The organism is Comamonas sp. Z3 (assembly GCF_008121565.1).
Lineage (GTDB): Bacteria > Pseudomonadota > Gammaproteobacteria > Burkholderiales > Burkholderiaceae_C > Comamonas > Comamonas brasiliensis.
The window spans coordinates 395,383-438,626 of record NZ_VOQU01000007.1 but is presented as its reverse complement, the minus strand read 5'-3'; the positions used below and the strand labels follow the sequence as shown (position 1 = coordinate 438,626).

Annotated in this window: 36 protein-coding genes, 1 tRNA gene and 1 riboswitch (1 of these 38 running past the window's edge); of the genes, 17 read left to right on the top strand and 20 right to left on the bottom strand. The window is 63.1% G+C overall.

Going from position 1 to position 43,244, the window contains the following annotated elements; all coding sequences use genetic code 11:
• Positions 1 to 187 precede the first annotated feature (187 nt).
• The 5 genes from FSY59_RS21730 to prfB form a co-directional block, all read right to left on the bottom strand.
• Positions 188 to 263 (bottom strand) — tRNA-Thr (locus FSY59_RS21730).
• Between the two features lie 13 nt (positions 264 to 276).
• A complete protein-coding gene (locus FSY59_RS21725; RefSeq protein ID WP_003053692.1) occupies positions 277 to 1,299 on the bottom strand; it encodes a class 1 fructose-bisphosphatase in 1,023 nt (340 codons plus the stop codon).
• Positions 1,300 to 1,364: 65 nt separating this feature from the next.
• A complete protein-coding gene (locus FSY59_RS21720; protein WP_255439643.1) occupies positions 1,365 to 2,345 on the bottom strand; it encodes a hypothetical protein in 981 nt (326 codons plus the stop codon).
• 11 nt (positions 2,346 to 2,356) lie between these two features.
• The gene (gene pepN / locus FSY59_RS21715; RefSeq protein WP_019042488.1) at positions 2,357 to 5,059 is read right to left on the bottom strand and encodes an aminopeptidase N; all 2,703 of its coding nucleotides are present in this window, start codon (positions 5,057 to 5,059) and stop codon (positions 2,357 to 2,359) included.
• A gap of 18 nt (positions 5,060 to 5,077) precedes the next feature.
• Positions 5,078 to 6,182 (bottom strand): peptide chain release factor 2 gene (prfB, locus tag FSY59_RS21710; RefSeq protein WP_141567813.1). Its coding sequence is split into 2 segments (ribosomal slippage): positions 5,078 to 6,100 and positions 6,102 to 6,182, totalling 1,104 coding nucleotides; the frame shifts between segments, so codons are not numbered across the junction.
• A gap of 295 nt (positions 6,183 to 6,477) precedes the next feature.
• Here prfB and FSY59_RS21705 point away from each other — a divergent pair.
• A complete protein-coding gene (locus FSY59_RS21705) occupies positions 6,478 to 8,244 on the top strand; it encodes a methyl-accepting chemotaxis protein (RefSeq protein WP_148729652.1) in 1,767 nt (588 codons plus the stop codon).
• A gap of 258 nt (positions 8,245 to 8,502) precedes the next feature.
• Here FSY59_RS21705 and FSY59_RS21700 read toward each other — a convergent pair whose 3' ends face one another.
• The 7 genes from FSY59_RS21700 to FSY59_RS21670 form a co-directional block, all read right to left on the bottom strand.
• Positions 8,503 to 9,777 carry an acyl-CoA dehydrogenase family protein gene (locus FSY59_RS21700; RefSeq protein ID WP_003053697.1) on the bottom strand — a complete coding sequence of 425 codons (1,275 nt, stop codon included), beginning with the start codon at positions 9,775 to 9,777 and terminating at the stop codon, positions 8,503 to 8,505.
• A gap of 51 nt (positions 9,778 to 9,828) precedes the next feature.
• On the bottom strand, positions 9,829 to 10,914 hold the full coding sequence (locus FSY59_RS21695; RefSeq protein WP_019042490.1) for a phosphotransferase: 1,086 nt from the start codon (positions 10,912 to 10,914) through the stop codon (positions 9,829 to 9,831).
• Between the two features lie 273 nt (positions 10,915 to 11,187).
• Positions 11,188 to 11,907: a Crp/Fnr family transcriptional regulator gene (locus FSY59_RS21690; protein WP_029158393.1), complete on the bottom strand. Its 720-nt coding sequence runs from the start codon at positions 11,905 to 11,907 to the stop codon at positions 11,188 to 11,190.
• Between the two features lie 339 nt (positions 11,908 to 12,246).
• Entirely contained in the window at positions 12,247 to 13,188 is a 942-nt protein-coding gene (gene thiE, locus FSY59_RS21685) for a thiamine phosphate synthase (protein ID WP_148729651.1), read from the bottom strand.
• A gap of 10 nt (positions 13,189 to 13,198) precedes the next feature.
• The gene (locus tag FSY59_RS21680; protein ID WP_148729650.1) at positions 13,199 to 14,002 is read right to left on the bottom strand and encodes a thiazole synthase; all 804 of its coding nucleotides are present in this window, start codon (positions 14,000 to 14,002) and stop codon (positions 13,199 to 13,201) included.
• A gap of 135 nt (positions 14,003 to 14,137) precedes the next feature.
• The gene (gene thiS / locus FSY59_RS21675; protein ID WP_148729649.1) at positions 14,138 to 14,335 is read right to left on the bottom strand and encodes a sulfur carrier protein ThiS; all 198 of its coding nucleotides are present in this window, start codon (positions 14,333 to 14,335) and stop codon (positions 14,138 to 14,140) included.
• 105 nt (positions 14,336 to 14,440) lie between these two features.
• A complete protein-coding gene (locus FSY59_RS21670) occupies positions 14,441 to 15,535 on the bottom strand; it encodes an FAD-dependent oxidoreductase (protein ID WP_019042493.1) in 1,095 nt (364 codons plus the stop codon).
• Positions 15,536 to 15,598: 63 nt separating this feature from the next.
• Positions 15,599 to 15,760: riboswitch (TPP riboswitch) on the bottom strand.
• Positions 15,761 to 15,825: 65 nt separating this feature from the next.
• Here FSY59_RS21670 and thiD point away from each other — a divergent pair.
• Complete coding sequence (gene thiD, locus FSY59_RS21665) at positions 15,826 to 16,698, top strand: bifunctional hydroxymethylpyrimidine kinase/phosphomethylpyrimidine kinase (protein WP_003053709.1); 873 nt, start codon at positions 15,826 to 15,828, stop codon at positions 16,696 to 16,698.
• A 67-nt stretch (positions 16,699 to 16,765) separates the two neighbouring features.
• Here the strand turns inward: thiD and FSY59_RS21660 are convergent, their stop codons facing one another.
• Complete coding sequence (locus tag FSY59_RS21660; protein ID WP_003053711.1) at positions 16,766 to 17,239, bottom strand: SH3 domain-containing protein; 474 nt, start codon at positions 17,237 to 17,239, stop codon at positions 16,766 to 16,768.
• Between the two features lie 124 nt (positions 17,240 to 17,363).
• Here FSY59_RS21660 and FSY59_RS21655 point away from each other — a divergent pair, with 124 nt between their 5' ends.
• Complete coding sequence (locus FSY59_RS21655; RefSeq protein WP_019042216.1) at positions 17,364 to 18,131, top strand: ankyrin repeat domain-containing protein; 768 nt, start codon at positions 17,364 to 17,366, stop codon at positions 18,129 to 18,131.
• Between the two features lie 66 nt (positions 18,132 to 18,197).
• Here FSY59_RS21655 and FSY59_RS21650 read toward each other — a convergent pair whose 3' ends face one another.
• Positions 18,198 to 19,490, bottom strand: a complete 1,293-nt coding sequence (locus FSY59_RS21650; protein WP_050874166.1) for a cytosine permease — start codon at positions 19,488 to 19,490, stop codon at positions 18,198 to 18,200.
• 415 nt (positions 19,491 to 19,905) lie between these two features.
• Between FSY59_RS21650 and FSY59_RS21645 the strand changes: the two genes are divergently transcribed.
• From FSY59_RS21645 to FSY59_RS21635, 3 genes are read left to right on the top strand one after another with little or no spacing between them, the layout of a single operon-like run.
• Positions 19,906 to 20,802, top strand: a complete 897-nt coding sequence (locus FSY59_RS21645) for a hypothetical protein (RefSeq protein WP_148729648.1) — start codon at positions 19,906 to 19,908, stop codon at positions 20,800 to 20,802.
• Between the two features lie 35 nt (positions 20,803 to 20,837).
• A complete protein-coding gene (locus FSY59_RS21640; RefSeq protein ID WP_148729647.1) occupies positions 20,838 to 21,425 on the top strand; it encodes an RNA polymerase sigma factor in 588 nt (195 codons plus the stop codon).
• The gene (locus FSY59_RS21635) at positions 21,422 to 22,291 is read left to right on the top strand and encodes a hypothetical protein (protein ID WP_148729646.1); all 870 of its coding nucleotides are present in this window, start codon (positions 21,422 to 21,424) and stop codon (positions 22,289 to 22,291) included. The genes FSY59_RS21640 and FSY59_RS21635 overlap by 4 nt, the downstream gene beginning before the upstream one ends.
• A 75-nt stretch (positions 22,292 to 22,366) precedes the next feature.
• Here FSY59_RS21635 and FSY59_RS21630 read toward each other — a convergent pair whose 3' ends face one another.
• From FSY59_RS21630 to FSY59_RS21610, 5 genes are all read right to left on the bottom strand, one after another.
• Positions 22,367 to 23,158: a peptidylprolyl isomerase gene (locus FSY59_RS21630; RefSeq protein WP_003053722.1), complete on the bottom strand. Its 792-nt coding sequence runs from the start codon at positions 23,156 to 23,158 to the stop codon at positions 22,367 to 22,369.
• Between the two features lie 87 nt (positions 23,159 to 23,245).
• Positions 23,246 to 23,512: a BolA family transcriptional regulator gene (locus tag FSY59_RS21625; protein ID WP_043373767.1), complete on the bottom strand. Its 267-nt coding sequence runs from the start codon at positions 23,510 to 23,512 to the stop codon at positions 23,246 to 23,248.
• Positions 23,509 to 24,078, bottom strand: a complete 570-nt coding sequence (locus tag FSY59_RS21620; protein ID WP_003053725.1) for a septation protein A — start codon at positions 24,076 to 24,078, stop codon at positions 23,509 to 23,511. Before FSY59_RS21620 ends, FSY59_RS21625 begins: the two co-directional genes overlap by 4 nt.
• Positions 24,079 to 24,295: 217 nt before the next feature.
• Positions 24,296 to 24,712, bottom strand: a complete 417-nt coding sequence (gene msrB / locus FSY59_RS21615; protein WP_019042211.1) for a peptide-methionine (R)-S-oxide reductase MsrB — start codon at positions 24,710 to 24,712, stop codon at positions 24,296 to 24,298.
• The gene (locus FSY59_RS21610) at positions 24,709 to 26,244 is read right to left on the bottom strand and encodes a YdiU family protein (protein WP_148729645.1); all 1,536 of its coding nucleotides are present in this window, start codon (positions 26,242 to 26,244) and stop codon (positions 24,709 to 24,711) included. The genes msrB and FSY59_RS21610 overlap by 4 nt, the downstream gene beginning before the upstream one ends.
• 204 nt (positions 26,245 to 26,448) lie before the next feature.
• Between FSY59_RS21610 and FSY59_RS21605 the strand changes: the two genes are divergently transcribed.
• The 10 genes from FSY59_RS21605 to FSY59_RS21555 all read left to right on the top strand — a co-directional run bounded on the left by FSY59_RS21605 (position 26,449) and on the right by FSY59_RS21555 (position 40,914).
• Positions 26,449 to 28,092, top strand: coding sequence for a 3-(methylthio)propionyl-CoA ligase (locus FSY59_RS21605; RefSeq protein WP_003053731.1), 1,644 nt, complete (start codon positions 26,449 to 26,451; stop codon positions 28,090 to 28,092).
• Positions 28,093 to 28,602: 510 nt separating this feature from the next.
• The gene (locus FSY59_RS21595) at positions 28,603 to 29,838 is read left to right on the top strand and encodes a branched-chain amino acid ABC transporter substrate-binding protein (protein ID WP_003053735.1); all 1,236 of its coding nucleotides are present in this window, start codon (positions 28,603 to 28,605) and stop codon (positions 29,836 to 29,838) included.
• Between the two features lie 230 nt (positions 29,839 to 30,068).
• Positions 30,069 to 31,304 (top strand): branched-chain amino acid ABC transporter substrate-binding protein, encoded by a 1,236-nt coding sequence (locus FSY59_RS21590; protein ID WP_148729643.1) that lies wholly within the window; start codon positions 30,069 to 30,071, stop codon positions 31,302 to 31,304.
• A gap of 113 nt (positions 31,305 to 31,417) precedes the next feature.
• Positions 31,418 to 32,371 (top strand): branched-chain amino acid ABC transporter permease, encoded by a 954-nt coding sequence (locus FSY59_RS21585; protein ID WP_003053739.1) that lies wholly within the window; start codon positions 31,418 to 31,420, stop codon positions 32,369 to 32,371.
• 3 nt (positions 32,372 to 32,374) lie between these two features.
• Positions 32,375 to 33,715 (top strand): branched-chain amino acid ABC transporter permease, encoded by a 1,341-nt coding sequence (locus FSY59_RS21580; protein WP_019042207.1) that lies wholly within the window; start codon positions 32,375 to 32,377, stop codon positions 33,713 to 33,715.
• Between the two features lie 3 nt (positions 33,716 to 33,718).
• Positions 33,719 to 34,537, top strand: a complete 819-nt coding sequence (locus tag FSY59_RS21575; RefSeq protein WP_003053745.1) for an ABC transporter ATP-binding protein — start codon at positions 33,719 to 33,721, stop codon at positions 34,535 to 34,537.
• A 1-nt stretch (position 34,538) separates the two neighbouring features.
• The gene (locus FSY59_RS21570) at positions 34,539 to 35,234 is read left to right on the top strand and encodes an ABC transporter ATP-binding protein (RefSeq protein ID WP_003053748.1); all 696 of its coding nucleotides are present in this window, start codon (positions 34,539 to 34,541) and stop codon (positions 35,232 to 35,234) included.
• Between the two features lie 248 nt (positions 35,235 to 35,482).
• A complete protein-coding gene (locus FSY59_RS21565; protein ID WP_148729642.1) occupies positions 35,483 to 37,582 on the top strand; it encodes a 3-hydroxyacyl-CoA dehydrogenase NAD-binding domain-containing protein in 2,100 nt (699 codons plus the stop codon).
• A 157-nt stretch (positions 37,583 to 37,739) separates the two neighbouring features.
• Positions 37,740 to 38,915 (top strand): acetyl-CoA C-acyltransferase, encoded by a 1,176-nt coding sequence (locus tag FSY59_RS21560; RefSeq protein WP_003069486.1) that lies wholly within the window; start codon positions 37,740 to 37,742, stop codon positions 38,913 to 38,915.
• 139 nt (positions 38,916 to 39,054) lie between these two features.
• Positions 39,055 to 40,914, top strand: coding sequence for an acyl-CoA dehydrogenase (locus FSY59_RS21555; RefSeq protein ID WP_148729641.1), 1,860 nt, complete (start codon positions 39,055 to 39,057; stop codon positions 40,912 to 40,914).
• Between the two features lie 61 nt (positions 40,915 to 40,975).
• Here FSY59_RS21555 and FSY59_RS21550 read toward each other — a convergent pair whose 3' ends face one another.
• Positions 40,976 to 42,007, bottom strand: a complete 1,032-nt coding sequence (locus FSY59_RS21550) for a patatin-like phospholipase family protein (RefSeq protein WP_050874184.1) — start codon at positions 42,005 to 42,007, stop codon at positions 40,976 to 40,978.
• Between the two features lie 274 nt (positions 42,008 to 42,281).
• Between FSY59_RS21550 and FSY59_RS21545 the strand changes: the two genes are divergently transcribed.
• On the top strand, positions 42,282 to 43,244 hold the 5' portion of the coding sequence (locus FSY59_RS21545) for an MFS transporter (protein WP_019042202.1). Its footprint extends 303 nt past the window's final position; 963 of the gene's 1,266 nt are visible here — the first part of the coding sequence; the start codon lies at positions 42,282 to 42,284; its stop codon lies beyond the right edge, outside the window.

The window sequence follows — 43,244 nt, the reverse complement described above, 5'->3', positions numbered from 1 at the left end:
CCACCGACGCCCGCATCAGGCGTTGAACATGAGAACACCCGCTGAGGCATTCGCATTAGCGGCCTGACCTGTGCAGGTTCTGCTGGGTCAATACAAAACTATGTACCGCTGGATGCATAGGGGATGCATGACCTGAAAAAGCAGAAAGCCCGCTATCTTTTAAATAGCGGGCTTTCCTTTATTTACTTGGTGCCGGAGACATGAATCGAACACGCGACCTTCTCATTACGAATGAGCTGCTCTACCGACTGAGCTACACCGGCGATAAGCTACAAATTATAGCGCTTTTTCGTCGGCCTCAAGGTGGTAGCCGGTCACGCGTTCCACTTCGTTCTTGGAGCCGAGGACGACGCTCACACGCTCGTGCAGTTGTGTGGGCTGGATGTCGAGGATGCGCTGGCGGCCGTTGGTAGCCATGCCGCCGGCCTGTTCGACCAGCCAGCTCATGGGGTTGGCTTCGTACATCAGGCGCAGCTTGCCGGCCTTTTGCGGCTCGCGCTTGTCCCAGGGGTACATGAAGATGCCGCCGCGGCACAGGATGCGGTGCACGTCGGCCACCATGGCCGCCACCCAGCGCATATTGAAGTTCTTGCCGCGCGGGCCGTCGGCGCCGGCCAGGCATTCGTCCACATAGCGCTTCACGGGGGCGTCCCAGTGACGCATATTGGACATGTTGATGGCGAATTCCTTGGTGTCTTCGGGGATCTTGACGTTTTCCTCGATGAGCACGAACGAGCCTTGCTCTCGGTCCAGCGTGAACATGGAGACGCCGTCGCCCACGGTCAGCACGAGGGTGGTCTGGGGGCCGTAGATGCAGTAGCCGGCCGCCACTTGCTGGGTGCCGGGCTGCATGAAGTCGCTGTCATGCACGCCGGGGTGGCCTTCGGGCTTCTTGAGCACGCTGAAGATGGTACCGATGGACATGTTGATGTCGATGTTGGACGAGCCGTCCAGGGGATCGAACATCAGCAGGTACTCGCCTTGGGGATAGCGGTTGGGCACCACATAGATGCCTTCCATTTCTTCCGAAGCCATGGCTGCCAGGTGGCCGCCCCACTCATTGGCTTCGATCAGGGTTTCGTTGGCGATGATGTCCAGCTTTTTCTGCACTTCACCCTGCACATTCTCGCTGCCGGCCGTGCCCATGACGTCGCCGAGTTCACCCTTGTTCACGGCAAAGCTGATGCGCTTGCAGGCGCGGGCCACCACTTCCAGCAGCAGACGCAGCTGGCCGGGGATGAGCCCGTCCACGCGTTGCTGCTCGACCAGATAGCGGGTCAGGCTGATGTTTTTCTTCATGTTTCAACTCCTTGAAATTCGATGCAAATCTGAAATGGACAGAAAACAGGGCAGGGCGTCCGCATTCACGGACGATGCCCCGTGGTGCGCTGCTCCAGTTCCGCCAGCAGCTCCCTGGCGCGGGTTTGCTGCTCGCTGTCTTTCTGGTCTAGCGCGTATTGTTCATAGCGGGCCAGCCATTGGCGGGCCTGCGGTTCCTGCTTTTGCTCATGGGCAAGTACCATGAGCTGGAAATAGCTGTCGTAGACGGAGGCATGGTCTTGTGCCGTTTGCGCAATCTGCAGGCGCTCCTGAAGGTAGGCACCAGCCTGCTTCAGGTCGCCCAGCTCATAGCAATTTTGCGCAATGTTGGTGAGCACACCACGTATCTGCTGCAGCTTGCCCATGTCGTTGAGGCGTTCGCGCGCCACGGGCAGCAGCCGCTCATTGGCCTGCCTGGCTTCGCGGAATCGCCCCAACTCATGCAGCAGATAGCCTTCGTCCTCGTAGATGCCGAGAATCTGCATCTGGCTCGGAAAATCCAGAGCCCGTGCGGGTTTCGCGCTTTCATCCCAGCGCATCTCGGCGGGCAGGCCGGCAATCTGCTGCAGCGGGTATTGAGCCTGAAGGGCCTTGACCTGCTTGAGCGCTGCCGCGTGCTGTCCAGCATCCGCCAGCCAGCGGATGCTGGAATAGCGCAGGAAGAACTGCGCATAGGACAGCTCAGGGTCTGTCTGGGGGGCGGGCAAAGCGGTCAGCGCTGTGCTGGCTGCCTTGGCGGCCTCCTTGGACATGCCGCGGCGCGCATAGACGCTGGCCTGTGTGTAGTAGAGCCGGAAGGCGTCGCGAGCAACGACTCCGGGTTTTTTCAACAACGGCTCCAGTGCCTGCAGATCGGCACTCATGGCGCGTCCGCTGAAGCTGCCGCCTTCGCTGAAGACGGTGGCGTACAAGGGCGCGAAACGGGTTTGGAATCCTGCATCGGGTTTGGCTGCCGCGCCCAGCGACATGCTCGCCGCAGCGACGGCAAGGGCCTGGAAGCCCCGGGCCGTGCGTCGGGCAAGCATGTGCAGGTCCATCAGTCCGCCAGGGCGCGGGTGATGACCTCGCGCACATCGTTGGACAGATCGGGCTTGGCTGCCACGCGGGCAATGGCTTCGCGGGCTGCAGAGCGGTAGGGCTCGGCCAGTTTTTTCCAGCGGTCCATGACCCGGGCCAGGCGGGAGGCCACCTGGGGGTTGATACCGTCGATCTCGATTACGCGATCGGCCCAGAACACATAGCCCGCCGCATCGGCGCGATGGAAGGCGCCAGCATTGTTGCAGTAGCTGAAGATCAGGCTGCGTGCGCGGTTGGGATTCTTGATCTGGAAGTCGGCATGCTTCATCAGCGCCTTGACGGCCGGAAGCACATCGCCGCCGCGGTCGCTGGCTGCGCCCTGCAGTGCAAACCATTTGTCCAGCACCAGTGCATCCTGCTTGAACAGGGCGTGGAAACGCTGCAACGCCTGCTCGGCCAGGGGGCTGGCGCTGTAGACCAGGGCGGAGAGGGCCGCCATGCGGTCCGTCATATTGCCGGCGTCCTTGCAGCGCTGGTAGGCCTTGCCGGGCCAGACCGTGTCGCCAGTCCGGGCGGCCTGCAGGCACAGCATGGACAGGGCGCGGCCTGCAAGAGCACGGCGGCCGGCGCTGACATGGTCGGGGCGGTAGGCGCCGGTGTCGCGGTTGGCCTCCCAAGCTGCTTCCCACTCGGGCTGCAGGGCACTCGCCAGCTGCAAGATCATGGCTTCGCGCACGGCATGAACGCGCTGCGGATCAACCTCGGCCAGTTGCTCGGCGATATAGCTCTCGGACGGCAGCGTGAGCACCAGGTCCTTGAACGCGGCATCCAGCTTGTCGTCACGCAGCACGCGGCGCATGGCTTCGATGAAGTCTGCCGGCAAGATCTCGGCGTTGGCGTCGCCGCTGGCAGCGATCGCCTTGAGTGCATAGCGCAGGCCCAGGCGCTGGCTGGCTTCCCATTGGTTGAACGGGTCGCTGTCATGGGCCAGCAGGGTCAGCAGATCGGCATCGCTGAATTCATGCTCCAGCACCACGGGGGCACTGAAGCTGCGCAGCAGCGAGGGCACGGGAGCTTCGCTCACATTGCTGAAGACAAAGCGCTGTTCGGCTTCGGTTAGCACCAGCATGCGGCTGGCGACTGCCTGGACCGCATCCTCGCCTTGCAATTGCAGGGCGATGGGCTGGCCGCTGGCCGTGAGCAGACCCATTTGCACGGGAATGACGAACGGCAGTTTCTCGGCCTGACCCACGGTGGGCGCGCAGCTTTGCGACAGCGTCAGCGTATAGGTCCGGGCGTCGGCATCGTACTGGCCCACGGCCTTGAGCACGGGCGTGCCGGCCTGGCTGTACCAGCGGCGGAACTGCTGCAGATGCAGGGCCAGGGGAGAGTCGGGGTTGGCGTCGGCAATGGCTTGCGAGAAGTCGTCGCAGGTCACGGCTTGGCCGTCATGGCGCTCGAAGTACAGCTTCATGCCCTTGGCAAAGCCTTCGCGGCCGACCAGGTTGTGCTGCATGCGCACGACTTCCGCACCTTTTTCGTAGATCGTGACCGTGTAGAAGTTGTTGATTTCGATATAGCTGTCGGGGCGCACGGGGTGGGCCATGGGGCCGGCATCCTCGGGGAACTGCACGGTGCGCAGCACGCGCACATCGTCGATGCGCTTGACGGCGCGGGCCGAAGCCGTGCCCGCCATGTCCATGCTGAACTCCTGATCGCGGAATACCGTCAGGCCTTCCTTGAGACTCAGCTGGAACCAGTCGCGGCAGGTGACGCGGTCACCGGTCCAGTTATGGAAGTATTCGTGTCCGACGACGGATTCGATATTGGCGTAATCGGTGTCGGTGGCGGTGGCCTGGCTGGCCAGAACATACTTGGTATTGAAGATGTTCAGACCCTTGTTCTCCATGGCGCCCATGTTGAAGTCGCTGGTGGCGACGATCATGAAGCGGTCCAGATCCAGGCTCAGGCCAAAGCGGGCCTCGTCCCATGCAACGGAGTGCATGAGGGAGTTCATGGCGTGCTCGGTCTTTTCGAGGTCGCCGGGGCGCACATAGACCTGCAGCAGGTGATCGCGGCCGGCACGGCTCTTGATCTTCTGCTCGCGGGCCACCAGATTGCCGGCCACCAGTGCAAACAGATAGCTGGGCTTCTTGTGCGGATCGACCCACTTGGCAAAGTGGCGGCCGTCCTCCAGATCGCCGGACTCCACCAGATTGCCGTTGGACAGCAGCACCGGGTACTGGGCCTTGCTGGCGCGCAGCGTGACGGTGTACATGGCCATCACGTCAGGGCGGTCCAGGAAGTAGGTGATGCGGCGGAAACCTTCTGCCTCGCACTGCGTGAAGAACGTGTCCTCGCTCACATACAAGCCCATGAGCTTGGTGTTCTTGATGGGGGCGCAGGTGGTGAAGATCTCCAGCTCCACGGGCTCGTTGCCCTCGGGCAGGTTCTCCAGCACCAGCTGGTCGCCATCCATCTTGAAGGAGGTACCACCGCCGTTGACCATCACCCGCGCCAGATTCAGCTCGTCACCGTCCAGGCGCAGCGCCTGTGCCGGCACCTCGGGGTTGCGGCGCACGCGCATCTTGCTGAGCACGCGCGTCTTGGCCGGGTCCAGGTCAAAAGTCAGGTCCACCGTGTCGATCCACCAGGCCGGGGCCTCGTAGTCGGCACGATAAATCGCGGTGGCCGGGGCTTGCCCGTCACGCAGTTGCAGCATATCGATTCCTTTCTAGGATCAGAGGCCTTGCTTGAGCGAGGCTTCGATAAACACGTCCAGGTCGCCGTCCAGCACCTTCTGGGTGGCCGAGACTTCAACGTTGGTGCGCAAGTCCTTGATGCGGCTGTTGTCCAGCACATAGGAGCGGATCTGGTGACCCCAGCCCACATCGGTCTTGGTGTCCTCGAGCTTTTGCTGCTCTTCCATGCGCTTGCGCATCTCGAAGTCGTACAGCCTGGAGCGCAGGCGCTGCCATGCCACGTCACGGTTGCTGTGCTGCGAGCGGCCGTCCTGGCACTGCACCACGATGCCCGTGGGGATGTGGGTCAGGCGCACGGCCGAGTCAGTCTTGTTGATGTGCTGACCGCCGGCGCCCGAGGCGCGGTAGGTGTCGGTGCGCACGTCCGACGGATTGATGTTGATCTCGATGGAGTCATCGATCTCGGGATAGACGAACAGCGAGGAAAAGCTGGTGTGACGGCCGCCCGAGCTGTCGAAGGGCGACTTGCGCACCAGGCGGTGAACGCCGGTTTCGGTGCGCAGCAGGCCATAGGCATACTCGCCTTCGACCTTGATGGTGGCGCTCTTGATGCCGGCTACGTCGCCCGGAGTCTCTTCTTCGACCGTGGCCTTGAAGCCCTTGCGTTCGGCGTACTTCAGGTACTGGCGCAGCAGCATGCTGGCCCAGTCGCAGGCCTCGGTGCCGCCGGCGCCGGCCTGGATGTCGATGAAGCAGTTGAGCGGGTCGGCTTCGCCGCCGAACATGCGGCGGAACTCGAGCTCCTCGATCAGCGGCTTGAGCTTGGCGGTTTCGGCTTCGATGGTCTCGAGGCCGGCATCATCGCCTTCTTCCTTGCTCATCTCGAACAGCTCGACGTTGTCGGCCAGCTCGGTGGTGAGCTTCTCCAGCGTCAGCACGACGGAGTCGAGCGACTTCTTTTCCTTGCCCAGCTCCTGCGCCTTCTTGGGGTCGTTCCAGACGGCCGGGTCTTCCAGCGAGGCGTTTACCGTGCGCAGACGTTCGTACTTGGCATCGTAGTCAAAGATACCTCCGGAGATCTGCCGTGCGCTCGGACAGATCTTGGAGGGTGTTGCCGATAGAGTTGACGCGTTCTGCTTCCATGGTGAATCCGTTGTTCTTGCTGATAAATAACGGGTGATTTTCTCATGCCAAACGGCTGTGGGGATGCAATGGCCTTTGACAGGGCTTTTGCGTGAGTCATCGGGGTGTCTTTTTGATCCCCGCTATGTCCCTGATACCCCCATCGGTTTTATTCATGGATGCCGTTACTCGAGGTAACAAATACTGCATAGAATTCGCAGGCGCGCGCAGTGTGCACGCGCTTTTCTGACCGTTCTTCCTACTTCCCATCTCGCAGGTGCCAGACCTTCCAGGTCGCCCAGGCCCCCCATCCCCCATGAACTTCTTTCGCAACCTCAAGCTGGCCAACAAGCTGCTGGTGTCTTTTGTGCTGATCCTGCTGATCAGCGCGGTATCGGGTCTGTACGGCCTGGTACAGATGGAGCGTGTCAATGCCACGGCCACCGATCTGGCGCGCCAGTGGCTGCCGGCGGCGCGCAACCTGCAGGACATGCGCTATCAGCTGCAGCGCTATCGCTCGCAGACCATGCAGCATGTGATGGCGCAGTCGTCCGAGGAAATGGCGGTGTATGACAAGAGCATGCCCAAGCTCTGGGACGAACTGGTCCAGAACCAGCAGTCCTATGCCAAGTATGTGAAGACCGACAAGGAGCGGGCACTGCTGGCCGAGATCGGCGAGGATCTCAAGGCCTATGCCGTGCAGACGGCCAAGGTGGTGGATCTGTCCCATCAGTTGCTCAACGATGACGCCAGCGAGATTTTGCGCGGCGAGTCGCTGAAGATCAGCCGCGGCATCAACACCCGTCTGGATGCGCTCAGCGAGATCAACTACCAGGCCACCGAGGAAACCAACCAGGCGGGCGACGACCTGTATGCCGCTGCCCGCTGGTGGGTGATGGCGCTGCTGCTGGGCTCCATCGCCATCGGCGTGGCGCTGGCAGTGCTGATCGCGCGCTCCATCTCGCGTCCGCTGCAGTCGGCAGTGCAGTTGGCGCAGTCCGTGGCCGCAGGCGATCTGAGCGCCAGCATCACCGTGCAAAGCCGCGATGAAGTGGGCCAGCTGCTGCAGGCGCTCAAGGGCATGAACACAAGCCTGCAGCGCATCGTGGGCCAGGTGCGCCAGGGCACGGACTCGATCGCCTCGGCCAGCAGCCAGATTGCCAGCGGCAACCAGGATCTGTCCTCGCGCACCGAAGAGCAGGCCAGCTCGCTGGAGCAGACGGCGGCCTCGATGGAAGAGCTGACCGCCACCGTGCAGCAAAATGCCGGCAACGCCCAGCAGGCCAACCAGATGGCCTCTGCCGCATCGCAGGTGGCCGTGCGCGGCGGTGCCACCGTGGCCCAGGTGGTGCAGACCATGTCGGCCATCAACGAGTCCTCGCGCAAGATCGTGGACATCATCGGCGTGATCGACTCCATCGCCTTCCAGACCAATATTCTGGCGCTGAACGCAGCGGTGGAAGCGGCCCGTGCGGGCGACCAGGGCCGCGGCTTTGCCGTAGTGGCCTCCGAAGTGCGCACCCTGGCCCAGCGCTCGGCCGAGGCGGCCAAGCAGATCAAGCAGCTGATCGACGACTCCGTGAGCAAGGTGCAGGAAGGCAGCACCCAGGTCGACGAGGCCGGCAAGACCATGGAGGAGATCGTGATGAGCGTGCGCCGTGTCACCGACATCATGGGTGAGATCTCGGTGGCCAGCCACCAGCAGACCTCGGGCATCGAGCAGGTCAACCAGGCCGTGACGCAGATGGATCAGATGACCCAGCAGAACGCCGCCCTGGTGGAGGAGGCCGCAGCCGCGACCGACGCACTGCGCGGCCAGGCCGCCGCGCTGGCCGAGACGGTGAGCTTCTTCAAGCTCGGCGCCCAGTCCGGCCTGCAGGCCGCGCCAGCCACGTTCAAGCCCGCGCCTGCCAGGGCCGCCATCAAGGTCTCGGCTCCGGTCAGGGCCCAGTCGACTGCGCTCAAGCGCCCCGTGATGTCGGCGGCGAGCAAGCCGCCGGTCCTGAGCTCGGCGAAAAGCGCAGCAGCGCCCCAGCCGCAAAAAGCCGCAACGGCAGACGATGGAGAGTGGGAGAGCTTCTAAGCACGGTACGGGCATGCGGTGCCGGTCCCGGTGCTGCTAGCCATTCTGCTATTGATTAAGAAGCATTTATCGCATGTATTCATTGAATTTCAAGATGTTTTATATCTGAAATCGTTTGATGCAGGGCGATATAAGCTTCTTTATTAATAGCGAATAACAAGTCTGCCTTCGAAACAAAAACACCCCGCAGCCGTGGCTGACGGGGTGTTTTTGTTTCCGGGGAGCAGCAGCGGCGCGATGTGCTACCGCTGTCCCGCATCATCCGCCGCGCGTGATGGGCACTTCGGCGTTCTTGCCGTAGCTGCCGTATTTGCCCAGCTCCCACTTGGCAATCGCGTTGCGGTGCACCTCGTCGGGGCCGTCTGCAAAGCGCAGCGTGCGGGCTGCGGCATAGGCATAGGCCAGCGGGAAGTCGTCGCACATGCCGCCGCCACCGTGGACCTGCATCGCCCAGTCGATGACCTGGCAGGCCATGCTGGGGGCGACGACCTTGATCATGGCGATCTCGGTCCTGGCCACCTTGTTGCCGGCCACATCCATCAGCCAGGCGGCCTTGAGCGTGAGCAGGCGCGCCATGTCGATCTTGCAGCGCGCTTCGGCAATGCGCTCCTGTGTCACGGTCTGCTGGGCCACGCTCTTGCCGAAGGCCACGCGGCTGCTGGCGCGCTTGCACATCAGCTCCAGCGCGCGCTCGGCCAGGCCGATCAGTCGCATGCAGTGGTGAATGCGGCCCGGGCCCAGGCGGCCCTGGGCGATCTCGAAGCCGCGCCCTTCGCCCAGCAAGATATTGCCGACGGGAACGCGCACGTTCTCGAAATACATCTCCATGTGGCCGTGGGGCGCATCGTCATAGCCCATCACGTTCAGCGGACGCGCGATGCGGATGCCCTTGGCATCGGCCGGGATGATGATCATGCTCTGCTGCGAATGCTTGGCCGCTTCGGGGTCGGTCTTGCCCATGGTGATGAAGACCTGGCAGCGTGGATCGCCGGCACCCGAGATCCACCACTTGTGGCCGTTGATCACGTATTCGTCGCCCTGGCGCTCGATGCGCGTGCAGATGTTGGTGGCGTCGGAGGAGGCGACTTCGGGCTCGGTCATGGCGAAGGCCGAGCGGATCTTGCCTTCCAGCAAGGGCTTGAGCCAGCGCTCCTTGAGTTCGGCACTGCCGTAGCGGGCAATGGTCTCCATATTGCCGGTGTCAGGCGCGGAGCAGTTGAAGACTTCGGAAGCCCATGGCACGCGGCCCATGATTTCGGCCAGCGGTGCGTATTCCTGGTTGGTCAGGCCCGCGCCGTGGTAGCCCGAGGCCTCGGCGCTGTCCACGGGCAGGAACAGATTCCACAGGCCTGCGGCCTGGGCCTTGGGCTTGAGCTTTTCGATGGTTTGCAGCGGCGTCCAGCGTTTGCCGGCGGCCGTGTTGGCCTGCATCTCCTCGGCATATTCCTTTTCCGCCGGGTAGATGTGTTCTTCCATGAACTTGAGCAGGCGCTGCTGCAGGTCCTTGGTTTTGGGCGAGTAGTCGAAGTCCATGAGTGCTCCTTTTGTTGTGGGACGGGCTGATTGCGTGGTGGTGGATGAAAGTCAGGCGCGCTGAGCGAAGGACCAGGCCAGCTCGGCCATGGGGCGGGCGGTGTCGCCCGAGGCCTTGGCCTGGGCGCTGGAGGCCGTGCCGGCCTCGACACGTTTGGCAATGCCTTGCAGGATGGCCGCGATGCGGAACATGTTGTAGGCCAGGTAGAAGTTCCAGTCGCGCTGCAGCGTGGCCACATCGGCAATGCCGGTGCGCTGGCAGTAGCGCTGCATGTAATCGTGCTCGGCGGGGATGCCCAGGCCCGCGATGTCCAGGCCCGCGATGCCGCGGCCCAGCTCGGCCGGGATATGCCAGCTCATGCAGTGGTAGCTGAAATCGGCCAGCGGGTGACCCAGCGTGGACAGCTCCCAGTCCAGCACGGCGATCACGCGCGGCTCTGTGGGGTGGAACATCAGGTTGTCCAGGCGGTAGTCGCCATGCACGATGGAGACGCGGCCCTCGTCGCGCGCACTGGCCGGCATATGGGCGGGCAGCCATTCCATCAGCTTGTCCATCTCGGGGATGGGCTGGGTCACGGAGGCCACATACTGCTTGCTCCAGCGACCGATCTGGCGCTCGAAGTAATTGCCGCTCTTGCCGTAGTCGGCCAGACCGCGCTCGGCAAACTTCACGCTGTGCAGGGCCGCGATCACGCGGTTCATCTCGTCGTAGATTGCTGCGCGTTCGGCGGGCGTCATGCCGGGCAGGGACTGGTCCCAGAGCACACGGCCCTCCATGAATTCCATGATGTAGAAGGCGCGGCCGATGACGGATTCGTCTTCGCACAGCGCATACATATGCGGCACGGGCACATCGGTGCCGGCCAGGCCTTTCATCACGCGGTACTCGCGCTCGATCGCATGCGCAGAGGGCAGCAGCTTGGCCACGGGCCCGGGCTTGGCACGCATCACATAGCTTTTGCCGGGCGTGATCAGCTTGTAGGTGGGGTTGGACTGGCCGCCCTTGAACATCTCCACCTGCAGCGGACCTTCAAAGCCCTGGACATGCCCGCTCATCCAGGCACCCATGGCATCGGTGTCAAAAGCATGCTGATCGGAAACCGCGCGGGTGCCGACGAAATGGTCATAAGTGCTCATGCTGTCTCAGTCCTGTGTTCGATTTGTGATGCGCAAGGCGCAGCCCGCCACCCTGCGCCGAAGGCGCAGCGAGCGAATGCGTGAAAGGGGAGAGTTGCCGCAGAACGCGGCAATGAAGCGAGAAACGAAGGTGAAAACTGGCGCGATCCCAGCCAGAGATGCCGAGCAAGAGCCGCCTCGCGGCGATGGCATCGTCCCCCTCCCGCAAGCGCAGCGAAGCGAGAGAGGGGGAAGCGGCGGGGGCGCCCCCGGCAAAGCCGCTCAGGGGGTGAATCAGTGGTCGGTGTCGGCAATACGCAGCAGCGTCACCCGGTCGCGCACGATGAGGCCACCCGGCTCGATGCGAATGACTTCCTCGCGCTCCATGGACTTGAGCTCCTGGTTGACCCGCTGACGCGAGGCACCCAGCAACTGCGCCAGCTCTTCCTGCGCCAGATGCAGGCCGATGCGGATCTCGTTGCTGTCCGACAGGCTCATCACGCCATAGCTGCGCGTCAGGTGCAGCAGTTGCTTGGCCAGGCGCGCGCGCAGCGGCAAGGTATTGAGATCTTCCACCAGACCGTAGAGCTGGCGCACACGGCGCGCATTGAGGCGCAGGATCGCCTCGGAAAACTCCACATGTTCGGCCAGAATGCGCCTGAAGTCTGCCTTGGTCAGGCACAGCAGCGTGGTCTCGCCATGTGCATAGGCGTCGTGTGTGCGCTTGTCGCCATCCAGAATCGCCACATCCCCGAACCAGATGCCCGGCTCCACATAGGTCAGCGTGATCTGCTTGCCCGTGATGGAGGTGGAGCTGACCCGCACCGCGCCACGCGCACAGGCAATCCACTCCTCGGGCGGTTCGCCGCGAGCGCAGATGAGCATGCCATCTTTGTATCGTTTGACGTAAGCGCATCGAAGAATGTCGTGCCGCAAAGAGGGCGAAAGGGATGAAAACCAGCGACCAGAGTTGATCGCCTCACGTTCTTCCATACTAAGAATTGGCTCGTCCATGTTCTGTCTTATGCGTGACTGGTAACCGCCCCATTGTCGCGTGTGGGACCGGCCATGCCGAAGCTGATGGACTCAGGGTTGTCACCTGTGTGTCCGCTTTTACGGCGAAGAGGGCTTGCGCCAATCAAGAAAACCCAGCAGCCATGCGGCCTGCGCAGCGGCGCTCCAGAAAAAAAGCCCGCTGGCTGCGGGCATTTTTTCTGGTCGTTTCCGGTGTTTTCTGTGCCAGTCAGGTCTGGCGCGGCGGGAGTTTTGAGTCTCTCAATGAAAATAGCCGCCGGCGCCTGTGTATCAAGCGCCGGCGGCTATTGAATGGGAAGCCGATGCGCTTCGATGCGCTCAGGCAGCAGCCTGCATGCGCTGCAGCAGATGCTGGGCTGCTGCTTCTGGATCGGGGGCGTTGACCAGGGCACGTACGACGGCCACCGAGCCCACGCCCGTGGCGCGCACGGCGGGGAACAGGTCTTCGGAAATACCGCCAATCGCCACCAGCGGGTACTGCTGCATCAGTCGCACGTAGGCCGCCAGACGAGCCAGGCCTTGCGGGGCCGTCGCCATCTTCTTGAGCGTGGTCGGGAACACCGCTCCCAGGGCGATATAGCTGGGCTGGACAGCATGGGCGCGCACCATCTCGGCGTAGCCATGGGTAGAGACGCCCAAGCGTGTGCCCGAGGTGCGGATGCTCTCCAGATCGCGCTGGCCGATGACGTCCAGATCTTCCTGACCCACATGGATGCCGTAGGCGCCTGCGTCCAGCGCGGCCTGCCAGTGGTCGTTGATGAAAAGGCGTGCGTGCGTGCCCTTGATGGCTTCAACAGCCGCCTTGACCTCACGGGCCACGGCGGCCTGGTCGCCGGATTTGAAGCGCAGCTGCACCGTGGGCACGCCAGCACGGGCCATGCGGCCCACCCATTCGGCCGTGGGCAGCACGCCATACAGGCCCAGCTCGCGCGGGCAATGGGCAAAAGCCTGGGCCGGGTCGGCCTTGCCGAGACCGAAGTCGCGTGGGTCGTCAGGCCAGTGGGTGGCATCGAAGTGATTGTTGCGCTCGCTCTGGCACTGCCAGGCCTGGGCCAGAGTCTGCGCATCCACGGCGATAAAGCCCAGCTGGCTGCAGGCCTCCAGCGCGGCCAGATAGGCGGGTTCCTGGCGCAGTGCGGGCGGCACGGGCTGTGGCGTCAGCTCGACCGAGTTGGCATCATGGTGCAGCTGGGCGCCAAAGTTGGCACTGTGCTGGTGGACGATGGCTTGCGCCAGAGCCTTGGTTTCTGCGGAGTCCATGGGCCGACCTTTATTCCTGATGCCAGAAAGGGGTGCCCAGCACGGGAGTGCTGGGCTGGGCGGCATTTTGCTCTGCCATGGCGCCAGCGCGCCAGGCGGCGTGACCGGCATTGACGGCATCGGAGAATGCGCCGGCCATGGCCACGGGGTCTTCGGACAGTGCCACGGCGGTGTTCAGCAGCACGGCGTCATAGCCCCACTCCATCACGGTGCAGGCGTGGGAGGGACGGCCCAGGCCGGCATCGACGATCAGCGGCACCTTCAGGCGCTCGCGCAGCATCTGCATGGCATAGGGGTTGATGGGGCCGCGGCCGGTGCCGATGGGCGCGGCCCAGGGCATGACGGCCTGGCAGCCGACGTCGACAAGCTTTTGGCACAGCACCAGGTCGTAGGTGGTGTAGGGCAGGACCTGGAAGCCGTCCTTGATGAGGATGGAAGCCGCTTCCACCAGATTGAGCGTGTCGGGCTGCAGCGTGTAGTCGTCACCGATCAGCTCCAGCTTGATCCAGGGTGTGTCGAAGACTTCACGCGCCATCTGGGCCGTGGTCACCGCCTCCTGGATGGTCATGCAGCCTGCCGTGTTGGGCAGCACGGGCACGTTGAGCTTGCGCAGCAGCTCCCAGAAGCTGGCACCGGTCTCGGCGGCATTGCTGCCCTGACGGCGCAGCGAGGCCGTGACCATGGCGGGCCTGGAGCGCTCCACGGCCGCTTCGAGAATCGCGGGCGAGGGATAGCGCGAGGTGCCCAGCAGCAAGCGGCTTTCAAAACGCTGGCCGTAGAGAACCAGGGCGTCGTCGTTAGTTTTTGTATTCATGATTGGTCTTTATCTTTGATCAGCAAGCCATTGCACAGGCACGACCCAAGTGAGAGACACCCAGCAAGAGCCGCCTCGCAGCGCAGGTGTCGTCCCCCTTGGGGGAAGGCGCGTAGCGACTCAGGGGGATTCATCTCATCCGCCGGTGACGGGAGAGATGACTTCCATCCTGTCGCCCTCGTTGAGTGCATGGACGGCATATTGGGTCTTGGGCACAAACACCGTGTTGACCGCCACGGCAAACGGGGGCTTGGCCTGCATCTGCGCCAGCGCATCGGCCACGGTGGCATGGGCTGGCAGCTCGGCGGCTTGCTGGTTGAGAGTGATCTTCATGGCATGAAACGGAAAATAAAGCGGGTGCTAAGTTAAACCTCTGCACGGCGGCGCTTGCGTGCGCCAGGGGTGCAAGTGCTGTGCGTCAAAGTTCGGGCTCGCAGTTCAGCCACGATGCACGGCGACATCGAACTCGCGCGCCAGCGGCGAGTCGTCGTGGTCCAGCAGCTCCAGCACCACGTCCAGCATGGCGGGCGAGATCATGAAGCCGTGACGGTAGAGGCCGTTGACTTCCATGACGCGCGGAGTCAGCAGACGCACGGCGGGCAGATTATCGGGCAGGGTGGGGCGGCACTGGGTGGCGATTTCCACAATCCGCCCTTCGGCAAAGCCGGAGTGCACGGTATAGGCCGCGCTCAGCAGCTCCAGCGTGGAGCGCACGCTGGCCGGCGACATATCGTCGGACTCGATCTCGGTCGCGCCGATCACGAACAGATGGTCTTCCTTGGGCGCGATATAGATGGGGTAGCGTGGATGGATCAGGCGTGTAGGGCGCTGCAGCGTGACTTCGGGCGCATGGATGCGCACCACTTCGCCGCGAATGCCGCGCAGCTGCTTCCATTGGGTGCGGGCACCCAGGCCCCGGCAGTCGAACACGAAGTCGGGCTGGCCAGCCTCGCCGGGGCGGAAGTCGCCAACTTCGCGCGGGCTCTCCCAGTGCTGCTGTACGCCCAGTGCGGTGAGCTTGTCGACCAGCGCCGTCAGCAGCTGGCGGTTGTCCAGCTGGCCTTCGCCGGGCAGGTAGACGGCCTGGTTGAAGCGTCCCTGCAGTGCGGGCTCGCAGTCCTGCAGCGCCGCGCCGGTCTTCTCCTGCATGGCTGGCAGGCTGGGGTTGATGCGCCGGTTTTTTTCCAGCAGGCCGAAAAAGCGTGCCGCGTCGCCCTGATCCTGGCGGTGCCAGAGAATCAGCGTGCCGTTCTGCTGCAGAAACACATGCTGCTCAAGTTGGGCTATGAGTTCGGGCCAGCGCTTGAGCCCATGCTGGCCCATGCGCACCACGCCGGGCTCGGTAATGGCCGACTCGGCCAGCGGCGCCAGCATGGCGGCCGCCACGCGCGCGGCTGCGCCATCGCCTTGCGGGCCATGGGCGTCATAGAGGTCGATGGCGTGACCGCGCTGGGCCAGGGCCAGCGACAGCAGGCGGCCCATGAGGCCGCCGCCGAGAATTGCGATCTTTGAAGAAGCTTGTAGCAATGACATGTGCAAATCGTTTTCCATCCGGACACAGGAACAGGGCCATGTGCAGGACAAAACGCGGCATGCCTTGCGGCTTGTGAAACTCCCCACGCCAGCATGACCTGGATCGGGTGCAGGGGGCACAGGGCACGGATGGTGCTCTGGTGCGCAGCCGGCAGCTGGCGCAGCCCCAGGGTGTTTCTCAGTCCGCACAGGCTGCTTGCCTGCGGGACACCCCTGTTTCGTCCGTTGGACATTACAGCACAACCGCAAACAGCACGCATTGACCATGCGCATGGGCGATAATTTTTGCCATGACAGTGATTGCTCCTTCCTCTATCTCCGGCGCCGCAAAAAAGCGCTATGCACGCGTGCTCTCCATCGCCGGCTCGGACAGCGGCGGTGGCGCCGGCATCCAGGCCGATCTCAAGACCTGTGCGGCCCTGGGCTGCTATGGCATGACGGCGATCACGGCCATCACCGTGCAGAACACGCTGGGCGTGACGGGCATTCACGGCATTCCGCTGGATACCGTGCGCGGCCAGATCGATGCCGTTGTGCAAGACATAGGCGTCGATGCGGTCAAGATCGGCATGCTGGCAACCCCCGATGTGGTGAGCGTGGTGGCGGATGCGATCCGTCGCCACCAGATCAGGAATGTGGTGCTGGACCCCGTGATGGTGGCCACCAGCGGCGATCGCCTGATCGTTCCCGAGACGGCCCAGGCGCTGGTGCGGGAGCTGTTCCCGCTGGCGACGGTGATTACCCCCAATCTGGATGAAGCAGCTTTGCTGCTGGGTCGCAGCATCGACGGCATTGCAGCGCTGGATGCGGCCGTGGCCGATCTGCTGGCCATGGGGGCGCCTGCGGTGCTGCTCAAGGGCGGGCATCTGAGCGGCGATCTGGTCATGGATGTGCTGGGTCGGCAAGGCCAGCAAGCCAGCGACTATCTTCGTCTGCAGTCGCAGCGCATCGTCACCCATAACGGCCATGGCACGGGCTGCACGCTTTCGTCGGCGATTGCCTCCTTCCTGGCCCAGGGGCTGGCACTGGAGGCCGCAGTGACCGAGGCGCGGCGCTATATCCTGGGCGCCATCGAGGCGGGAGCCGAGGTCTACACCGGCCAGGGCCACGGCCCCCTCAACCACGGCTATGCGCCGCGCGCGCAGCTGATCGTCGAAGGCTGATTGCCGACACTCGCAAAAAAGGCCTGCAGTTGCAGGCCTTTGCCTTTTGGGGCGCCTGTTGCCGCACTTACCAGCCCCAGACCAGATTCTTGGCTACCCAGCCGCTCTGGCCGTTGCTGCGCTGGACCTGGGCCCAGCTACCTTGCTTTTTCAGCGTCTGCAATACCTCATATTGCTCCAGCTTGCCGACCCGGTTGTGCTTCTGGCCGGGGCCGGAGCGCAGATTGGCCGTGCGTGCCGTCACCACCATATGCGGGCTCTTGCTGGTCAGCGGGGCGTGGACCCATCCCAGCGTGGACTCATAGTCCTTCACGCGCAGCCACTGCCCTTTGCGCTGGGTGACTTGCAGCGGGTAGCCCTTGCTCAGTTCCCAGAGGGTGGCGGAGCGGGTGTTGGGCCGCTCGCGCACATTCACGGTCTTGCCCTTGATGCTGACGAATTCCTGGGCTTGTGCGAGGGCCGGCAGCAGGCCGGCGGTGAGCGCACCCAGCGCGATCAGGCTTGAAGTGGCGGCGGTGCGGATCCAGCGGTTGCAAGACACGGGGCAGATTCTCCTTTTATCGATTGAAAACATGCTGTAACCCCCATCGGACTTGCGTGGTTAGCTATAGTTCCTGTAGAAAGCTGACAGGGGCTGAACACCCAGCCAGCCATCAAGGAATGCCATGAACCAGCCAGTCCGCGCCCATGGGAGCGCCTCGTTGACTACCCGATTGACGATTGCATTGACGGCTTCGGCCGCAGCGACGCTGCTCACGGCCTGCCAGAGCGGCACGTCGGCGAATGCTCCGGCTGCAATGCCAGCCGCTGCTGTGGCAGCAAAAGCCGGGGACCTGCAGATGCCGGGCCAGCAATTGCTGGCCGCTGCCGCGCAGGGCGATGCCGTGGCGGTGCGCAATCTGCTGGCCGGCAACGCGCCTGTCGACGTGCAGGACGCCCGGGGCAATACCCCGTTGCTGCTGGCCACGGCAGCCAACCATATCGAGGTGGCACGCTCGCTGCTGATGCATGGTGCCAGTCCCAATATCCAGAACCAGATGCAGGACAGCGCCTATCTGTTGGCCGGCGCGCAGGGCCGGCTGGAGATTGTGCGCATGACGATTTCCTATGGCGCCGATCTCAAGAGCACCAACCGCTATGGCGGCACGGCCCTGATTCCGGCCTGCGAGCGCGGCCATCTGGAAACAGCCCGGGCGCTGATCACGGCAGGTGTGGATGTGAACCATGTCAACCGGCTGGGCTGGACCTGTCTGATGGAAGCCGTGGTGCTCAGCGATGGCGGGCCTCGCCATCAGGCCATCATCCAGGCCCTGATCGATGCCAAGGCCGATCTGAACCTGCCAGACAAGGACGGGGTGACGGCCCTGGCCCATGCACGCCAGCGCGGGCAGCAGGCCGTCGTGCAGCTGCTGCGGGCGGCGGGCGCCAGATGAAAAACAGAGAAAATGGCTGAGTTGCCCGGTTGAAGGGAATTGGCTGCTATTGAATTTGTTTTTTGCTCAGGCGGCAACGGAGCGCGGCTGCAGCTGGCGTGTGGCGAGAGCCACCACAAAGGTCAGCGCCAGCGTGGGCAGGGCCGAGCCTAGGGCCGTGCTGGCATAGGGCAGCAGGTGATAGAAGGCAATGCCCAGCACCCAGATGGCCACGGCATCCCAGCGCACGGCGGGCGCTTTCTGCATCAACTCCACGGCATCGGTGCCAAAGGCCAGGCGGCCCAGCATCACGCCGAACAGCGGCACAAAGCAGGAGCTGAGCAACAGCAGAAACGGCTCCAGGCTGTGCATGGGCAGCACCATGGCCAACGCGGTGCACAGGGACGCGATCAGCAGGCCCCAGCGGCGAACACTCCAGCCCGGTTGCAGGCTGTGGGCCGACATGGCGCCAGAGTAGGCATCGCCATAGGCGTTGTCCACTTCGTCGATCAGAATCAGTGACAGGGCAATCAGCCCGCCCTGGGCCAGCAGCAGGGCCGTGACCAGGTCTTCGCTGGGCAGGGTCAGGGCCACCAGCACGCCCAGGGAGTAGCACCAGATATTGGCCAGGGCAAAGCCGGTCCAGGCTCCGGTCAGCGCGGATTTGCCGCTTTTGCCGTGGCGCGCATAGTCGGCCACCAGCGGCAGCCAGCTGATGGGCATGGCGATCACCAGATCGACAGCGCCCAGCATGCTCATGCCGCCTGCACCCTCGCGGGCCAGCAGGGGCCCGAGGCCAGTGGCGCCGGCCATTTTCAGGAATTGCCAGCTCAGCCACAGCAGCGAGGCAATCACCAGAGGCAAGGCCACGCGCGAGATGATGCGGCGCACCAGGGTGGTCATGGAGCCGCTCATCAGCAGCAGGATCACGCCACCCCAGAGCAGCGTGGCCAGCCAGGGCCAGTAGGGCGCGCCCATGATGCCGCTTTGCCTGCCCAGCGCCACGGTGGCGTCGCGCATCACCACCAGCTCGAAACTGCCCCAGCCCAGCAGCTGGATGATGTTGAGCACGATAGGCAGTCGTGCAAAGCGGCGGCCGTAGACGCTGTGCATCAGCCCGGCGCTGGACAGGCCGCTGTCGCAGCCCAGCTTGCCCACCCAGCCCAGCAGGCCGGCGCCGATCAGGGAACCGATGCCGATCGCGATCAGCGCATGCAGCGGGCTGAGCGCTGGCAGCAGATAGGCGCCCATCTGCATGACCAGCAGGCCTACGCCCAGACTGAACCACAGCGAGGCATGGTCGCGCCAGGCAAAGACGCGCTCCTGCGCCGTCACCGGGACCAGGGCCCGATTGGCCGATGTGGAAGAAGATGACTTCATGAATGCTCCGCCAGAAAAACGAAGCAGGGGCCGCATGGTTTGCGCGGCGGGCCATGAAAGACATGGCGAGTCGCGGTCTGACACCTTGGACAGCTTCCCTGCGCGAGGATGATCTCGGGCAAGCGGTGGTCAAGACACCGCTTGCGCAATCAGGTTCAAAGGGACTCTCTCAGCCCTGACCGGTCATAGTCAGGACACCCCCAGCATTGCTGCTTGCCTTGGGCTGCAGCGAGCGCGATTGTGCCAGACATGCCGGGCCGGAGCACGACTGCGATGCCAAGCGGTGTTGCAAATGGTGTTGCAAATGCTTGCAAATCAGAGCGCCTGTCCTGACCCCGTTGCGTCTGCTGCTGCGTTTGAGCCTCCGACAAGTTTGTTTCAGCCGCTGTGGCTGTATCTTGAGGAGGCCTTGTCCATGCTGTCTGTCCGTATCGAACCCCCGGTTCCTGGTTTCTTGCTGTCGCGCGGCCGTCTGCTGCGCGCTTCGCTGCTCTGCGCTGCCGCAATGGTGGTCGCCGCGCCGGCTTCGGCCTGGACGCGCGGCAACCCAAAGCTGGCCCAGATCAGCATCGTCGAACGTGCCACGGGGCGGGTACTGCCCCAGTACAGCCACGAGGGCGAGCTGTGGGTGGTGGGCCGTCCCGGTGCCAGCTATGCGGTGCGCATCCGCAACCTCGAGAGCCGTCGCATCATGGGCATCATCAGCGTCGACGGGGTCAATGCCATCAACGGCCGGGCGGCGAGCTCCCGCGCCGAAGGCGGCTATGTGCTGGATGCGGGCGACAGCTATGACGTGCGGGGCTGGCGCAAGAGCAATGACAACGTGGCCGCGTTCTATTTCTCCGAAAGCGATATGTCCTATGCCGCCAGGACCGGCCGGCCGCAGGATGTGGGCGTGATCGGGGTTGCGCTGTACCGTGAAAAACTGCCCGAGTCTGCCGCCTACCAGGGGCCGCTCTATGAGCCGCAAGCGCCAGCCAGTGCCTTGGCGGCTGAATCTGCGGCGGCGGATGTCGCCGTGCCGCAGGCCGCCAGCAAGAGCCGCAGTGCCGAACGCCGGGCTCCATCGGCCTCGCCGGCCCCTTCGCTGGGCACGGGCCATGGCGCGGTGGAGCGCTCGCAAGTCACCCAGGTGGAGTTCGAGGCCGATACCGAGCAGCCGCGGCAGATGGTGCGTATCCGCTACGACAGCTATGCCAATCTGGTCGCCAGAGGTGTGATCCGCGAGCCCCGCCCACGGCCGTCGCAGCCGCGCGTGCCCAATCCCTTTCCCGGGGACGACGGCTTTGTCCCGGACCCGCCGCGCAACTGAGCAAGGTGGGCTGCGGAGTTTGCATAATCGCGGACATGCTCGCACCGCAGCCTGCACCAGACACACCCGCCGACGAAGCCCTGATGCGCAGCTATGCCGCAGGGCAGGCCACGGCGTTCGAGACGCTTTATGCCCGGCACAGCCTGCGTATGTGGCGCTATTTCTATCGCAACACGGGCGATGCGGCACTGGCCGACGATCTGGTGCAGGACCTCTGGTTTGCCGTGGTGGACAGTGCCTCCCGCTATGAGGTGCGCAGCAAGTTCACGACCTGGCTGTTCACCATGGCACACAACCGCCTGGTCGATCACTGGCGTAGGCAAAGGCCGGGCATCAGCCTGTCGGCAGACACGCAAGAGTCCCTGCGGCTGGCCGAAAGCCTGTTTGCGGCATCGGGCTTCGAGCCTGAGCAGCAACTCGATCGCCAACTCATGGCCCAGGCCATTCTGGCGGCATTGGCGCGGCTTCCTTGTGAGCAGCGCGAGTGCTTTCTGCTGCAGGTCGAGGCTGATCTGACACTGGCCGAAATTGCCCAGGCCACCGGTGTTGCCGAGGAAACAGCTAAAAGCCGCTTGCGCTATGCGCGTGCCAAACTGCGCGCCGCGCTGGAGGAACTGGCATGAATATGCACCCCGAAACCCCGCCCGGCAACGGCAAGCCCGATGTGCTGCGCGAGCTCTACCACGAGGCCGTGGCAGAGGACCGTGGCCCCAGTGCGCAAAGCAGCGCCGCCATTCTCGAGCGCGCACGCCAGCGTGCGGCCGGGGCACCGGCGGACCAGCCTGCGGCCAACGACCGCTACTGGCTGCGGCATGCGCTGGGCGGGCTGGCGGCCGTCGGACTGGTGGGCTGGCTGATGCTGCAGCATGCGGCCTGGTGGAGTGGCCCGGACCAGGGCAGGGGGGGCGAACCGGATTCCAGGGCCGAAGCCGTGGCCCGGCCTGAGGGGGACGCTGCGTCGCAGGCCGCCGATGCACAGCGGGCAACGCCTGAGCCAGCTGCTTCGGCCGCCAGCGCTGAACGCGCGGCTGCGCAGACCCCGGAATCCAGGGGGAGCCGGGCGTCAGTGCAGACAGAGAAAGCACCGGAGGCCTTGGGCATGGAGGCTGCCGTATCTGCGTCGGCGCCCATGCCTCCATCCCAAGCTGCTCCCGCTCCCAGTGCGGCACCGGCTGCGCGCGGGGCACCGGCAGCCAAGGCGTCTTCTCGGAGCACGGACGCTGTGCAGCCTGTTGCCCCGGCAGCCGACGCCACGGTGGCCGATGCGATGGCGCCACAAAACTCTCGTTTGTCGGCGCAATTGCCGCTGTGTCCTTTGCAGACCGAGGACCAGGGTCGTCGGCGAGCCGCCAAAGAGGGGGCGGAAGAAGGCTCTGGCGCGGCACGAAAGCCCCCGCATTGCCGTCCAAGAAAGCCCGAGCAATTGCCGCCAGCCAAGTCTGAGTCTGGTCAGGGTGCTGCGGAAGATGTAGCAAAACCGCAGCGATGAGACAAAAAAAGCCCGCTTGACGCGGGCTTGGGTGATGGTCTGGCCAGTCCTTTTCAGGTCTGGCGTAAGAGCATGTTACTGGATTTTTGCGCTTTTGCGCAGCTGATCCTGGAATTGCTGCAGCTTTTGCTGTTGCAGCTGCTGGGTGATCTGGGGCTTGACGTCCTCGAACTTGGGCATTTCGGCCTGGCGCTCGTCATCCATGCGGATGATGTGCCAGCCAAACTGGCTCTTGACGGGCGCGTCGGTCATCTCGCCCTTCTTGAGCTTGATCAGTGCCTCTGTGAACTCGGGCACGTAGTTGTTGGGGTTGGCCCAGTCCAGATCGCCGCCGCGGGCACCCGATCCGGGGTCCTTGGATTCCTTCTTGGCGATGTCTTCGAACTTCTTGCCGGCCTTCACTTCGGCGATGATGGCCTTGGCGCGGTCCTCGGATTCCACCAGGATGTGGCTGGCCTTGTATTCCTTGCCGCCATTGGCCTCGACGAACTTGTCGTATTCGGCCTTGGCTTCGGCATCGGTCACGGGGTTCTTCTTCTGGAAGTCTTCGAACAGCGCACGGATCAGCACGGTCTGGCGGGCCATGTCCATCTGCTGCTTGTAGGCCTCGGAGGCGGCCAGACCGCGGCGGTTGGCTTCCTGCATGAAGACTTCACGTGCGATGACCTCGTCCTTGATCATCTTGTCCATCTCGGGGGCAACGGGCTGGCCGCTGGCTTCGATCTGGGCCTTCAGGGCGTTGACGCGGGCCATGGGCACGGCCTTGCCATTGACGATGGCCACATTCTGGGCCGAGGCGGACAGGGCGGCAAAGCCCAGAACTGTGGCGCCCACGATGCGGGCCAGTTGCTTTTGTTTCATGCTCATTCGAGTTGAGATCGAGAAAAGTGAATGAAGTTCAGTCCATACACAACAGGCTCCCGTCAAGGAGCCTGTGGTCAGAACCGTGGGTTCTCAAAGTACTTCAATGGCGATGGCATGAGCACCCTGGTCAATGAAGTCTTGCAGTGCATCATACACAAGGCGATGGCGTGCCACGCGGCTTTTGCCATCAAAGGCTGGGCAAGCAATGCGTACGCGAAAATGCGTGCCCACGCCGCTGTCATTGGCACCGGCATGGCCAGCATGCTGATAGCTCTCGTCGATGACTTCGAGCTGGGTCGGGGCCAGACGCTGGCGCAGGGCGGCGTCCATGGCCTGGGCACTGATGGTCAGGTTCATGGCTGCTTGTCCTTGGCTTCGGCGGCGCTGGGCGCGCCGTCCTGGGGCAGGTAGCGGCTCATGTAGATGGCTTGCGCAATCACGAACACCACCATCAGTCCCATGCCTCCAAACAGCTTGAAGTTGACCCAGGTGTCGGTGTCGAAGTTATAGGCCACCCAGATGTTGAGCGCGCCCATGGCCGCGAAGAACGCGGTCCAGGCCCAGTTGAGCTTGAGCCAGATGGCATCGGGCAGCTGCAGCTGCGCACCCATGACGGAGCGCAGCAGGTTCTTCTTGAACACCAGCTGGCCGATCAGCAGCGCGCCGCCCATGAGCCAGTACAGCACCGTGGGCTTCCATTTGATGAAATTGTCGTCATGGGCCAGCAAAGTGGCGCCGCCGAACAGCACGATGACACCGAGGCTCATCCATTGCATGGGTTCGATCTTGCCGGTCTTCAAGCGCAGATAGGCAATCTGCGCCACGGTGGCGACAATGGCCACGGCCGTGGCGGTGTAGATGCCCCAGACCTTGAAGGCCACGAAAAACAGGATGATGGGGAAGAAATCAATCAGCAGCTTCATGCGCGAAATGGTAGTCGTTCTGAAATTCAGACTGCGCAGCACCGGCAAGGTTCCCGGCGCAGCGAGCAAATCCGCATCATGCACCAAAGCTCGGGCCGTACCGCCAGCAAAGCCTTGTGAGCCGGACGGATTCAGCTATCAAAGCTGATAGCCAGGGCCTGCGCAGCGCGCCCGTGCCGGCATGGCTGAGGCCTTGCTGCTCAAGCCTTGTCAGCTCTTATTTTTGGGGCTCACCCTGGAAATCCAGCGAGGCTGAATTCATGCAGTAGCGCAGTCCGGTATCGGTGGGACCGTCGGGAAAGACATGGCCCAGATGAGCGCCGCAGTTGCTGCACACCGTCTCGGTGCGCACCATGCCGTGGCTGCGATCCACGATATTGGTGATGGCGCCGGGCACGGCCTGGTCAAAGCTGGGCCAGCCGCAGCCCGCATCGAACTTGGTGTGCGAGTCGAACAGCTTGTTGCCGCAGCAGACGCAGTGGTAGCTGCCGTCGGCCCAGAACTGCTCGTATTTGCCGGTGAAGGGGCGCTCGGTGGCCGCATGGCGCGTGACCTGGAAGGCCGCGGTTTCAGCCCCCTTGTCCTGCAGCAGGGCTTGCCATTCTTGGTCGGATTTCTGGATGGGAAAGCTCATGATGAACAGCTGATTTCAATCGAGGAAGCCCAGTCGGGCGGGAAGCCGGCCCAGTCAGCGTGGTCCGGATGCGAGTCACAAGGCGCTTGCAGCACGGCCAGCATCTGCTGCACCGGCGCGAAGTCACCGTCCCGGGCGGCGCGGATCACGGTTTCGCCCAGATGGTTGCGCAGCACAAAGCGCGGATTGGATTCTTGCATCAAAGCCATGGCCTGCACGCTATCCACTTGCGCCAGCTGCTCTGAATAAGTGAGCGACCAGGCATCGAAGCTGGGCCGGTCAAGAATGATGTCACGCAGCGGCTCGAAGTCGATCGGCCTTGCCTGCCCCTGTGCGACGGCATCGGTCAGGCGACTGAAGAAGATGGTGTAGTCCACCTTGTTGTCGGCCAGGATCTGCAGCAGCGGGTTGACCAGCAGTGCAAAGCGGCCTTCGGTGGCCGGCGTGCCGGCCTCGTTCTCGGGCAGGCCCAGCTTGGCCAGCATCTGGCGCGCATAGGCGGCGGGAAAAACGGTCTTGTACGACTCAAGCGCCGCAATCGTCAGCTCTTCGTCGCCGATCAGCGGCAGCAGGGCCTGGCCCAGGCAATACAGATTCCAGTAGGCCACCTGGGGCTGGCGGTTGAAGGCATAGCGGCCCTGGCTGTCGCTGTGGTTGCAGATATGGCCGGGGTCGAAGGCGTCGAGAAACTGGAAGGGGCCGTAATCGATGGTCAGGCCCAGGATGCTCATGTTGTCGGTATTCATCACGCCGTGGCAGAAGCCCACACCCTGCCACCGGGCCAGCAATTGGGCCGTGCGCTCGCTCACGGCCTGCAGCAAATTGGCGTAGTGGTTGCCGTTCAGCGCGGTGGCCGTGCGGCACTCGGGATAGTGCTGGTCTATGACCAGATCGGCCAGGGCGCGCAGCTCGGCCTGCATATCGCGTGCGGCGAAATGCTCGAAATGGCCGAAGCGGATGAAGCTCTCGGCCACACGCGTCACGACGGCGGCGGTTTCCATGGTCTCGCGCGCCACGGGCAGGGGCGAGCCCGTCAGCGCCAGCGCACGCGTGGTGGGAATGCCCAGGGCCGCCATGGCTTCGCTGCAGAGAAACTCGCGAATCGACGAGCGCAGCACGGCCCGGCCGTCGCCCATGCGCGAATAGGGCGTGCGGCCTGCTCCCTTGAGCTGGATTTCAAAGCCCTGCTCGGTTTCGCCCAGCAGGATGGCGCGGCCGTCGCCGAGCTGGCCGGCCCAGACGCCGAACTGGTGGCCGCTATAGACCGTGGCCAGCGGCTTGCTGCCGCCGCTGCCTTGGTCGGAGACGGCATTGCCGCTGAGGATTTGCAGCGCTTCGGCGCTGTGCAGCCATTCGGGGTCCAGATCCATCCAGCGTGCCGCGCAGGTGCTGGTGGCAATCCATTGCGGCTCGGGTACGGGCGTGGGTTGCAGATAGGTGAAAAAAGCCGGGCCCAGGGCTTCGAAGCGGCCGGGCTTGCGCCATTGCGGGGCAGGGGATTCGCTCATGCAGGCATTGTGCTTGAGCGGCATCAGGGACAGGGCTTGCAGGGTTGTTGAGCCGGTTGACGCTGGAGATCGTCCTAGGTTTTTCCCTGAGTGCTTGTTTGTCGCTCAGAGGGAGGATGCAGTCAAACGTCGCCACGGTTACGCATTGGTGACAGTCCTCAGATGACGGCAGGGAAGCCCGCGCTAGGATGCTTGCCGATCATCACAACGCTATCCAGGAGACTGCCAATGTTGGGTCTGATGCAAAGCCAGCCGCTGTTGATTTCTTCCCTGATCGAGTTTGCCGCGCGCAACCATGCCGACGGGGAGATCGTCTCCCGCCGTGTGGAGGGCGATATCCATCGCTATACCTACAAGGAACTGGCTGCGCGCTCGCGCCAGCTTGCCAACAAGCTCGATGCCATGGGCCTGGCCCAGGGCGACAGAGTGGCCAGCCTGGCCTGGAATGGCTATCGCCACATGGAGATGTATTTCGGCGTCAGCGGCTCGGGTCGGGTGCTGCACACCGTCAACCCGCGCCTGCATCCCGAGCAGATTGCCTGGATCGTCAACCACGCCGAAGACAAGGTGCTGTGCTTTGACCTGACCTTTTTGCCCATCATCCAGGCTGTGCATGCCAAATGCCCCGAGGTGCAGCAATGGGTGGTGCTCTGCGATGCGGATCGCCTGCCGGCAGACAGCGGCATTCCCGGCCTCATCAGCTACGAGAGCTGGATTGCGGGCCAGTCCGATCAATACCGCTGGCCGCAGTTCGACGAAAACACCGCATCCAGCATGTGCTACACCAGCGGCACCACCGGCAATCCCAAGGCCGTGCTCTACAGCCACCGCTCCAGCACCTTGCACGCCTATGCTGCCGCGCTGCCGGACGTGATGTGCCTGTCGGCCCGTGATTCGGTGCTGCCCGTGGTTCCCATGTTTCACGTCAATGCCTGGGGCCTGCCCTATTCGGCGGCGCTCACGGGCTGCAAGATGGTCTTCCCGGGCCCGGCGCTCGATGGCAAGTCGGTGTACGAACTCATCGAGTCGGAAGGCGTGACCTTTGCTGCCGGCGTGCCCACCGTCTGGCAGATGCTGCTTGGCTACATGAAGCCGGGCGGCCTGCGTTTTTCCAAGCTCAATCGCACGGTGATCGGCGGCTCTGCCTGCCCGCCAGCCATGATCACGGCCTTCCAGGACGATTACGGCGTGGAGGTTCTGCACGCCTGGGGCATGACGGAGATGAGTCCCCTGGGCACGCTGTGCACGCTCAAGAACAAGCATCTGGACCTGCCCAAGGACGAGCAGATGAAGATCCGGCAGAAACAGGGGCGCGCGATCTATGGCGTGGAGATGAAGATCGTCAACGACGCCGGCGACGAGCAGCCCTGGGATGGCAAGAGCTATGGCGACCTGCTGGTGCGCGGCCCCTGGATCATCGACAGCTACTACAAAGGCAGCGGCAATCCCCTGGTGCGCGGTGCTGACGGCTATGGCTGGTTCCCGACGGGGGATGTGGCGACGATCGACCCCGATGGCTACATGCAGATCACCGACCGCAGCAAGGACGTGATCAAGTCCGGCGGCGAGTGGATCAGCTCCATCGATATAGAGAACATCGCCATGGCCAACCCGGCCGTGGCCATGGCAGCCTGCATAGGCATGCCGCATCCCAAGTGGGACGAGCGCCCCATCGTGGCCGTGGTCAAGAAGCCCGGCGCTGAAATCACGCGCGAGGAGCTGTTGAAGTTCTACGAGGGCAAGACGGCCAAGTGGCAGATTCCCGATGATGTGGTGTTTGTGGAGGCGATTCCGATTGGCGCCACGGGCAAGATGCTCAAGACCCGTTTGCGCGAGGAGCTCAAGGACTACAAGCTGCCCACGGCAGCCTGAACCGCCTTAGGCCAGGCCTGGCGCGGCCCGAGCAAAGCCATCATCGCGGGATGATGGCTTTTTTGTCCGGGCGGCTGGGCCATTTAGATCGATCTGCGCGACAAATTGCCGCCGTTGGCCATGCACTGGTAAGTGCGTCAGCAACTGGTGTTTGCTCGTCGCCATGGGCTTGAGGGAGCGCGTGGCCGGTTCCACTATCTGCTTTTGGTGCTGATGGCGGAAGCACGCTTTGAAAAGTTGCCCGGTGCGGTGGAGTTGCTGGCCAGGGTCAAGGCCGGCAGCTTGGGCGGCCTGCGGCTGACGGAAGCCAGCTGCCGCTCCAGACTGTTGAGGTCTGAAGTGCCTCTAGCTCTTTATGGGTAGGAGAATGTTGCTATGGTTTTTGAGGTTATGGCCTGAGGTAAACCCTGCAGTCGCCAATGTGATATTCGCTAGGGCAACCCCCAGGCCGCAGGCGCTGGCTTGCCCTTTAGTCTGGGCGTCGCTCATAAACACCAAAGGAGACGCTCTATGAAGTTTGCAATCAAGGCTTTGACAGCATCGGTGATCCTGGCGTGCGCGGGGAGTGCGATGGCCCAGAAGGGAGAGACCGTCAAGGTCGCCTGGATTGACCCGCTCTCGGGCCTGATGGCAGCGCTGGGCTCCAACCAGCTCAAAAGCCTGCAGTACGTGGCAGAGGAGCTCAACAAGGGCAATGCTTCGGGGGTGAAGTTCGAGATCATCGGCATCGACAACAAGCTCAGCCCGCAGGAGACCACGGCCGCGCTGCGTTCGGCCATGGACCAGGGCGTGCGCTATGTGTTCCAGGGCAATGGCTCGGGACCGGCGCTGGCCATCATGGATGCGCTGGAAAAGCACAATGCGCGCAACAAGGGCAAGGAGGTCGTGTTCCTCAACTATGCGGCCGTGGACCCCGATCTGACCAACAGCAAATGCAGCTATTGGCATTTCCGCCTCGATGCCGATACCTCCATGAAGATGGAGGCTTTGACCACGTATATGAAGGACGTACCCGAGATCAAGAAGGTCTATCTGATCAATCAGAACTACTCGCATGGCCAGCAGGTGTCCAAGTACGCCAAGGAGATGCTCAAGCGCAAGCGCCCCGATGTGGAAGTCGTGGGTGACGACTTCTCGCCGCTGGCCCAGGTGCGCGACTTCGCGCCCTATGTGGCCAAGATCAAGCAGTCGGGCGCAGACACGGTGATCACGGGCAACTGGGGCTCGGACCTGGCACTGCTGATCAAGGCCGCCAACGACGCGGGCCTGAACAACGTCAAGTTCTACACCTATTACGCCATTGCCACGGGAGCTCCCACGGCCATGGGTGCGGCAGCGGCCGGCAAGGTCTATATGGTGGGCTACGGCCACTTGAACATGCCCGGCGCCATGGACAAGATCGTCAAGGGCTTCAAGGCCAAGGTCAACGAGGATATGTACACCGGCACCGTGTACACGGGGCTGAACATGCTCGATCAGGCTTTTGCCAAGGCCAAGACCACCGATCCCGTCAAGGTCGCGGCGACCATGGAGGGCATGAAGTTCCAGAACTACAACGGCGAGGTCGAGATGCGCAAGAGCGATCACCAGCTGCAGCAGGGTCTGTACATCGCACGCTGGGAAAAGGCCGGCGGCAAATACCCCATGGACTCCGAGAACACGGGCTATACCTTTGCACCCGTGAAGTACTTCGAACCCTATGTGGCCAGCACTCCCACCAGCTGCCAGATGAAGCGTCCCTCCTGAGGCGATGCGAGAGAAGCGGATTTCGGGGCGCCCTGGTGGCGCCCTTTTTTGATCGCGGGTTTCATTCGTCTGCAAGTGCGAGCAGCTGTCGCGCAAGTGTCGCCAACTGCCGCGAATCGGCCCGGCAAGTCGCATGCGTGATAGTTCCTAAGGCTTTCCCCAGCGGGAAAAAGTCTACCGACCGGTAGATTGGCGTCAGTCGCTAGCAAAAATGGTGAAAGGAGACAAGTATGAAATGGGTTATGCGAGCAGTGGCCGTCTCGGCCATGGTCGTGAGTGCAGGTGGAGCCTGGGCTCAAAAGGGCGAAACCGTCAAGATCGCCTGGATTGATCCCTTGTCGGGCCTGATGGCCGCCGTGGGAACGAATCAGCTCAAGACCTTTCAGTTGCTGGCGGAGGAGTTCAACAAGAAAAGTGCCTCGGGCGTGAAGTTCGAGATCGTGGCGCTGGACAACAAGCTCAGCCCGCAGGAAACCACGGCCGCGCTGCGCTCTGCCATGGATCAAGGCGTGCGCTATGTGACGCAGGGCAATGGCTCGGGCCCGGCGCTGGCCATCATGGATGCGCTGGAAAAGCACAACAGCCGCAACAAGGGCAAGGAGTTGCTCTATCTCAACTACGCGGCCGTGGACCCGGACCTGACCAACAGCAAGTGCAGCTACTGGCATTTCCGCCTCGATGCCGACACCTCCATGAAGATGGAGGCGCTGACCACTTACATGAAGGACGATGCCGAGGTCAAGAAGGTCTATCTGATCAACCAGAACTACGGGCACGGTCAGCAGGTGTCCAAGTACGCCAAGGACCTGCTCAAGAGAAAGCGTCCCGATGTGCAGATCGTGGGCGATGACTTTTCTCCGCTGGCCCAGGTACGCGACTTCGCGCCCTATGTGGCCAAGATCAAGCAGTCGGGTGCCGATACGGTGATCACCGGCAACTGGGGGGCCGATCTGTCGCTGCTGCTCAAGGCTGCCAATGACGCCGGCCTGAACAACGTCAAGTTCTATACCTATTACGCGTTTGGCGCCGGCGCTCCCACCGCCATGGGCGCGGCCTCCGACGGCAAGGTCTATACCGTGACTTACGGGCACTACAACATGGGAGCGCCGATTCAGGCCAGCATGGAGAGCTTCAAGAAGAAGTTCAACGACGACCTGACCCAAAGCTCTATCTACCATGTGTTCGCCTTGCTGGATGCGGCCTTTGTCAAGACGGGCTCCACCGACCCGGTCAAGGTGGCGGCGGCTCTCGAGGGCATAAAGCTCAAAAGCTTCAATGGCGAAGTCGAAATGCGCAAGAGCGACCACCAGTTGCAGCAGGGCCTGTACATCTCGAAGTGGCAGAAGGCGGGCGGCAAGTTCCCCTATGACGCCGAAAACACCGGCTACACCTTTGCGCCCGTGAAGTACTACGAGCCCTATGTGGCCAGCACGCCCACCAGCTGCCAGATGAAGCGTCCGTCCTGAGCCAGGCTCGCATATTCTCACCCTCCCTCGTGCTGCAGCATCCGCGCCGACCAGAACGTATAACAGGTGCAGTGCTGCAGCGGTCTTTTCGCTCATGAGAACAAGGCAAGTCGATGACGCCTGAATTTTTCACCATATCCATGCTCAACGGCGTGAGCTACGGGCTGCTGCTCTTCATGCTCAGCTCGGGCCTGACGCTGATCTTCAGCATGATGGGCGTGCTGAATTTCGCCCACACCAGCTTCTACATGCTGGGCGCTTATTTCGCATACACGCTCAGCGGCATCATCGGGTTCTGGCCCGCGCTCTTTTTCAGCCCGGTGCTGGTGGGAGTGCTGGGGGCGCTGTTCGAGCGCTACAGCCTGCGCCGGGTGCACAAGTACGGCCATGTGCCCGAGCTGCTGGTGACCTTTGGCCTGTCCTATCTGATTCTGGAAGTGGTGCAGCTGGTCTGGGGGCGCGGCACCGTGCCCTATGCGCTGCCGACGGCGCTGCAGGGGCCGCTGTTTACCTTGTATGGCACGCAGTTCCCCAAGTCGCGCTCCTTTGTGATGCTGGTGGCGCTGCTGATGCTGGTAGCCGTCTGGCTGTTGCTGACGCGCACGCGCATCGGCCTGGTGATCCAGGCCGCGCTCAAGAACCCCGAAATGGTGGAGGCGCTGGGCCACAACGTGCCGCGCGTCTTCATGCTGGTGTTTGGCGGCGGCTGCGCGCTGGCAGGTCTGGCCGGTGTGATCGGAGGCAACACCTATGTGACCGAGCCCGCCATGGCGGCCTCCGTGGGCTCCATCATTTTCGTGGTGGTGGTGGTCGGCGGCATGGGTTCGCTGGCCGGGGCTTTCGTTGCTTCGCTGCTGATCGGTGTGGTGCAGACCTTCGCCGTGGCGTTGGACTGGTCGCTGGCCGGCCTGTTCAGCTCCATGGGGCATCAGGTCAATGAATCCACCTTCGGCTGGCCCGTGCTGCGGCTGACGCTGTCGCAGGTCGCGCCGATTCTGCCTTACCTGTTCCTGGTGCTGATTCTGATCTTCCGGCCCAAGGGGCTGCTCGGTACCAGAGGGGATTGAGCCATGTCTTCGATTGCAAAAACACCCATGAATTCTTCTGCTGCAGACAAAGCTCGGGCGCAGGCACATTACCGCTTCAAGCCCCTGAACATAGGGCGCATTCTGGTCTGGGGTCTGTTCGCGCTGGCGCTGATCGTGGCACCGCTGATCTTCACCAGCTCGCTGGCGCTGACCATGCTCAGCCAGATCGGCTATCTGATCATCATCTGCCTGTCCTACAACATCCTGCTGGGGCAGGGCGGCATGCTGAGCTTCGGACATGCGGTCTATACCGGCCTGGGTTCGTTCCTGGCCATCCATGCCATGAACAAGGCCGCCGCAGGCGAGATCGCCATTCCGCTAGTGCTGATTCCCATCGTGGGCGGCCTGGCGGGCATGTTCTTCGCGGCGCTCTTCGGCTATGTGACGACCAAGAAATCGGGCACCACCTTTGCCATGATCACCATGGGGCTGGGAGAGCTGGTGGCCTCCATGGCGCTGATGTTCCCCGAGTTCTTCGGCGGCGAGGGCGGCATCACCACGGACCGTGTCTACAGCAAGTTCTTCGGGCTGGACTTCGGCTCGGGTCTGCAGGTGTATTACCTGATTGCCGTGTACTGCTTCGTATGCACGGCCGCCATGTTCGCCTTCACCGGTACGCCGCTGGGGCGCATGCTGAATGCCGTGCGCGACAACCCCGAGCGTGTCGAGTTCGTGGGCTACAACACCCAGCGCGTGCGCTACTTCGCGTTCATCATTGCAGGCTTTTTTGCGGGCGTAGGTGGCGGACTGACGGCCATCAATTTCGAGATCATCACGGCCATGGACAGTGTCAGCGTGGTGCGCTCGGGCGGCTATCTGCTGTTCACCTTCCTGGGCGGCGCCACCTTCTTCTTCGGCCCCATCATCGGTGCCGTGCTGCTGGTGCTGGCTTCGGTGCTGCTGTCCGAGCTGACCAAGGCCTGGCTGCTGTACTTGGGCCTGGTGTTCCTGCTCATGGTCATGTATGCGCCCGGCGGTGTGGCCAGCCTGATCATGATGAATCTGCGCGTAGCCAAGTTCGGTCATTTCAAGCGCCTGCTGATGCCCTATCTGGGCATTCTGGCGGCCGGCATCGTGACGGTGGTTGGTGCTGCGTCGCTGATCGAGATGATCTATCACATGCAGCTCAATGCGGCGCTGGGCCCCAAGGTGCCCTTCATGGGCGCCGAGCTGGACACCAGCGCTGCCTCCACCTGGACCGTGGCGATTGTGGTGTTCGTGGTGGGCCTGGGCCTGCTGGAGGGCGTGCGCCGTCTGACGGCCCGCCGCTGGGGACGCATACAGGAAGCGATCGAAGAAAGCATCAAGAAAGGGGAGGGCTGAACCATGTCCAGCATCGCCATCCATCAACCGGCTGCGCAAGCGGTGCAGCAGTCCTCTCATGCGCTGGAGCTGCGTGATCTGCGCAAGAGCTTCGGCAAGACCGAAATCATTCGCGGCGCCAACCTGGCGGTCAATGCCGGAGAGCGTATCGCCATCATCGGCCCCAACGGTGCCGGCAAGAGCACGCTGTTCAACCTGATCAGCGGTCGCTTCGAGCCCAGCAGCGGCGAGGTGCTGCTGCACGGTCAGCGCATCAACGGCAAGAAGCCCTTCGAAATCAATCGCATGGGGTTGTCGCGCAGCTTTCAGATCACGAACATCTTTCCCAAGCTTTCGGTGTTTGAAAACCTGCGCTGCAGCGTGCTCTGGAGCCTGGGCTATCGCTACAGCTTCTGGCGCTTTCTCTCCAATCTGCATGACGCCAACGAACGCGCCAACGAGCTGATGGAGATGATCGGCCTGCACCGCAAGCGCGACACGCTGGCGGTGAACCTGACCTATGCCGAGCAGCGTGCGCTGGAGATCGGCATCACCATCGGCGGCGGTGCCAGCGTCATCCTGCTGGACGAACCCACGGCCGGCATGAGCAACAGCGAAACCGCGCATTTCATCCAGCTGATCAAGAAGGTTACCGAAGGCAAGACACTGCTGACCGTGGAGCACGACATGGGCGTGGTCTTCGGGCTCGCGGACAAGATTGCCGTGGTGGTCTACGGCGAGGTCATCGCCTACGACACGCCCGAAGCTGTGCGTGCCAACGCCAGAGTGCAAGAAGCATATCTGGGATCTTCCGTCGCAGACCAACAGGCAGGAGCGCATTGAGATGCTGAAGATCAACGATTTGCATGCCTACTACGGCAAAAGCCATGTGCTGCATGGCGTGGACTTCGAGGTCCATGCGGGGGAAATCGTGGCCTTGCTGGGGCGCAACGGTTCGGGCCGCTCCACCACGGCCAAGGCCATCATGGGCCTGGTGCACTGGGAGGGGGCGCTGGACTGGAAAGGCAAGAACCTGAACGGCAAAAAAGCCTATGAGGTGGCCCATCTGGGTATCGGCTATGTGCCGGAGAGCCGCGATGTGTTCCCCAATCTGACCGTGCATCAGAACCTGATGCTGGGCCAGAAAGGCAAGGGCAAAAGCAGCCGCTGGGGTTTTGACGATATGTATGCCATGTTTCCTCGCCTCAAGGAGCGCCAGCACACCGAGGCCGGCGTGATGTCGGGCGGCGAGCAGCAGATGCTCACGCTCTGCCGGACGCTGATGGGCGACCCCGATCTCATCATCATCGACGAACCCACCGAAGGGCTGGCACCCAAGATCGTGGAGCTGGTGGGCGAATACCTCAAGAAGATCAAGGATCGCGGCGTGTCTGTGCTGCTGATCGAGCAAAAGCTGACCATTGCCATGAATATCTCGGATCGGGCCCTGGTCATGGGCCATGGACATATCGTGTTCGACGGCACTCCCGAGACCCTCAGGGCGAACGAAAAGGTTCGCAAGGAGTGGCTGGAGGTTTGAGGTGAATTTCGCCCTGGGGCGCTTCTAGCGCCTTGCCCCTGCCTCGCCTTGCGCGAGGGGGGGATGCCATCGCCCGGGCGGCCTCGCCGCGACGCGGCTTGCCTGGCATCTCTGACGGGGATGGCGTCATTGGTTGTGGCCCAGGGATGTCTCATTGAGGACAAGCATCAGTTGCGCAACGCAGCAAAACTCGGAAAATAAAAAACGCACGACCGTTCTTTTCTATTTATTGAACAGGGGACAACAGCATGACTGCTGAATACAAAGTGGACGGAGCCATCGCCGTCATTACCTTGAACAACCCGCCGGTCAACGGCCTGGGTCTGGCCACCAGACGAGGTGTGGTTGAGGGCTTGCGCCAGGCTCTGGCCGACAAGGCCGTCAAGGCCATTGTGATTACCGGGGCCGGCAAGGCCTTCTCGGGCGGAGCCGATATCACCGAATTCGGCAAGGAAGATGCCTACCGTGAGCCGCATCTGATTTCGGTCATCCAGCAACTGGACCTGTCGACCAAGCCTGTGATTGCTGCGATTCACAGCGTCTGCATGGGGGGCGGGCTGGAACTGGCGCTGGGCTGCCATTACCGCATTGCGGCTCCCGGCACGTCCGTGGCGCTGCCCGAGGTCAAGCTGGGCCTGCTGCCAGGCGCCGGCGGCACCCAGCGCCTGCCGCGCGTTCTGGGTGTGGAAGCCGCGCTCAACATGATCGTCAGCGGCGAGGCCGTGATGAGCGAAATGCTGGCCATGCTGCCTGGCCAGAAGCTGTTCAACAAGATGTCTGCCTCGGCCGAGACGCTGCTGGCCGAGGCCAAGGCCTTGGCGCTGGAGGTCGCCGATGCCCGCCCGCTGCCGCGTGTGCGTGACCTGTCCTGCAAGCATCCCCAGGGCGAGGCCTATTTCGAGTTTGCCGCCACGATGGTGCAGGGCATGTCCAAGAACTTCCCTGCGCCCCTGCGCTGCCTGGAAGCCGTCAAGAACGCCACGACCAAGAAATTCGACGACGGCATGGTGGCCGAGCGCGAAGCCTTCATGCAGCTGATGATGACGCCCGAGTCGCGTTCGCTGCGCCATCTGTTCATGGCCGAGCGTGCCGCCTCCAAGATCCCCGATGTGCCCGGCGATACACCGGTGCGCGAGATCCGGACCGTGGGCGTGATCGGTGCCGGAACCATGGGCGGCGGCATCTCCATGAACTTCCTGAATGCGGGCATTCCCGTCACGATTCTGGAGACCAAGCAGGAAGCCCTGGACCGTGGCGTGGCGACCATCCGCAAGAACTACGAAGCCCAGGTCAGGAAGGGCAAGCTCTCCGAGCAGAAGTACGAGCAGCGCATGAGCCTGCTGTCCACCACGCTCAACTATGGCGATCTGAAGAATGCCGACCTCATCATCGAGGCCGTGTTCGAGGAGCTGGGCGTGAAGGAGCAGGTCTTCAAGCAGCTCGATGAAGTGGCTAGGCCCGGCGCGATTCTGGCGTCCAACACTTCGACCCTGGATGTGGACAAGATCGCCGCCTTCACCAAGCGTCCGCAGGACGTGGTGGGCATGCATTTCTTCAGTCCCGCCAATGTGATGAAGCTGCTGGAAGTGGTGCGCGGCAAGGCCACGGCCAAGGATGTGCTGGCCACGGTGATGAAGGTGGCCAAGAAGATCAAGAAGACGGCCGTGGTCTCCGGCGTCTGCGACGGCTTTATCGGCAATCGCATGATCGAGCAGTACTCGCGCCAGGCCGGCTTCCTGCTCGACGAAGGTGCATCGCCCCAGCAGGTCGACAAGGCCATCGAGAAGTTCGGCTTTGCCATGGGACCGTTCCGCATGGGCGATCTGGCCGGCAACGACATCGGCTGGGCCATCCGCAAGCGCCGTTATGTCGAGCAACCCGACATGAAGTACAGCGCCAGTGCGGACCGTTTGTGCGAGCTGGGCCGCTTCGGTCAGAAGACCGGCGCGGGCTGGTACGACTATGTGCCCGGCAAGCGCGACGCCATCCCCTCGGAAGTGGTGACCAAGATGATCGACGAGCACCGCAAGAGCCTGGGGCTGACGCCGCGCAAGATCTCCGACGAGGAAATCGTGCAGCGTCTGGTCTTTGCGCTGGTCAACGAAGGCGCGCACATTCTGGAGGACGGCATTGCCAGCAAGTCCGGCGATATCGACATGGTGTATCTGACCGGCTACGGCTTTCCGCTGTGGCGCGGCGGCCCCATGCACTATGCGGGCGAAGTCGGCCTGTTCAACGTGGTTCAGGCCATGGGCCGCTTTGCCCAGAACCCCAACGACGACGCCAAGTTCTGGCAGCCCGCGCCGCTGCTGGCCAAGCTGGCCGCCGAAGGCAAGCAGTTCAGCTAGGCGCCGCGCACCCAGACCTTGAGACGTCGTAGCGAAGCCTTGTCGTACTGCTCGTACTGCCTGCGGCTTCGCTCCCCGTCTCCAACGCAAATCGTCGATTTGCGGGCCTGTGTGAACGGCGATCTGCCACGAAATACCCAGAATCAAAGGACAGAACATGACATCCGCAGTGATTGTTTCTACCGCGCGCACCCCGCTGGCCAAGAGCTGGAAGGGCGCTTTCAACATGACTTATGGCCCCACCCTGGGTGCCCACGCCGTCAAGGCGGCTGTGGAGCGCGCAGGCATTGAGGGCGCCGAGGTCGAGGACGTGATCATGGGCATGTCCCTGCCCGAAGGCACGACAGGCGGCAATGTCGCCCGTCTGATCGCCATGCGTGCAGGTCTACCTGTCACGACCTCGGGCCTGACCATCAACCGCTTCTGCTCCTCGGGCCTGCAGGCGATTGCGCTGGCTGCCCAGCGCATCATCGCGGGCGAGAACGATGTGCTGGTGGCCGGCGGTCTGGAGAGCATCTCCTGCGTGCAACCCCATCTGAACCCGCACATGGCTTTCGATCCCGAGCTGACAGCCATGAAGCCCGAGATCTACTGGAGCATGCTGCAGACTGCCGAGCAGGTGGCCAAGCGCTACAACATCAGCCGCGATGCCCAGGACGAGTACGGCGCCTCCAGCCAGCAAAAAGCGGCTGCGGCACAGGCGGCTGGCCTGTTCGAAGCGGAAATTGCTCCCATGAAGACCGTCATGGGCGTGGCCGACAAGGTGCGCGGCCTGATCACCAAGGAGGTGACCGTCAGCAAGGATGAGGGCATTCGCGAGGGCACGACCAAGGAAGGCATCAGCGGTCTGCGCAGCGCGCTGCCCGGCGGGGTGATTACCGCCGGCAATGCGAGCCAGTTCTCCGACGGGGCCGGCGCCTGCGCCGTGGTCAGCGAGGAATACGCCTCGCGCAAGGGCCTCAAGCCTCTGGGCCGCTTCCTGGGCTTTGCCGTGGCCGGCTGCGAGCCCGACGAAATGGGCATCGGCCCCATCTACGCCATTCCCAAGGTGCTCAAGAAGCTGGGGCTGTCGATCAACGATATCGACCTGTGGGAGCTCAACGAAGCCTTTGCCGTGCAGGTCATCTACTGCCGCGACAAGCTGGGCATTCCGGCCGACAGGCTCAATGTCAACGGCGGCGCGATTGCCGTGGGCCACCCCTATGGCGTTTCGGGCCAGCGCCTGACGGGTCATGCACTGATCGAGGGCAAGCGCCGTGGCGCCAAGCGTGTCTGTGTGACCATGTGCATTGGCGGCGGCATGGGCGCGGCAGGCGTGTTTGAAGTCCTGTAAGCAGGGCTTGGGTCAAGCCGTCTTCTGGCCACCTTGGGATGGGGGGCTGGAGGCGGCTTTTTTCTCCTCTGAATTTATGAAATTGATAGCTTTGATCGCTTTATTCATAAGCGGTGAAGCCTGTTCTGATAGGTAATCTATGCGCCTGCGTTCCACCATTGACTTTCTGCTCTACGACTGGCTGCAGGCCGAAGGCCTGACCAGTCGCTCACGCTTTGCCGATCATTCGCGTGATACCTTTGATGCGGTGATGGATACCTGCGAGCGCATCGCGCGCGAGAAATACGCGCCCTTCAACCGCACGGTGGATCTGCATGAGCCGCAGTTCGACGGCGAAAAAGTCATCCTGCCTCAATGCACCTATGAAGCCCGCGAGGCCTATGCCGAATCGGGCATGCTCAGCGCGGCCCAGGACTACGAGATGGGCGGCATGCAGCTGCCCTATACCGTGGAGGCAGCGGCCAACTGCTTTTTCGCAGCGGCCTCGATCAGCATTGGTTCGAACATGCTGACCTCGGGCAATGCCAACGCCATCATGGCCCATGGCACCGAGCGGCAGAAAAAAGTCTTTGCCGCCAATGAGTTCAATGGCCGCTGGGCCGGCACCATGGCCTTGTCCGAGCCGCAGGCGGGCTCCTCGCTGTCGGACATCGCCACGCGCGCCGAGCCCGATGGCGTCGAGTACGAGAGCGATGCGCTGGGGCCGCGTTATCGGCTCAAGGGCAACAAGATGTGGATCAGCTCGGGCGACCACGAGATGACCGAGAACATCGTGCACCTGGTGCTGGCCAAGATTCCCGGCGCCGATGGCAAGACCATTGCCGGCGTGAAGGGCATTTCGCTGTTCATCGTGCCCAAGAAGCTGGTCGATGCCGAGGGGCGGCTGACCGGCGAGCGCAACGACGTGGCCCTGGCGGGCCTCAACCACAAGCTGGGTTGGCGCGGCACGACCAATACCTTGCTCAATTTCGGCGAAGGCAGATACCCGGTGCGCGGCCAGCATGGCGGGGGCCTGGATGGCCGCGGCGCGGGTGCGATCGGCTATCGGGTCGGCCAGCCCGGCGAGGGCCTCAAATGCATGTTCCACATGATGAACGAGGCGCGTATCTCCATCGGCATGGCGGCTTCCATGCTGGGCATGGCGGGCTACCACGCCAGTCTCGAATATGCGCAAAGCCGCCCTCAGGGCCGGCCCATAGGCGAGGGCGGCAAGGATGCGAGCCGGCCACAGTCGCGCATCATCGAGCATGCCGACGTCAAGCGCATGCTGCTGGCGCAGAAGGCCTATTGCGAAGGCGCGCTGGCCCTGAACCTGCTGTGTGCGAGACTGGTGGACGAGCAGTACACCGGCCAGAGTCAGGAGGCGGCAGAAGCCAGGCTGCTGCTGGAGGTGTTGACGCCGGTTGCCAAGAGCTGGCCCAGCGAGTTCTGCCTGGAAGCCAATTCGCTGGCCATCCAGATCCATGGCGGCTATGGCTATACGCGGGACTTCGCGGTCGAGCAGTACTGGCGCGACAACCGTCTGAACATGATTCACGAGGGCACGCATGGCATCCAGGCGTTGGATCTGCTGGGCCGCAAGGTCGTCATGGACGGTGGCAAGGGGCTGCAGCTGCTGGCGGCCCGCATCAACGCCACCATCCAGCGTGCCATGCAGCATGAAAAGCTGGCGAGCCATGCCAACCAGCTGGCGCGCGCGCTGGCCGATGTAGGCGCCGCCACCAAGGCGGCCTGGGCGAGCGGCAATCCCCAGGAGGCCCTGGCCAATGCCGTGCCCTATATGCAGGCCTTCGGCCATATGGTGCTGGCCTGGATCTGGCTGGATGTGGCGCTGGCCGTGCTGGTCATGGACAGGGATCTGGCGATTGCTGCCCATCGCGGCAGCCTGGCGGCGCAGCGCTACTTCTTCCACTACGAGCTGCCGCGCATCGGTGCCTGGCTGCAGGTGGTCAAGGCGCGCGACATGACCTGTGCAGGTATGGAGGAAGAGGCGTTCTAATCCGCGCAGCGCAACAAAAAAGGCCCGCGTCAGCGGGCCTTTTTATTGGCGAGGGCTCGGCTCAGGGCTTTGCGCAGTTATCGCTCATGCCCACCATGCCGGAGATCTTCTGGAGGCTGGAGCGCTGTTTCAGACATTCCTGATAGCTGGCTTCGGCGGCTTTTTGCTGCGCCACCTGGGTGGCCTTGGCACGTTCGGCGCGCAGCTGGGCGATGCGTTCACGAATCTGCGGCATCAGCGCCGTCGCGGCCTTCTCGCCTTCCACAATCGCATGGCTGCGCTGAGCGAAGTCGGCCGGGCCGATGTCCAGAACCTTGGGGCGGATGATGATGTCTGCGCGTGCCAGCTCGGCCTGTCCCAGCTTCTGGCCCATGATGGCAATCGACTGGTTGAGCGCGCCCAGCATATTGGCTGGGGTCTTGCCGCTGGCCTTGTTGGAGATGTCCACGGCAATCACGATGTCGGCCCCCAGATTGCGCACGGCATCCACGGGCACGGGGCTGACAATGCCGCCGTCCACATAGTGGTACTTGCCGATGGTGACGGGCTGGAACACGCCGGGCACGCTGCTGGAGGCGCGCACGGCCTGGCCCACGTTGCCACGGGCAAACACCGTGCGCTCGCCGTCTTCCAGGCGCGTGGAGATGGCGACAAAGGGCTTGGCCATCTGCTCCAGCGGCTTGCGGTGCACCTGTTCATTCACATAGTCTTCGAGCTTCTGGCCCAGTACCAGGCCGCCGGAGGACAGTTGCAGGTCGCGGATCTTGGCCTCGTCCAGCGCCACGGCTTTTTCCTGCAGCTCGAAGGCGTTCATGCCGCTCGCATAGAGCGCGCCCACCACGCTGCCGGCACTGGTGCCGGCCACGAACGAGGGCGTCAGGCCATTGGCCTCGAGCATCTTGATGACCCCGATATGGGCAAAGCCCTTGGCCGCACCGCCGCCCAGGGCCAGTCCGATCTTGATAGCGGGGGCCGAGGTGGTGGCGGTAGGCGGCTCGGGTGTCGCTGCGGTGCTGGGCGGATTGCTGCCGCAGGCGGCAAGGCCAAGCAGACTCAAACAGAGCAAAGGGCGCAAAAAAACGTTCGGGCGCATGCCGGGAAATCCTGCTGTCATTAGGGCGCAAAGTATAGCGATGGGTGCCGGAGTCGGTGATGTGCGGTTTTGCTTGTCAAAAAGCATAGCCGTCATCGCTTGCCTGTAAATCGTTTGAGGCATGTATCCCTTGTTTGGCCTATGCGCGAGCAAGCCGTGCTGCCGACAATGTTCTCATCGCAAGCAAGTGGCTGGTCCGCTCTGACGGCGCGCCAGGATGAACGCCTGTGCGTTCTGTCCCTGATGCGGGAGCGGCACCATGAAGAGGCAGCAGATGTCGCAAGGCAATACATGGCAGGTGGAAGTCGAAAAGGCACAGGCCGCAGTCTGGTGGGTGGGCTTCGGCCTGGTGGTGGGAGTGCTGGGGGCAGCGCTGATCAGCCCGCTGTATGCGCTCTACCAGCAGGACTGGCAGTTGCGGCCCAGCGATATCTCGCTGATCTATGTGCTCTATATGTGCGGCGGGCTGTGCGCCCTGCTGTTTCTGGGGCGTTTGCCCGATCGCATTGGTTTCCAGCGCGTGATGCTGTGCTTTCTGTGTCTGACGCTGGTGGGCACGCTGATCTCGATGCTGGCCTGGAATCTGCCCAGCCTGATTGTCGGGCGTTTTGTGGTGGGGCTGTCCTCAAGCCTCATCACCATCAGCGCCACCACGGGACTGACGCTGCTGGCGGCCAGCGGTGCCACCCGTCTGCAGCCTCGGCGTGTGGCCATGGTGGCCAGTTTTCTCAATGTGCTGGGCTTCGGCCTGGGGCCGCTGATCGGCGGTGTGGCCGGGCAGTGGCTGCCCCGGCCCTTGGCGACGGCCTATCTGGTGCCGCTGGTACTGGGCTGCATTGGCGTGGCCGGCGTCTTCATGCTCAAGCTGCCTGAGTCGGCGCAGCTGAATCCAGGGCGGCCCGCCCAGGCGGCGGCTTGCCTGCGCTGGCAGGACTGTCTGCCGCGGCTGACCTGGCCTGGGCGCGAGGACTCCCTGGCTTTTGCGCTGACCTGCGGCTATCCGTTCGTGGCGTTTGGCGTGTTCGGGCTCTATGCCTCCATGGCGCCGCTGTTTCTGCAGCAGATGATTGCCTGGAGCGGCCCAGTGGTCAGCGGCACGGCCATTGCGCTGATCCTGCTCGTCTCTGCGGGTATTCAGCTCTTGGCTGCCAGTCTGCCACTGCATCGCTGCGGCTTTGCCGCAATGGCGCTGCTGGCGCTCAGCAACGCCGTGCTGATATTGAACCTGCAGGCCAGA

Bases quoted from the DNA above. Each gene is read 5' to 3' on its own strand.
- FSY59_RS21725 (WP_003053692.1), bottom strand. From the start codon at position 1,299: ATGAAGAAAAACATCAGCCTGACCCGCTATCTGGTCGAGCAGCAACGC.
- FSY59_RS21720 (WP_255439643.1), bottom strand. From the start codon at position 2,345: ATGCTTGCCCGACGCACGGCCCGGGGCTTCCAGGCCCTTGCCGTCGCT.
- pepN (WP_019042488.1), bottom strand. From the start codon at position 5,059: ATGCTGCAACTGCGTGACGGGCAAGCCCCGGCCACCGCGATTTATCGT.
- FSY59_RS21705 (WP_148729652.1), top strand. From the start codon at position 6,478: ATGAACTTCTTTCGCAACCTCAAGCTGGCCAACAAGCTGCTGGTGTCT.
- FSY59_RS21700 (WP_003053697.1), bottom strand. From the start codon at position 9,777: ATGGACTTCGACTACTCGCCCAAAACCAAGGACCTGCAGCAGCGCCTG.
- FSY59_RS21695 (WP_019042490.1), bottom strand. From the start codon at position 10,914: ATGAGCACTTATGACCATTTCGTCGGCACCCGCGCGGTTTCCGATCAG.
- FSY59_RS21690 (WP_029158393.1), bottom strand. From the start codon at position 11,907: ATGGACGAGCCAATTCTTAGTATGGAAGAACGTGAGGCGATCAACTCT.
- thiE (WP_148729651.1), bottom strand. From the start codon at position 13,188: ATGGACTCCGCAGAAACCAAGGCTCTGGCGCAAGCCATCGTCCACCAG.
- FSY59_RS21680 (WP_148729650.1), bottom strand. From the start codon at position 14,002: ATGAATACAAAAACTAACGACGACGCCCTGGTTCTCTACGGCCAGCGT.
- thiS (WP_148729649.1), bottom strand. From the start codon at position 14,335: ATGAAGATCACTCTCAACCAGCAAGCCGCCGAGCTGCCAGCCCATGCC.
- FSY59_RS21670 (WP_019042493.1), bottom strand. From the start codon at position 15,535: ATGTCATTGCTACAAGCTTCTTCAAAGATCGCAATTCTCGGCGGCGGC.
- thiD (WP_003053709.1), top strand. From the start codon at position 15,826: ATGACAGTGATTGCTCCTTCCTCTATCTCCGGCGCCGCAAAAAAGCGC.
- FSY59_RS21655 (WP_019042216.1), top strand. From the start codon at position 17,364: ATGAACCAGCCAGTCCGCGCCCATGGGAGCGCCTCGTTGACTACCCGA.
- FSY59_RS21650 (WP_050874166.1), bottom strand. From the start codon at position 19,490: ATGAAGTCATCTTCTTCCACATCGGCCAATCGGGCCCTGGTCCCGGTG.
- FSY59_RS21645 (WP_148729648.1), top strand. From the start codon at position 19,906: ATGCTGTCTGTCCGTATCGAACCCCCGGTTCCTGGTTTCTTGCTGTCG.
- FSY59_RS21640 (WP_148729647.1), top strand. From the start codon at position 20,838: ATGCTCGCACCGCAGCCTGCACCAGACACACCCGCCGACGAAGCCCTG.
- FSY59_RS21635 (WP_148729646.1), top strand. From the start codon at position 21,422: ATGAATATGCACCCCGAAACCCCGCCCGGCAACGGCAAGCCCGATGTG.
- FSY59_RS21630 (WP_003053722.1), bottom strand. From the start codon at position 23,158: ATGAGCATGAAACAAAAGCAACTGGCCCGCATCGTGGGCGCCACAGTT.
- FSY59_RS21625 (WP_043373767.1), bottom strand. From the start codon at position 23,512: ATGAACCTGACCATCAGTGCCCAGGCCATGGACGCCGCCCTGCGCCAG.
- FSY59_RS21620 (WP_003053725.1), bottom strand. From the start codon at position 24,078: ATGAAGCTGCTGATTGATTTCTTCCCCATCATCCTGTTTTTCGTGGCC.
- msrB (WP_019042211.1), bottom strand. From the start codon at position 24,712: ATGAGCTTTCCCATCCAGAAATCCGACCAAGAATGGCAAGCCCTGCTG.
- FSY59_RS21610 (WP_148729645.1), bottom strand. From the start codon at position 26,244: ATGCCGCTCAAGCACAATGCCTGCATGAGCGAATCCCCTGCCCCGCAA.
- FSY59_RS21605 (WP_003053731.1), top strand. From the start codon at position 26,449: ATGTTGGGTCTGATGCAAAGCCAGCCGCTGTTGATTTCTTCCCTGATC.
- FSY59_RS21595 (WP_003053735.1), top strand. From the start codon at position 28,603: ATGAAGTTTGCAATCAAGGCTTTGACAGCATCGGTGATCCTGGCGTGC.
- FSY59_RS21590 (WP_148729643.1), top strand. From the start codon at position 30,069: ATGAAATGGGTTATGCGAGCAGTGGCCGTCTCGGCCATGGTCGTGAGT.
- FSY59_RS21585 (WP_003053739.1), top strand. From the start codon at position 31,418: ATGACGCCTGAATTTTTCACCATATCCATGCTCAACGGCGTGAGCTAC.
- FSY59_RS21580 (WP_019042207.1), top strand. From the start codon at position 32,375: ATGTCTTCGATTGCAAAAACACCCATGAATTCTTCTGCTGCAGACAAA.
- FSY59_RS21575 (WP_003053745.1), top strand. From the start codon at position 33,719: ATGTCCAGCATCGCCATCCATCAACCGGCTGCGCAAGCGGTGCAGCAG.
- FSY59_RS21570 (WP_003053748.1), top strand. From the start codon at position 34,539: ATGCTGAAGATCAACGATTTGCATGCCTACTACGGCAAAAGCCATGTG.
- FSY59_RS21565 (WP_148729642.1), top strand. From the start codon at position 35,483: ATGACTGCTGAATACAAAGTGGACGGAGCCATCGCCGTCATTACCTTG.
- FSY59_RS21560 (WP_003069486.1), top strand. From the start codon at position 37,740: ATGACATCCGCAGTGATTGTTTCTACCGCGCGCACCCCGCTGGCCAAG.
- FSY59_RS21555 (WP_148729641.1), top strand. From the start codon at position 39,055: ATGCGCCTGCGTTCCACCATTGACTTTCTGCTCTACGACTGGCTGCAG.
- FSY59_RS21550 (WP_050874184.1), bottom strand. From the start codon at position 42,007: ATGCGCCCGAACGTTTTTTTGCGCCCTTTGCTCTGTTTGAGTCTGCTT.